The sequence below is a fragment of the Pseudomonas sp. NFACC10-1 genome, assembly GCF_900119195.1.
Taxonomy (GTDB): domain Bacteria; phylum Pseudomonadota; class Gammaproteobacteria; order Pseudomonadales; family Pseudomonadaceae; genus Aquipseudomonas; species Aquipseudomonas cerasi.
Window position 1 is genome coordinate 113687 of sequence record NZ_FPJB01000002.1, and the last position, 57671, is coordinate 171357.

The 57671-nt window shown below is 60.7% G+C and carries 49 protein-coding genes, 1 pseudogene and 1 riboswitch (2 of these 51 running past the window's edge); of the genes and pseudogenes, 15 read left to right on the forward strand and 35 right to left on the reverse strand.

Annotation, left to right across the window (positions count from 1 at the left end; translation table 11 throughout):
* The 7 genes from hflX to BT119_RS05205 form a co-directional block, all read right to left on the reverse strand.
* Window positions 1-534, reverse strand: partial view of a ribosome rescue GTPase HflX gene (gene hflX, locus BT119_RS05175; RefSeq protein ID WP_002551820.1) — the 5' end (the start) only. Its footprint begins 768 nt before the window's first position; the window shows 534 of its 1302 coding nt (coding positions 1-534); it begins with the start codon at window positions 532-534; its stop codon lies beyond the left edge, outside the window.
* Window positions 535-546: 12 nt separating this feature from the next.
* Window positions 547-807, reverse strand: a complete 261-nt coding sequence (gene hfq, locus BT119_RS05180; protein ID WP_002551819.1) for an RNA chaperone Hfq — start codon at window positions 805-807, stop codon at window positions 547-549.
* Between the two features lie 92 nt (window positions 808-899).
* The gene (gene miaA / locus BT119_RS05185) at window positions 900-1871 is read right to left on the reverse strand and encodes a tRNA (adenosine(37)-N6)-dimethylallyltransferase MiaA (protein WP_072364996.1); all 972 of its coding nucleotides are present in this window, start codon (window positions 1869-1871) and stop codon (window positions 900-902) included.
* Complete coding sequence (gene mutL / locus BT119_RS05190; RefSeq protein ID WP_072364998.1) at window positions 1872-3809, reverse strand: DNA mismatch repair endonuclease MutL; 1938 nt, start codon at window positions 3807-3809, stop codon at window positions 1872-1874.
* Window positions 3809-5236 carry an N-acetylmuramoyl-L-alanine amidase gene (locus BT119_RS05195; protein WP_197676929.1) on the reverse strand — a complete coding sequence of 476 codons (1428 nt, stop codon included), beginning with the start codon at window positions 5234-5236 and terminating at the stop codon, window positions 3809-3811. Before BT119_RS05195 ends, mutL begins: the two co-directional genes overlap by 1 nt.
* Before the next feature lie 2 nt (window positions 5237-5238).
* Window positions 5239-5709: a tRNA (adenosine(37)-N6)-threonylcarbamoyltransferase complex ATPase subunit type 1 TsaE gene (gene tsaE / locus BT119_RS05200; RefSeq protein ID WP_003317192.1), complete on the reverse strand. Its 471-nt coding sequence runs from the start codon at window positions 5707-5709 to the stop codon at window positions 5239-5241.
* Complete coding sequence (locus tag BT119_RS05205) at window positions 5697-7187, reverse strand: NAD(P)H-hydrate dehydratase (RefSeq protein WP_072365000.1); 1491 nt, start codon at window positions 7185-7187, stop codon at window positions 5697-5699. Before BT119_RS05205 ends, tsaE begins: the two co-directional genes overlap by 13 nt.
* A 63-nt stretch (window positions 7188-7250) precedes the next feature.
* Between BT119_RS05205 and queG the strand changes: the two genes are divergently transcribed.
* On the forward strand, window positions 7251-8339 hold the full coding sequence (gene queG / locus BT119_RS05210) for a tRNA epoxyqueuosine(34) reductase QueG (protein ID WP_024663643.1): 1089 nt from the start codon (window positions 7251-7253) through the stop codon (window positions 8337-8339).
* 101 nt (window positions 8340-8440) lie between these two features.
* Here the strand turns inward: queG and BT119_RS05215 are convergent, their stop codons facing one another.
* Window positions 8441-9052, reverse strand: a complete 612-nt coding sequence (locus BT119_RS05215; protein ID WP_072365002.1) for a trimeric intracellular cation channel family protein — start codon at window positions 9050-9052, stop codon at window positions 8441-8443.
* A 94-nt stretch (window positions 9053-9146) separates the two neighbouring features.
* Window positions 9147-9683, reverse strand: a complete 537-nt coding sequence (gene orn / locus BT119_RS05220; protein ID WP_003366297.1) for an oligoribonuclease — start codon at window positions 9681-9683, stop codon at window positions 9147-9149.
* Between the two features lie 108 nt (window positions 9684-9791).
* On the opposite strand from orn, the gene rsgA reads away from it, so the two are divergent.
* Window positions 9792-10823, forward strand: coding sequence for a small ribosomal subunit biogenesis GTPase RsgA (gene rsgA, locus BT119_RS05225; protein WP_003366295.1), 1032 nt, complete (start codon window positions 9792-9794; stop codon window positions 10821-10823).
* A gap of 61 nt (window positions 10824-10884) precedes the next feature.
* On the opposite strand, the gene motB is transcribed toward rsgA, so the two are convergent.
* Window positions 10885-11931, reverse strand: coding sequence for a flagellar motor protein MotB (motB, locus tag BT119_RS05230; protein WP_072365004.1), 1047 nt, complete (start codon window positions 11929-11931; stop codon window positions 10885-10887).
* A gap of 3 nt (window positions 11932-11934) precedes the next feature.
* Complete coding sequence (gene motA / locus BT119_RS05235) at window positions 11935-12786, reverse strand: flagellar motor stator protein MotA (protein WP_003342993.1); 852 nt, start codon at window positions 12784-12786, stop codon at window positions 11935-11937.
* 207 nt (window positions 12787-12993) lie between these two features.
* Between motA and BT119_RS05240 the strand changes: the two genes are divergently transcribed.
* The 4 genes and pseudogenes from BT119_RS05240 (at window position 12994) to BT119_RS05255 (ending at window position 18448) form a co-directional block, all read left to right on the forward strand.
* Complete coding sequence (locus BT119_RS05240; protein WP_003431943.1) at window positions 12994-14529, forward strand: HDOD domain-containing protein; 1536 nt, start codon at window positions 12994-12996, stop codon at window positions 14527-14529.
* A 45-nt stretch (window positions 14530-14574) separates the two neighbouring features.
* A pseudogene (locus BT119_RS27435) lies at window positions 14575-15387 on the forward strand (rhodanese-like domain-containing protein); the annotation flags it as partial.
* A gap of 156 nt (window positions 15388-15543) precedes the next feature.
* Window positions 15544-16407 carry an archaetidylserine decarboxylase gene (gene asd, locus BT119_RS27440; RefSeq protein ID WP_032634688.1) on the forward strand — a complete coding sequence of 288 codons (864 nt, stop codon included), beginning with the start codon at window positions 15544-15546 and terminating at the stop codon, window positions 16405-16407.
* A 256-nt stretch (window positions 16408-16663) separates the two neighbouring features.
* Entirely contained in the window at window positions 16664-18448 is a 1785-nt protein-coding gene (locus BT119_RS05255) for a hypothetical protein (RefSeq protein WP_024661604.1), read from the forward strand.
* Between the two features lie 66 nt (window positions 18449-18514).
* Here BT119_RS05255 and serB read toward each other — a convergent pair whose 3' ends face one another.
* Window positions 18515-19729 (reverse strand): phosphoserine phosphatase SerB, encoded by a 1215-nt coding sequence (gene serB, locus BT119_RS05260; protein ID WP_003431946.1) that lies wholly within the window; start codon window positions 19727-19729, stop codon window positions 18515-18517.
* A 130-nt stretch (window positions 19730-19859) separates the two neighbouring features.
* Here serB and BT119_RS05265 point away from each other — a divergent pair, with 130 nt between their 5' ends.
* Window positions 19860-21404, forward strand: a complete 1545-nt coding sequence (locus BT119_RS05265) for a HAMP domain-containing protein (RefSeq protein ID WP_003431947.1) — start codon at window positions 19860-19862, stop codon at window positions 21402-21404.
* A 394-nt stretch (window positions 21405-21798) separates the two neighbouring features.
* Here the strand turns inward: BT119_RS05265 and BT119_RS05275 are convergent, their stop codons facing one another.
* The 11 genes from BT119_RS05275 to BT119_RS05325 form a co-directional block, all read right to left on the reverse strand.
* The gene (locus BT119_RS05275) at window positions 21799-22494 is read right to left on the reverse strand and encodes a PqiC family protein (RefSeq protein WP_024661443.1); all 696 of its coding nucleotides are present in this window, start codon (window positions 22492-22494) and stop codon (window positions 21799-21801) included.
* A 183-nt stretch (window positions 22495-22677) separates the two neighbouring features.
* Window positions 22678-24933 carry a DNA topoisomerase IV subunit A gene (gene parC / locus BT119_RS05280; RefSeq protein ID WP_010439406.1) on the reverse strand — a complete coding sequence of 752 codons (2256 nt, stop codon included), beginning with the start codon at window positions 24931-24933 and terminating at the stop codon, window positions 22678-22680.
* Window positions 24934-24943: 10 nt separating this feature from the next.
* A complete protein-coding gene (locus BT119_RS05285) occupies window positions 24944-25465 on the reverse strand; it encodes a retropepsin-like aspartic protease family protein (protein ID WP_054081306.1) in 522 nt (173 codons plus the stop codon).
* Entirely contained in the window at window positions 25462-26439 is a 978-nt protein-coding gene (locus BT119_RS05290) for an esterase-like activity of phytase family protein (protein ID WP_072365013.1), read from the reverse strand. Before BT119_RS05290 ends, BT119_RS05285 begins: the two co-directional genes overlap by 4 nt.
* The gene (gene parE / locus BT119_RS05295) at window positions 26436-28340 is read right to left on the reverse strand and encodes a DNA topoisomerase IV subunit B (protein ID WP_003431952.1); all 1905 of its coding nucleotides are present in this window, start codon (window positions 28338-28340) and stop codon (window positions 26436-26438) included. Before parE ends, BT119_RS05290 begins: the two co-directional genes overlap by 4 nt.
* Before the next feature lie 85 nt (window positions 28341-28425).
* Complete coding sequence (locus tag BT119_RS05300; RefSeq protein ID WP_003366268.1) at window positions 28426-29043, reverse strand: YqiA/YcfP family alpha/beta fold hydrolase; 618 nt, start codon at window positions 29041-29043, stop codon at window positions 28426-28428.
* Between the two features lie 88 nt (window positions 29044-29131).
* Window positions 29132-29938: a 3',5'-cyclic-AMP phosphodiesterase gene (cpdA, locus tag BT119_RS05305; protein WP_072365015.1), complete on the reverse strand. Its 807-nt coding sequence runs from the start codon at window positions 29936-29938 to the stop codon at window positions 29132-29134.
* 87 nt (window positions 29939-30025) lie between these two features.
* Window positions 30026-30391: a hypothetical protein gene (locus BT119_RS05310; RefSeq protein WP_003366266.1), complete on the reverse strand. Its 366-nt coding sequence runs from the start codon at window positions 30389-30391 to the stop codon at window positions 30026-30028.
* The gene (locus BT119_RS27160) at window positions 30388-30795 is read right to left on the reverse strand and encodes a hypothetical protein (protein WP_154583505.1); all 408 of its coding nucleotides are present in this window, start codon (window positions 30793-30795) and stop codon (window positions 30388-30390) included. Before BT119_RS27160 ends, BT119_RS05310 begins: the two co-directional genes overlap by 4 nt.
* 196 nt (window positions 30796-30991) lie before the next feature.
* The gene (locus BT119_RS05320) at window positions 30992-31444 is read right to left on the reverse strand and encodes a DUF1249 domain-containing protein (RefSeq protein WP_003431956.1); all 453 of its coding nucleotides are present in this window, start codon (window positions 31442-31444) and stop codon (window positions 30992-30994) included.
* Window positions 31435-32052, reverse strand: coding sequence for an NUDIX domain-containing protein (locus BT119_RS05325; RefSeq protein WP_065351108.1), 618 nt, complete (start codon window positions 32050-32052; stop codon window positions 31435-31437). Before BT119_RS05325 ends, BT119_RS05320 begins: the two co-directional genes overlap by 10 nt.
* A 207-nt stretch (window positions 32053-32259) precedes the next feature.
* Here BT119_RS05325 and BT119_RS05330 point away from each other — a divergent pair, with 207 nt between their 5' ends.
* Window positions 32260-33006: an RsiV family protein gene (locus BT119_RS05330; RefSeq protein WP_003431957.1), complete on the forward strand. Its 747-nt coding sequence runs from the start codon at window positions 32260-32262 to the stop codon at window positions 33004-33006.
* Here BT119_RS05330 and cytX read toward each other — a convergent pair.
* Both cytX and thiC read right to left on the reverse strand, forming a co-directional pair.
* Window positions 32975-34264 carry a putative hydroxymethylpyrimidine transporter CytX gene (cytX, locus tag BT119_RS05335; RefSeq protein ID WP_072365019.1) on the reverse strand — a complete coding sequence of 430 codons (1290 nt, stop codon included), beginning with the start codon at window positions 34262-34264 and terminating at the stop codon, window positions 32975-32977. The genes BT119_RS05330 and cytX overlap by 32 nt on opposite strands.
* Before the next feature lie 295 nt (window positions 34265-34559).
* Window positions 34560-36449, reverse strand: coding sequence for a phosphomethylpyrimidine synthase ThiC (gene thiC / locus BT119_RS05340; RefSeq protein ID WP_072365021.1), 1890 nt, complete (start codon window positions 36447-36449; stop codon window positions 34560-34562).
* A 154-nt stretch (window positions 36450-36603) separates the two neighbouring features.
* Window positions 36604-36708, reverse strand: a riboswitch (TPP riboswitch).
* A gap of 167 nt (window positions 36709-36875) precedes the next feature.
* Between thiC and BT119_RS05345 the strand changes: the two genes are divergently transcribed.
* Window positions 36876-38315 carry a TolC family outer membrane protein gene (locus BT119_RS05345; protein WP_072365023.1) on the forward strand — a complete coding sequence of 480 codons (1440 nt, stop codon included), beginning with the start codon at window positions 36876-36878 and terminating at the stop codon, window positions 38313-38315.
* Between the two features lie 132 nt (window positions 38316-38447).
* Here the strand turns inward: BT119_RS05345 and waaA are convergent, their stop codons facing one another.
* Entirely contained in the window at window positions 38448-39728 is a 1281-nt protein-coding gene (gene waaA / locus BT119_RS05350) for a lipid IV(A) 3-deoxy-D-manno-octulosonic acid transferase (protein WP_072365025.1), read from the reverse strand.
* Between the two features lie 69 nt (window positions 39729-39797).
* Between waaA and BT119_RS05355 the strand changes: the two genes are divergently transcribed.
* The 4 genes from BT119_RS05355 to BT119_RS05370 are packed head-to-tail and all read left to right on the forward strand — an operon-like array spanning window position 39798 to window position 43165.
* The gene (locus BT119_RS05355; protein WP_003431961.1) at window positions 39798-40130 is read left to right on the forward strand and encodes an SMR family transporter; all 333 of its coding nucleotides are present in this window, start codon (window positions 39798-39800) and stop codon (window positions 40128-40130) included.
* Window positions 40131-40178: 48 nt separating this feature from the next.
* Window positions 40179-41354, forward strand: a complete 1176-nt coding sequence (locus tag BT119_RS05360) for an NAD(P)/FAD-dependent oxidoreductase (protein ID WP_003431962.1) — start codon at window positions 40179-40181, stop codon at window positions 41352-41354.
* Complete coding sequence (locus tag BT119_RS05365) at window positions 41351-42166, forward strand: aldo/keto reductase (protein ID WP_003431963.1); 816 nt, start codon at window positions 41351-41353, stop codon at window positions 42164-42166. Before BT119_RS05360 ends, BT119_RS05365 begins: the two co-directional genes overlap by 4 nt.
* 36 nt (window positions 42167-42202) lie before the next feature.
* Window positions 42203-43165 (forward strand): hypothetical protein, encoded by a 963-nt coding sequence (locus tag BT119_RS05370; protein WP_003366246.1) that lies wholly within the window; start codon window positions 42203-42205, stop codon window positions 43163-43165.
* A 65-nt stretch (window positions 43166-43230) separates the two neighbouring features.
* Here the strand turns inward: BT119_RS05370 and hldE are convergent, their stop codons facing one another.
* The gene (gene hldE / locus BT119_RS05375) at window positions 43231-44652 is read right to left on the reverse strand and encodes a bifunctional D-glycero-beta-D-manno-heptose-7-phosphate kinase/D-glycero-beta-D-manno-heptose 1-phosphate adenylyltransferase HldE (protein ID WP_044309307.1); all 1422 of its coding nucleotides are present in this window, start codon (window positions 44650-44652) and stop codon (window positions 43231-43233) included.
* Window positions 44653-44780: 128 nt separating this feature from the next.
* Window positions 44781-46583 carry a lipid A export permease/ATP-binding protein MsbA gene (gene msbA, locus BT119_RS05380; protein ID WP_003431965.1) on the reverse strand — a complete coding sequence of 601 codons (1803 nt, stop codon included), beginning with the start codon at window positions 46581-46583 and terminating at the stop codon, window positions 44781-44783.
* Window positions 46584-46761: 178 nt separating this feature from the next.
* On the opposite strand from msbA, the gene BT119_RS05385 reads away from it, so the two are divergent.
* The gene (locus tag BT119_RS05385; protein ID WP_003366239.1) at window positions 46762-47400 is read left to right on the forward strand and encodes a BUD32 family EKC/KEOPS complex subunit; all 639 of its coding nucleotides are present in this window, start codon (window positions 46762-46764) and stop codon (window positions 47398-47400) included.
* A 48-nt stretch (window positions 47401-47448) separates the two neighbouring features.
* Here BT119_RS05385 and BT119_RS05390 read toward each other — a convergent pair whose 3' ends face one another.
* From BT119_RS05390 to BT119_RS05420, 7 genes are read right to left on the reverse strand one after another with little or no spacing between them, the layout of a single operon-like run.
* Window positions 47449-48618, reverse strand: a complete 1170-nt coding sequence (locus BT119_RS05390; RefSeq protein WP_058416742.1) for a hypothetical protein — start codon at window positions 48616-48618, stop codon at window positions 47449-47451.
* Window positions 48608-49381, reverse strand: coding sequence for a glycosyltransferase family 2 protein (locus BT119_RS05395; RefSeq protein ID WP_044309310.1), 774 nt, complete (start codon window positions 49379-49381; stop codon window positions 48608-48610). The genes BT119_RS05390 and BT119_RS05395 overlap by 11 nt, the downstream gene beginning before the upstream one ends.
* Before the next feature lie 31 nt (window positions 49382-49412).
* Complete coding sequence (locus tag BT119_RS05400; protein ID WP_058416741.1) at window positions 49413-50369, reverse strand: glycosyltransferase family protein; 957 nt, start codon at window positions 50367-50369, stop codon at window positions 49413-49415.
* A gap of 30 nt (window positions 50370-50399) precedes the next feature.
* Window positions 50400-51809 carry a PIG-L family deacetylase gene (locus BT119_RS05405; protein WP_072365029.1) on the reverse strand — a complete coding sequence of 470 codons (1410 nt, stop codon included), beginning with the start codon at window positions 51807-51809 and terminating at the stop codon, window positions 50400-50402.
* Window positions 51806-52702, reverse strand: a complete 897-nt coding sequence (locus BT119_RS05410; protein WP_072365031.1) for an antimicrobial resistance protein Mig-14 — start codon at window positions 52700-52702, stop codon at window positions 51806-51808. The genes BT119_RS05405 and BT119_RS05410 overlap by 4 nt, the downstream gene beginning before the upstream one ends.
* A complete protein-coding gene (locus tag BT119_RS05415; RefSeq protein ID WP_003366226.1) occupies window positions 52702-53832 on the reverse strand; it encodes a glycosyltransferase in 1131 nt (376 codons plus the stop codon). Before BT119_RS05415 ends, BT119_RS05410 begins: the two co-directional genes overlap by 1 nt.
* On the reverse strand, window positions 53816-55573 hold the full coding sequence (locus BT119_RS05420) for a carbamoyltransferase family protein (protein ID WP_003431977.1): 1758 nt from the start codon (window positions 55571-55573) through the stop codon (window positions 53816-53818). Before BT119_RS05420 ends, BT119_RS05415 begins: the two co-directional genes overlap by 17 nt.
* A gap of 301 nt (window positions 55574-55874) precedes the next feature.
* Here BT119_RS05420 and BT119_RS05425 point away from each other — a divergent pair, with 301 nt between their 5' ends.
* A protein-coding gene (locus tag BT119_RS05425) for a membrane-targeted effector domain-containing toxin (RefSeq protein ID WP_072365033.1) crosses the window boundary here: on the forward strand, window positions 55875-57671 show its 5' portion. Its footprint extends 4332 nt past the window's final position; the window shows 1797 of its 6129 coding nt (coding positions 1-1797); it begins with the start codon at window positions 55875-55877; its stop codon lies off the right edge, out of view.

Genomic DNA, 57671 nt, shown 5'->3' on the forward strand with positions numbered 1-57671 from the left:
CCGTCCCTTGATCTGCCGCAGGCGAACCCGCAATAGACGTCGGTCGGTTTCGAGCTGGGTTTCACCCGGACCGCGCAGGCCGATACCACCTTTCTGTCGCTCAAGGTGAGTCCAGCCGCGGACCAGACGGGTACTCATGTGCTCAAGCTGGGCCAGTTCGACCTGCAGCTTGCCTTCGTGAGTACGCGCCCGTTGCGCAAAGATATCGAGAATCAGACCGGTACGATCAAGCACACGACACTCGAAAACGCGTTCGAGGTTGCGTTCCTGACTGGGCGTGAGGGTGTGATTGAAGATGACCAGATCGGCCTGTTCGGCCTTGACCTGATCGCGAAGCTCTTCGACCTTGCCAGAGCCGATCAGGTACTTGGCCGAAGGCCGATGACGCGGCACGTTGATAAACGCAACGGTATCGGCACCGGCCGAGATGGCCAATTCCTGAAACTCCTGCGGATCTTCGCGCGCCTCAGGGTCCTGACCATCCAGATGAACGAGAATTGCACGTTCACCACCACTGTGGCGCTCAAAGAACAAGGCAGACTCCTATCAGGCGTTACCTGGCTCGGCGTCCGCGCCGTCAGCGTCTGTAGCGCTTGGCAGGCGGATCGGGCGAACCGGTACGACGGTGGAAATAGCGTGTTTGTAGACCATCTGGCTGACCGTGTTCTTCAGCAAAATGACGAACTGGTCGAAAGACTCGATCGTACCCTGCAGCTTGATACCGTTGACCAGATAGATCGATACCCCGACCTTCTCTTTACGCAAGGTATTCAGGTAAGGGTCTTGTAGCGAATGCCCTTTTGACATGTGCCGCACTCCTTTAAGGATCAATAAAATAATAAATCGAATTCGATTGGCTTACCGGCCACCCCCCAAGGATAGACGGCTATTGCAGGGACTCAGCTCAATATGGAGACCGATCCCAGGTATTTCAAGGCGCGCGACAGATTGTCGCTGGCCAGGCTGTCCAGCCAGTGCAAGTCGTCCCAGCTACGTAGCCAGGTGAACTGCCTTTTGGCCAGCTGGCGCGTCGCAATGATGCCGCGCTCCTGCATTTCATCCCGCGTCAGTTTCCCATCCAGGTGATCCCAGACCTGGCGATAACCGACAGCTCTTATCGAGGGCAACCCTGAATGCAGATCACCTCTTGAGCGCAATGCCAGTACTTCGTCCAGAAACCCCTGATCCAGCATTTGCTCGAAACGTAGCGCGATGCGTTGGTGCAGCACCTTGCGATCAGCCGGAGCGATGGCAAGGTTCGCAACAGTATAGGGCAATTGCTGGTGCCCTGATGCGGCTGCTTCGGTACTTTGCGCAGTTTGTTGCTCGCGGTGTGCCGTCATGCTCATTCCGCTGACGCGATACACCTCGAGTGCCCTGATCAGCCGTTGCGGATCATTGGGGTGAATACGTGCCGCCGAAACGGGATCGACCACCGCCAGTTGATCGTGCAATGACTGCCAGCCGAAGGCCTGTGCATCCGCCTCAAGCTGCGCCCTGACCTGCGCATCGGCCGCCGGCATATCCGCCAGCCCGTCCAATAGAGCCTTGAAATACAACATAGTGCCGCCGACCAGCAAAGGAATATTTCCGCGCGCAGTAATTTCCGCCATGGCCGCCAGGGCGTCACTGCGAAAATCGGCGGCGGAGTAGCTTTGCGCCGGGTCGAGAATGTCGATCAGACGGTGAGGATATTCAGCCAGCTGAGCCTTCGACGGTTTGGCGGTACCGATGTCCATGCCGCGATAGACCAGCGCAGAGTCGACGCTGATCAGCTCGCAGGGCAGCACTTTGGTCAGTTCTATCGCAAGGTCGGTCTTGCCTGCAGCGGTAGGCCCCATGAGAAAGATGGCCGGAGGTAAAGCGTTCATTCATTGACCGCGCAGGAATAATTTATCCAGATCATTGAGACCCATCTGGGTCCAGGTAGGACGACCGTGGTTGCATTGCCCGCTGCGCTCGGTGTTTTCCATGTCACGCAGCAGGCCGTTCATTTCCGGGATGGCCAGACGCCGATTGGCGCGAATCGCGCCGTGGCAGGCCATGGTCCCGAGCAACTCGTTCATGTGCGCCTGCACCCGGTCGCTGGTGCCGTATTCCATGAGGTCGGCCAGCACATCGCTGACCAGCCGGTTGGCTTCGGCCTGCTTGAGCAACGCGGGGATCTGGCGGATCGCCAGGGTTTCCGGGCCGAGCCGTTGAAGCTCGAAGCCCAGGCGCTGGAAGGTCGCAAGATGCTCTTCGGCGCAGTCCGCTTCACGCTGGCTGACCGCAATGGACTCGGGCACCAGCAATGGCTGGCCGCTCAAACCTTCGTTGGCCATGGCTATTTTCAGTCGCTCGTACATGATCCGCTCGTGAGCGGCGTGCATGTCCACCAGCACCAGGCCGTGAGCGTTTTCAGCAAGGATGTAGATACCCTTGAGCTGCGCCAGCGCATAACCCAGCGGCGGAATATCCCCGGGCGATTCAGGCAGCGACGCGGGCGCAGCACTGGGCAGCGGCGCGAAGAATTCACGATAAGCACTTTGCGCTTCGGCCACCGGCACGCCAGCGGTGGGCCGAGGCGTGTATTGATACTGATAACCGCTGCCAGCGCCGCCACCGGCAGCAGGCCGGGCAAACGACTCGCCCTGGGGCTGCTCCAGCACATTGTTGGCCAGACGCATTTCACCCTGCGGCCCGAATTCGCCCGCTTCAGGCCCGCTCGGGCGTATCTCGGCGACAACCGGCACGAGCTGATTTTCAGGGCGCACATCGCCCAGCGCGCGGTAGAGGGTGCCATACAGAAAGTCGTGCACCATGCGCCCGTCGCGGAAGCGCACTTCGTGTTTGGTCGGGTGAACGTTGACGTCCACAGCGGCCGGATCGACCTCGAAGAACAGCACGAAGGTCGGATGACGGCCATTGAACAGCACGTCGCGATACGCTTGACGCACTGCGTGGGCGACCAGCTTGTCGCGCACTGCGCGGCCATTCACGAAGAAATATTGCAGGTCGGCCTGGCTGCGCGAAAAGGTCGGCAGCCCGACCCAGCCCCACAGATGCAAACCATTGCGCTCGATCTCGATAGGCAGCGCCTGCTCCAGAAAGCCAGGCCCGCAGATTGCCGAGACACGTCGCGCCCTGGCGGTGTCGTCATGCGCTTCATGCAGGCTCAGCACGGTCTTGCCGTTGTGACGCAGGTGGAAGGCCACGTCGAAACGCGCCAGCGCCATGCGCTTGATGACTTCCTGCAAATGATCGAATTCGGTTTTTTCGGCTTTCAGAAACTTGCGCCGGGCCGGCGTGTTGAAGAACAGGTCGCGCACTTCAACGGAGGTGCCTACCGGATGCGCGGCTGGCTGCACGCGCGGCGCCATGTCCCGACCTTCGGTTTCGACCTGCCATGCCTGATCGGCGTCGCGGGTGCGGGAGGTCAGCGTCAGGCGCGCTACGGAACTGATCGAGGCCAGCGCTTCGCCGCGAAACCCAAGGCTCATGACCCGCTCAAGGTCTTCCAGGTCGCGAATCTTGCTGGTCGCGTGACGTGCCAGCGCCAATGGCAGATCGTCCGAAGAGATACCGCTGCCATCGTCACGCACTTTCAACAATTTGATACCGGCCTGCTCGACGTCAACATCAATGCGCCGCGCGCCGGAATCGAGGCTGTTTTCCAGCAGCTCCTTGATCACGGAAGCCGGGCGCTCGACGACTTCGCCCGCCGCAATCTGGTTGGCCAGACGCGGACTGAGCAGTTCAATGCGCGCTGCGTTCAGGGCAGTCTGAGCGTTATCGGCTTCGGCGCCGTCGAGCAGGAGATCGGTCATTACTGAGTCGCCACCTCGGAACTTGGGATACGCAGGTCCTGGCCGATCTTCAATTCATCCGACTTCAGATTGTTAGCGCTGCGCAAGGTGGCGATGCTCATGTCATAGCGCGCAGCGAGCATGGCCAGGGTTTCGCCGGAACGAACGACATGATTGCGCGGCCCCTGGGCCAGCTTGCCGTTGTCACGCAGCCAAGCGATATAAGTGCCCTGCGGCGGGTTCTGCTGGAAGAACTGCTTGACGCCCGACGTGATCGAACGCGCCAACGCCTGTTGATGCGACGCCGAACCGAGCTTGTTGGCCTCGTTGGCATTGGAGATAAAGCCGGTTTCCACCAGAATCGACGGGATATCCGGCGACTTGAGCACCATGAAGCCCGCCTGCTCGACACGTGACTTGTGCAGCGAGGTCACGCGGCCAATATTGCTCAATACCTTCTGACCAACGTTCAGGCTCGAAGAAAGCGAAGCGGTCATGGACAAGTCCAGCAACACACCCGCGAGCATGCGGTCCTTGTCATCCAGGCTGACAGCGCCAGCACCACCGATAAGGTCGGAACGGTTTTCACTGTCCGCCAGCCAGCGTGCGGTTTCGGAAGTGGCACCGCGATCGGACAGGGCGAACACCGATGCGCCGAACGCCGCAGAGGACGGCGCGGCGTCGGCGTGGATCGACACGAACAGGTCGGCGCCCTTGGAACGGGCGATCTCGGTACGTTTGCGCAGCGGAATAAAGTAGTCGCCGGTCCGCGTCAGTTCGGCGCGGTAGCCTTTCTCGGCATTGACCTGGCGCTGCAGCTCCTTGGCAATCGACAGCACCACGTTTTTCTCTTTCTGACCGGCACCGCCCGAGGCACCGGGGTCTTCCCCGCCGTGCCCGGCATCGATCACCACGACGATGTCGCGCTTGCCGTTCGGCACCGGGGTCAGCTTGATTTCAGGCTTGGCCGGGCTGACCGGGACAGCAGGAGCGGTGTTGGCGGCGGTATCCGGAATGACCGGTGTCGGATTGGCATCGGCGGCGTTGTCGTACAGGTCGACCACCAGACGGTTGCCGTATTGCTGATTCGGCGCCAACGTGAAGCTCTTCGGGGTCACACCCTTTTTCAGGTCGATGACTACGCGCAGGTCGGTAGGCGTGCGCTGCGCAGAACGCATGCTGCTGATCGGCGTATTGGCCGTCGGTACGTTCAAGGGGCCGCCAAGCGTCGCACCATTGATATCGATCACCAGACGGTCAGGCGAAGTCAGGGTAAACAGGCTGTGCTGGACTGGCCCGGACAGGTCGAATACCAGACGTGTGTTGTCCGGTGCTCGCCATAAGCGGACACTTCGTACTTGCGTAGCGGCAACCGCCTCGACAGCCAGGGCCATCAACAGCAGACCAACTACAGTAACCAGCGCGCGCATGCGCATACCTAACCCCATATCTATTTGAATTCCAAAGCCAAAGTGGCACACCAACGTTCGCCACGCGAGCCCAGCGGGCTCAATATCACGGAACGACCTTCTCCGTGCGGCCCAATGGTAATGGTCAGGTCGGGCTTTGGCAAAAAGCCTGCACCACGCTGGGGCCATTCAATCAGACAAAGTGCGTCGCCGTCGAAGTAATCACGCACACCCATGTACTCGAGCTCTTCCGGATCGACCAGCCGGTAAAGGTCAAAGTGAAACACCTTTATCGCGCCGATTTCGTAAGGTTCGACCAGCGTGAAAGTAGGACTCTTGACGGCCCCGACATGCCCGAAGCCGCGAATCAATCCCCGCGAAAGCGTGGTTTTTCCAGCGCCCAGATCGCCATCCAGAAAGATGACACCAAGGCCTTCTGTCACCTTGGCCAGGCGTGCACCAAAATCCATCATTGCCTCTTCGCCAACCACATGCAGCGTTAAATCAGACACGGTTGCAGCTCCTCCAGTAACTGACGAATGGCAGGAATAATATCGCTGGCAGCCAGCCCGCGACCGCCCTCACCGGCTTTATGACCGGCGCTTGCATGCAGCCACACGGCAAGACAGGCCGCGTCGAAAGGTTTGAGGTGCTGCGCCATCAACGCGCCGATCAATCCGGCCAGCACATCACCCAGTCCTGCGGTGGCCATGGCCGGATGGCCGCGGTCGCACAACGCCAGTTGCCCGTGTGCATCGGCAATCAGACTGCCAGAGCCCTTGAGCACACAAACCGTGTCGAATTTACGCGCCAACGCCCGCACCGCAGCGGCCCGGTCAGCCTGAACGTCCTTGATGCCCACACCCAGCAAGCGTGCCGCTTCGCCCGGATGCGGGGTGATGACACTGCCTTTGGGCAGGCTGACCAGCCCGGCGGACAGCATATTCAGCGCATCGGCGTCCCACACCTGCGGACGATCCGCGTTGGCGGCCGCCGACAGCAGGCTGCGCCCCCAGGCCGCCTGCCCCAGGCCAGGGCCGACCACCAACACGCTGGCCGGCTCGATCAAGCCCATCAGTTGGTTGGCCGAGTGGATCGCCGCGCTCATGATTTCCGGCATACGCGTCAGAGCGGCCGGAACATGCTCGGGCCGCGTTGCCAGCGTCAGCATGCCTGCACCGCTGCGCAGGGCGCTTTCGGCGCTGAGCAACGCTGCGCCGCCAAAACCGTGATCGCCACCGATAACCAGAACCCGGCCAAACATGCCTTTATGGGCGGTTCGCGGGCGTGCTGCCAGTTGCGGCAGGTTATGTTTATCGAGGCGCTTCGCGCTGAACGGCGCCTGCGCCACCAGCGCCGGGGCTGCGCGCAGGTCGTCGAACATCAGCTCACCCACCAGATCTGCCGCGTCGCCCGTCAACAAACCCAGTTTGAGGCCAATGAACGTAACGGTCACTTCGGCACGCACCGCGACACCCAGCGTCTGGCCAGTATCTGCGCTCAAGCCGGATGGAATATCCACCGCAACGACGGGCAGACCGCTGTCGTTGATAGCGTTGATGGCCGAGACGTAGGGCTCGCGCACCTCGCCATCGAGACCGGTGCCCAGCAAGGCATCCAGTACGATACCGGCCAGCGGCTGCCCGGCCCATGCCTGAATATGAATACCGAAAGCCGCAGCATGCGCCGCAGCAGCATCACCGGTCAGTGCGGCCGGATCGCCGACGGCCAGCACCCTGACCTGCCAGCCGGCCTTGTGCGCCATGGCAGCCACCAGATACCCGTCACCGGCGTTGTTGCCCCGCCCGGTCAATACGGTCAGTTCATTCGCCTCCGGCCAGCGCCGAAGTATCGTATGCCATAACGCCTGCGCAGCGCGCAGCATCAATTCCAGGCCGGGTGTGCCTGCAGCAACCAGCCGTGCATCGAGGTCGCGGACCTGCGCAGCACTGTACAGCGCGTCGGGTAAATGAGGTTTAGTGTCGAACATGCGTCTATGGGCTCCGATGTCTGGCAGAATTATACGCACCTTGGTCCCGGTTTCTCTCTGCGCATGTCCGCTATTACTGCTGTACTTCCTAGTTCCGATGATCTCGCCGCCCTTGCCGTCTCAATCAAGGCGTGGGGGCGTGAGCTGGGCTTTCAGGAAGTCGGGATCAGCGGCCTGGACCTGGCAGAGCACGAACAGCATCTGCAACGCTGGCTCGATGCAGGCTATCACGGGGAAATGGACTATATGGCAGCCCATGGCAGCAAACGTTCCCACCCCGATGAGCTGGTCCCGGGAACGTTGCGCGTGGTGTCGCTGCGCATGGATTATCTGCCGGGCGACACCGAAATGGCGCAGCGCCTGACCGAGCCGGAAAAAGCCTACGTCTCACGTTACGCGCTGGGCCGTGATTATCACAAACTCATCCGCAAGCGCCTGCAGCAACTGGCCGAGCGTATTCAGCAGGCCGTAGGGCCGTTTGGCTTTCGAGCCTTCGTGGACAGCGCGCCAGTGCTGGAAAAAGCCATCGCCGAACAGGCCGGGCTCGGCTGGATCGGCAAAAACACGCTGGTGCTCAACCGTAAGGCGGGCAGTTTCTTCTTTCTTGGCGAGCTGTTTGTCGATATCCCGTTGCCGGTCGACGCACCTCATGCAACCGAGCATTGCGGGCGCTGCACGGCCTGCCTGGACATCTGTCCGACGGCGGCGTTTATCGGGCCTTACGTGCTGGACGCGCGACGCTGCATTTCTTATCTGACCATCGAGCTGAAGACCGCGATCCCAGAAGAGCTGCGGCCACTGATCGGCAACCGGGTGTTCGGTTGCGACGATTGCCAGATCGTCTGCCCGTGGAACCGCTTCGCCCGGCCAACCGAGCAGAGCGACTTTCAGCCGCGCCACAATCTGGACAATGCAGGGCTGGCCGAACTGTTCCTGTGGGACGAAGAGAAATTCCTCGGCAGCACCGAAGGTTCACCACTGCGCCGGGCGGGTTATGAGCGCTGGCTACGCAACCTGGCCGTGGGGCTGGGCAACGCGCCCTCCACCATCCCGGTGATCGAAGCCCTGCACGCACGGCGCGACTATCCCTCGGAACTGGTCAGGGAGCATGTGGAATGGGCGCTGCAGAGGCATGGCGTGGCGCCGCTTTAAACCTGCAGGCGTGTGACGCGGAGCGTCACGAAAGGCATTCCCACGCTGGAGCGTGAGGAACGATAATTTTTCAACTATTGTGCCTGCGCCCTGCGTACGCCTCAGGGCTCGTCCTTGTAGACAAACTTGGGCATTTCCCAGCGGAAACGAATCGCCAGCAGGCGCAGCAGCAGGCCGCCGAACAGGGTGATCAGCACCGCTTGTTCGTTGGGCAGTTGCAGGTACTGACACAGCAGAAAACACCATGCAGCCAGAAAAGACACACTGGCGTACAGCTCGCGGCAGAAGATCAGCGGGATGTCGTTGCAAAAGATGTCGCGCAGGATGCCACCGAAGACCCCGGTGATCACGCCGCACACTGACGCGATCAGCAGACCGTGCCCGGCCTCGAGCGCGGTCATGCAGCCGATCAGGGTAAAGGCCACCAGCCCCAATGCGTCGAGCACCAGAAACAGTGAGCGCAGGTGGCGCATCAGTGGCGCAATGAAGATCGTCACCAGCGCCGCCACACTGGTCAGGACCAGGTATTCCGGGTGCTTGACCCAGGTCAGCGGGTAATGACCGATCAGCACGTCGCGCACCGACCCGCCACCCAGCGCCGTGACGCAGGCGATCAGCACCACGCCGAACCAGTCCATCCCGCGCCGCCCCGCAGACAGGGCTCCCGTCATGGCTTCAGCAGTGATAGCGATCAGATAAAGCATCAGCAACATGGCGGCGACTCTGCGACAAAGGCGCGCAGTCTAACCAGCCGACCAACGCACTGAAAGAGTGCAGCGAAGATTATTCACTGCACGCGCGTCTCGATCAGGCCTTGATGAAGTGCTCACGATAAAAGCGCAGCTCGGCAATCGACTCGCGGATGTCATCGAGCGCCAGGTGGGTGCTGCCTTTCTTGAATTTCAGCTCGGGGGACCAGCGCGCAGCCAGTTCCTTGAGGGTCGAGACATCCAGATTGCGGTAGTGGAAGTAGTTTTCCAGCGTCGGCATGTGGCGGTACAGGAAGCGGCGATCCTGGCAGATGCTGTTGCCGCAGATCGGCGAACTGCGCTCGGGGACCCACAGCTTGATGAACTCAAGGGTCTGCGTCTCGGCTTCAGCCATGCTGACGGTACTTTCCCGCACGCGCTGGGTCAGGCCCGAACCGCCGTGCTGGCGAGTGTTCCACTCATCCATCTTCGCCAACGTCTCGTCACTCTGATGCACAGCGATCACCGGGCCTTCAGCCAGAGTGTTCAGCTCGCTATCGGTGATGATCGTGGCCATTTCGATAATGACATCGGTATCAGGGTCAAGACCGGTCATTTCCAGATCGATCCAGATCAGGTTCTGCTTGTTCTGCATGTGTCGACTCCTCAGCGTAGGCGCGCAGTTTAGCTCACCCTGCCGTGCTAGACTCCTGCCGATCCACCGTACTGCCTAATTCATCGGTTACATCACATCGGAACACCCATGGCCAAACGCCAACTCAATCGTCGTCAAAACTGGCGCATCGAAAAAATTCAGGGCGAGCGTGCTGCCCGCGCGGCAAAACGCGAGTCCGCTACGCTTGAAACACTCGAGGGTGGCGACCTCGGCCCTGAGCAGACGGGGCTGGTCATCGCTCACTTCGGCGTGCAAGTCGAAGTCGAGGCCCAGGAAGGCGAAGTGACCGGTCAGGTCTTCCGTTGCCACCTGCGCGCCAACCTGCCTGCACTGGTGACCGGTGATCGCGTCGTATGGCGCGCCGGCAATCAGGGCATTGGCGTCATTGTCGCGCAACTGCCCCGCACCACCGAACTGCGCCGCCCGGATTCACGCGGCCAGCTCAAGCCTGTGGCTGCCAACGTCGACCTGATCGTGATCGTCTTCGCGCCGATGCCCGAGCCGCATGCCAACCTGATCGACCGTTATCTGGTGGCCGCCGAGCATGCCGGGATTCGTCCTTTGCTGCTGCTCAACAAGGCAGACCTGATCGACGAGCAGAATGCGCCCGCGCTCAACGCCCTGCTGGCGGTCTACCGCACGCTGGGTTATCCGGTGCTGGAAGTGTCCGCGCACCACGGTGACGGCATGCAGAGCCTGCAAAGCCAGCTTGACGGGCACATCAGCGTGTTCGTCGGCCAGTCCGGCGTCGGCAAGTCCTCGCTGGTCAACAGCCTGTTGCCGGAAACCGACACTCGGGTCGGACCGCTGTCCGAAGTTTCCGGTCAGGGCACGCATACCACGACCACTGCACGCCTGTTCCACTTCCCGCGTGGCGGCGATCTGATCGACTCGCCGGGTATCCGTGAGTTCGGCCTGGGGCACGTCAGTCGTGCTGACGTAGAGGCAGGCTTCATCGAGTTCAACGACCTGATCGGCACCTGCCGCTTTCGTGACTGCAAGCATGACCGCGAACCGGGCTGCGCCCTGCTCAAGGGGCTTGAGGACGGCCGCGTGCAACAGCAGCGCATGAACAGCTATCGCTCGATCATTGCCAGCCTGCCGCAAGACAGTTACTGAGCACCGAACGCCACACGCAAAAACGCCGCGATGATCGCGGCGTTTTTGTATCGGTTGCAGCTCAGTTCTGGGCTGGCTCGACCCGCAACTTGCCATCGTCAAAGATATTCAGCTTCTGCCGGATCTCGCGCGGCTGGGCGTAGGCCTGCGGGTCTGGCGGCGCCGCTGTCGAAGCCCCCGAAGCAGCGGGCACGGCCGGTGCCGCCGGGGCTGGTGCGGGTGCTGCCGGCGCGCCAGGCGTGGCTGGCGCGCCGCCGGAGTTCTGATCGCCCTCGATACGCTGCTGGGCTTTTTTGGTCAGCACCACGATATCGATGCGGCGATTGACCGGGTTGGTCGGGTTCTGGTGATCATAAAGAGCAGACGACGCGTACCCTACCACCCTGGCCACCTGTGAGTCCGGATAGGTCCCCGCTACCAGTGCGCGGCGTGCAGCATTGGCACGATTGGCCGACAGCTCCCAGTTGCCGAACCCGCCGCTGCCCACGAAAGGCGTTGCATCGGTATGGCCGCTGATGCTGATCTTGTTCGGCACACTTTTGATGGTGTCAGCCAGAGCCAGCAGAATGTCTTCGAAATAAGGCTTGAGACGCGCGCTGCCCGAGTCGAACATCGGTCGATTTTCCGCATCCATGATCTGGATACGCAAGCCGTCCTGAGTGATCTCGAACAGAATCTGGTCCTTGAATTTTTGTAGTTGCGGGTTTTCCTCGACCTTGTTCTGCAATTCCTGGAGCAGCATCTCCAGACGCTCCTGCTCTACCTCTTCAGCCTTGGTCTCGGCAGTTTCCGCCTCAAGCGGCACGGTGTCCGGCGAAGGCGTGGTCTTTACCTCGGGGTTCAGCGTCTGGTTCGGCGACATCTCCGGCGAACCGCCCAGATCGATCACATAAGGCGAACCGCTGTCCGAAAAGCCGACAGGGTCCTTGAAATAACCGGCGACCGCGAGCAATTGCTCGGGGGTGGCGGACGACATCAGCCACAGCACCAGAAAGAACGCCATCATCGCCGTCGCGAAGTCGGCAAACGCGATTTTCCAGGCACCGCCATGATGTCCGCCACCAAAGCGCTTTACGCGCTTGATGATAATCGGCTGATTATTTTCCATGACTTAGCGACCGCGAACCGCTTGTTCCAGCTCGCTGAAGCTGGGGCGATGCAGCGGATAGAGAACCTTGCGGCCGAACTCGACAGCCAGCGAAGGCGGCATGCCGGAGGCCGAGGCCACCAGGGACGCCTTGATGGCCTCGTAAACGTTCATTTCTTCCTTGGCATCATGCGCAAGGCTGGTGGCCAGAGGACCGAAGAAACCGTAAGCCGCGAGAATACCGAAGAACGTACCGACCAGCGCCGCACCTACGTGCATACCGATCGCAGCCTTGTCGCCGGAACCCAGCGACGCCATGGTCACCACGATACCCAGTACCGCAGCCACGATACCGAAGCCGGGCATACCGTCGGCGATACCGGTAATGGCATGGGATGGATGCTCGAGGTCTTCTTTCATGCTCAGCAGTTCCATGTCGAACAGACCTTCCAGCTCGTGGGGAGCCATGTTGCCGGACGACATGATCCGCAGGTAGTCGCAGATGTACGCAGTCATGCGTTCATCCTTGAGGACACCCGGGTATTTGGCGAAGATCGGGCTGGAAGCAGCGTCTTCGATATCCCCTTCAATCGCCATCATGCCTTCACGGCGGCTCTTGTTGAGGATTTCATAAACCAGGCCCAGCACTTCGAGGTAATAGGCATGCGTGAAGCGCGAACCGAACATCTTCAGCGACTTCTTGAACACGTGCATGAACATGTAGCCGGGGTTGGCCTGAAGGAACGCGCCCAGTGCAGCACCGCCGATAATCAAGACCTCGTACGGTTGGAACAGCGCCATGACCTTGCCATGGGACAGCACATATCCGCCGATGACACTTGCGAGAACGACAATGATGCCGATGATTTTAGCCATAGGAAAAAATACTTTACTGAGTCGGGTTCAGGGACAGTCCGGAAGTTGTTGAATCTCTTCTTCTCCTTATCGGCCTAACTGGGCCAGACTATAGCCGGTTCTTTTGAAAAACCCATTTATGCGCCTCCATAAAAGGAGGAAACTGGCCTCAGCGCCCCGTACGCTGGCGGTTTTCCAGCTCAGATAATCAGCAGCACAGGCCCTCGAATGCCGACAGTACACGCAGCACATCACCTCGTTCCGAAGACGCTGGATGCCTGGGTCAAACTGCTTGACGGTATCGCGTTGCCGGTCCCTGCCGTCAATCATGGACACGTCCGCTCCGCCTTGAACGACAGTCGTCGCTCACTGCGTGAAATCGCTGAAATGATGCAGGAAAGTCCTGCGCTGGTGCTGAGCGTGATGCGCGAGGCCAATCACCACACGCACGGTTTGACCGAGCAGGCCGAGAGCCTTGAGATTGCGATCAATCGTCTGGGTCTGGCGCGCACCGAAGTCCTTCTGGGCCGTTTGCCGGCCAAGCCGCCTGAAGAAATTCCTGCGGCCTATCGCCAGCTGATTCTGGTCAGTCAGCACGCCACGCAACAGGCCAACGGCCTGTTTGCCAGCCGCCTTGCGCGACTCTGGCAGGACATCCACATGGGCAGCCTGCTGTTTCTGTCACCGCTCTGGCCGATGGCATTGGCCTATCCGAAGCTGCTCGAAGAACTGGAGCTGCGGGTTATCCACAAGGGCCATTCCAGCGTTGCAGTGGAAAAAGAGCTGTTCGGCGTCAACCTGCTGGAATTGTGCCTGGCACTCGCCGAGTTCTGGCGCCTGCCGATCTGGGTCACGCGCGGCTATAAACTGTTGATCAACGAGCGACGCGATCTGGCCAAGGCGCTGCGTATCGCCCGCGAAGAACACAGCCCACTGCACCAGCAACAACTCATGGACGACGACCCCAACCTGCGGCGCTGGCTGAACCAGCCCGCCAATACCGTGTTGCTGGGCAATGGCCTGGCGCTGGCGGCGCAAAATGCCTGGAACAGCCCGCACTGCCTGCGCTGGGAACGGCTGACCAGCCTTTACCTGCAACAGTCGATCGGCGAAGTACAGCAACAGGCGCACCAGAATGCCGCCAGCAGCGCCCGCATCCATGCGGAAAAAGACCTCTGGCACCCGGCTGAATCGCTGATCTGGCCGTGGGACGCACGCCGCGTAAGGCGCGATAATGAACCTGCACCGCCGCCATCGGCCGACGCCCTGCAACTGTGGCGCAAGCAGTGTGCCGAGCTGCTGCAGGATCCCAGCCCGTTCATCAACGCCATGCACCTGACCACTTCGGCGCGCGATGCATTTATCTCGTGTGGCATGGAGCGGGTCATGCTGCTGATGCTGGACAAGACGTCAACGGTGCTGCGCGTCAATCAGACTGCCGGGCTGCCGAAGGACGCCGCAACCTTGCAGTTGTTCATCAAGGAAAGCACCGTACTGCAGCGTCTGCTCACACAGCCGACACAGTTACGCATGACACCCGCCAACAGTGCGCAATTTGCCGCCCTGCTGCCCCCGCCGCTGAAAACCCTGTTCAGTGGTCAGCACTGGCTGATTCGCTCGCTGAGCAACAACGGCAAAGTCATGCTGCTGGTGGTCGCCGACCAGGGCGGCGGGGCCTTGTCGGAAATTTCCGTCCAGGCATTCGGAAAAACCGCGCAATGTATTGAACGGGCACTGGGCATCTTTAGTCATCGCAAAGCATGAGGCCTGGCGTACAATTCGCCCCTTTCCTTTCATCGGAGGCTGCAAATGTCCGCATTCACTGGCTTGTCGCTGGTCATCGAACCCAACGATCTGCTTGAGCGTCTAGACGCCCCGGAACTGATCCTCGTGGATCTGACCAGCAGCACTCGCTACGAAGCCGGGCACATTCGCGGTGCCCGCTTCGTCGATCCGAAACGTACGCAACTGGGCAAGCCTCCGGCCCCCGGCCTGCTGCCCGACACTGCCAGTCTTGAGCAATTGTTCGGCGAACTGGGCCACAACCCCGATGCCGTGTATGTCGTCTACGATGACGAAGGCGGCGGCTGGGCCGGGCGTTTCATCTGGTTGCTGGATGTCATCGGCCACAGCCGTTATCACTATCTGGACGGGGGACTGCTGGCCTGGGAAGCGCAATTGCTGCCACTGAGCACCGACGTTCCGCCTGCTGCCGATACCCCGGTAACGCTGACGCTGCACGACGAACCTACCGCCACACTCGAGTACCTGCAAAGCCGTCTGGGCGCCGCCGATCTGGCGATCTGGGATGCTCGTGCACCGACCGAGTATTCGGGCGAAAAAGTGGTCGCGGCCAAAGGCGGACATATACCCGGCGCTGTCAATTTCGAGTGGACGGCGGGCATGGACAAGGCGCGCAACCTGCGTATTCGCCAGGACATGCCGGAGATCCTTCGCGACCTGGGCATCACGCCCGACAAGGAAATCATTACGCATTGCCAGACCCATCACCGCTCGGGCTTCACCTACCTGGCGGCCAAGGCGCTGGGCTACCCAAGGGTCAAGGCCTATGCCGGCTCGTGGGGTGAATGGGGCAATCACCCGGAGACACCGGTAGAACTTCCGGAAGTGGCCGCCGCGCCCGCCGAGTCAGTCGAGGTTGCGCAACCCGTCGCGCCTGCGCAGCCAGCACCAGTCGAAACCGTCGAGCCTGTCCGCTCTAGCGAACCGCGACAGGCCTCGCAGAAATATTCAGGACACTCATCCTCAGGACCTTCAATGAAAGACCGCTTGTTCATCATCAGCCAGTACCTGCTGCCGCACCACCTGCTGTCCCGACTGGCAGGCTGCGTTGCCGAATGCCGCGTACGCTGGTTCAAAAACGCTTTCACCGCGTGGTTTGCCCGCCGTTATCAAGTGGACATGTCGCAGGCCCTGGTCGAAGACCTGACGTCCTACGAGCACTTCAATGCGTTCTTCACCCGCGCATTGAAAGCCGACGCCCGCCCGCTCGATACCACGCCGGGCGCGATTCTTTCGCCAGCCGACGGCGCCATCAGCCAGTTGGGCCCTATCGACCACGGCCGGATCTTCCAGGCCAAGGGCCACAGCTTCAGCGTACTGGAACTGCTCGGCGGTGACCCCAAGCTGTCTGCGCCCTTCATGGGCGGCGAGTTCGCAACCGTCTACCTGTCGCCGAAGGACTATCACCGCGTCCACATGCCACTGGCTGGCACACTGCGTGAAATGGTCTACGTGCCGGGCCGCATCTTCTCGGTCAACCAGACCACGGCTGAAAACGTACCCGAGCTGTTCGCCCGTAACGAGCGAGTGGTCTGCCTGTTCGACACCGAGCGCGGACCAATGGCAGTGGTGCTGGTCGGCGCGATGATCGTGGCGTCTGTCGAAACGGTATGGGCCGGGCTGGTCACACCGCCCAAGCGTGAACTGAAAACGTTCAGCTACGACGAAGCGGCGCGCGCGCCGATCCACCTGGAAAAAGGTGCCGAAATGGGTCGGTTCAAGCTGGGCTCTACCGCCATCGTGCTGTTCGGTCCAGGTCAGGTGAAATGGGCCGAACAACTGACGGCGGGTTCCAAGGTTCAAATGGGACAGGCACTGGCTGTTCCTGCCCAGGCATGATCGCGGTCTGAGCCTCGCTGCATGAGCGTCCGATGATGGATATTGGCGCTCATGCAACGTGCCGCCGGACGGTAATGGCCTGAGGCCATAGTTGCTGCGGGGTGATGTCGATACTGGTAAAGTCGTTACATCGATGCTGTAGGATACTTCTCACTTTCATGGGCGTATGCTCGGCACATCGCGGGTGCGCGATAACCTCGGCCCCCCATCTGAAGCCATCGTCCGCGCCAGTGAGTTGTTGGAGCTTGCCTGTCACATGAGTAATTTTAGCCTCCCTCTGCTATTGCGTGCCCCCACGCCGACGCAGTCGAGCCTGACATTCAGTGAAGCCAACCCCCGCGACCTCAAACGCTGGATCTCCAGATTGCCCAAGGCGAACCTCGGAGAAATGGCGCGCCAGCTCTATCAAGGGCTGACCGAGCTGAACCAGTTGATCACCCCGAGCGAGAACCGCCTGCAATTGCTTGAATTGCTGCGGCCCGAGGTGTACTTCGTCTGCAAGCACCTTGAACGTCACTTTCTCAATCAGGCCATTGTGCTGGACGAGCGACCACGCAAGGTGGCCAACCTCTGCCAGGCGCTGCAAAACCATCTCGCAACCGGTTACAAGCAGATCATTCAGCAGGTCGCCCCGCGCTATACCCGAGACCAGGCCGGGCTGTTTAGCACTGCGCTGCAACGCGCACTGCATGGTCTCAACGGGCCACTGATACGCGCCAACCAGCTTTACTGTCCGGTTCAGGACGGCCTGTGGCTCGAGCTGCATCAGATCTACCAGATTGCCCGTCAGTACCAGTTGCACAACACGCCGGTCGAAGAGCCCCTGGCCCATCACAGCAAAGTGCTGAGCGTGGAACAGACCTACGTGATCGCGCTGCTGATGGGTTGCTCACGCTGCAACCAGATGCGTCAGTTGAATATCGGCAAACTGGCCGATGCGCTGGAGGCCTGGAGCCCTCTGGTAAAGCTGCAATTGCCGGTCACTGAAAGCAGCCTCTTCGCTCTGGACCCGACGGTCGACAAACCGCCGCTGTACCGCACCCTGTTCAGCGACGAACAATCTCCTCGGCTGCTGGGTATCAATACCTACGCGCTGGCTGAAGCGATCAATCAGTACCTGGCCCTGCCGGATGACCAGCGCACCCCTTCGCCGTTGCTGATTCCAACCGGTATCAACACCGACCTGCTGCAACATCTGGCGGTCGCCTGGGGTGATGTGGCCGAACGCACCTTTCAACGCACGCCCGGTCAGGGCACGCTGAAACTGTGCATCGGCATGAGCGCGCTGCATTTCTATGTCGCTGGCCAGAAGTCGTTCAGCGAGCTGTTGCAGTTGAACAGCGCCACCAGTGCAGCGAGCTTTTCGTTGAAGATGGCCAATGATGACGCGGACGATCCGTGGGCGTCTGCCTTCGACACTCAGCGCGGCAAGACTTCATCCGTTCTGCTGCCCTACGAAGAGATCGAATACCCGAAAAACGACGGCGACAGCGACTCGCTTTCCAACAACCAGCATACGTTTCCGACCTTCGACCTGAATATTGTCAACCACAGCCCGGGCGGATACTGCCTGGCGTGGCAGAAGGACGTGCCTCAGCAGTTGCAGGCTGGCGAACTGGTGGGTATTCAGGATGACGCCGGCCAGGGCTGGAGCATTGCCATCGTGCGCTGGATCCGCCAGGTACGCAGCGGCGGCACACAGATGGGCATCGAACTGATCGCCCCGTTTGCCCAGCCATGCGGCATGCAGCTGATTCGCGAACAGCAGAACAGCCAGTACCTGCGAACCCTGATGCTGCCCGAAGTACGCGCCATGGAAAAACCGCCCACCGTGCTCGCACCGCGTCTGCCTTTTCAGGAGGGCAACAAGGTGATGATCAACGTCGCCGGTGAAGAACGCCGCGCGTCACTGAGCAACCGGCAGGTCAGTAGCGCCAGTTACAATCAGTTCGAGTATCAGATGTACGACGCCCCGAAAGCGACCGAAACCGAAAAGGCCAGGCCGGATCAGGAATTCGATTCCTTGTGGGGCACGCTGTAGCGATCACTGCGACAGCCGTCGCGATTGGCCCCTCGCAATCAGGGGCAAACCACCACGGCCTGAGCGTCAGCGCTTTCCTTCGCGGTCGCGGAAACCCAGCAGATACAGCACGCCATCGAGTCCCAGCGTCGAAATGGCCTGTTTGGCCGATTGCTTGACCAGTGGCTTGGCACGGAACGCTACACCCAGCCCGGCAATCGCCAGCATCGGCAGGTCATTGGCACCGTCGCCGACCGCGATGGTCTGCTCCAGGCTCAACCCTTCCTTGTGAGCCAGTTCGCGCAACAGGTCGGCCTTGCGCTGCGCATTGACAATCGGCTCGACTGCTACGCCGGTGACCTTGCCGTCAACCACTTCCAGTTCATTGGCAAAGACGTAATCGATGCCCAGCTTTGCTTGCAACTGCTTGGCGAAATAGGTGAAGCCACCCGACAGAATCGCCGTCTTGTAACCCAGCCGCTTGAGTTCGGAGAACAGCGTTTCAGCGCCTTCGGTCAAGCGCAGAGACGCGCCGATTTCATCCAGCACGCTCACATCGAGCCCCTTGAGCAGGGCCAGACGCTCTTTGAAGCTTTCGCTGAAATCCAGTTCGCCGCGCATGGCACGCTCGGTAATCTCGGAAACCTGCTCGCCGACGCCTGCTGCCTTGGCCAGTTCATCGATGACTTCGGCCTCGATGAGGGTCGAATCCATGTCGAACACCGCCAGGCGCCGGTTACGACGGAACAGCGAATCCTGCTGAAACGCGATATCGACGTTGAGATCCTGGGCAACCGCGAGAAATTCGGCCTGCATGGCTTTCGGGTCGGCAGGCTCGCCGCGCACGGTGAACTCGATGCAGCCCTTGCCTTTGTCGGCCGGGGTGTCGAGCGGCATACGACCGGACAACCGATCGATCTGATCGATATTCAGCCCGTACTTGGCAGTAATGGCGCTGACGCACTGCAATTGCTCGGCCGTGACCTTACGGGTCAGCAGCGTAACGATGTGACGCGCCTTGCCCTGGCCTTCGACCCAGTGTTGATAGTCGGTTTCGGACACCGCAGTGAAACGGACTTGCTGATCCAGTTCGTAGGCGGTGAACAGGATGTCCTTGAGCACCGAGGATCCCTGCACGGTATCCGGAATTTCAACCAGGATGCCGAACGACAGGGTGTCGTGGATCACCGCCTGACCAATATCGAGAATGTTCACGCCACCCTGGGCGAGGACGCCGGTGATGGCTGCAGTGAGACCGGGACGGTCGACACCAGTGATGTTAATCAGGACGATTTCGCGCAAGGCGCACCCCCGCAGTGGAAAAAAACCGCATTCTAACCACATTCAGTGACCACCGGGCACAGGCAGCGCTTTGCCGCCACTGGGTCGCTCGTTATACTGCGCGACAACTTCACCGAAAGAGCCGTGCTCTGTGAACCGGCCCACGCCCGTTAAAACCGATAATTTCTTCCTGCTCATCTTTCGTGCCCTGCGTCATCGCCGTGTACCGATCGCTTTGCGCATTGCCAGCCATAACGTGATCCTGGTCGCTTTGGCGCTGGTGATCTACGCCGGTGTCATGGGCCTGCAGTTCAAGCAGGCCATGCATGAACAGGCCGATGCGCTGGGGCAGGCCCTGACCACCCAGACCGCCACCTCGGCTACCGAGCTGTTGGTGTCCAACGACATCCTCAGTCTCAACGTGCTGCTGGGCAATCTGGTCAAGAACCCGCTGGTAGCGCATGCCGCTATCTACAGTGTGGATAACCGCATCCTCGCGGAGGCCGGCCAGCGTCCGAAAAACGGTCTGCTGGGGGAAGCTCAGGGTCTGTATGAAATCAAGATCACGTTCCAGGACGTGATGGCGGGCCATCTGCGCATCAGCCTCGACATGTCGCAGTTCCAGCAGCCGATGACCATCAGCCTGCAGAGCATGGGCATTCTGGCCGGTATCCTGCTGGCCCTGGCGCTGGCGCTGAGCCTGCGTCTTGGCCGCCACATCTCCACGCCACTGATGCAGATGCGTATCTGGCTGCGGGATATTGACCCGTATACACCAGCCACTGATCGCCAGGATGAAATCGGCGATCTGGCGCGCCAGCTGCGCACCTCGTTCGCGCCGCCGGTGCCGGAGCCAGAACCGCTGCCCGAGCCCGAGTATGACGGCGAGGAAGACGACAGCGAAGATCCTTATCTGGAGCCGGAAGAGAAGCCCGCACCGAAGGTTTCGGCACGCAGCAGCGAAGCAAAACCGCGCCTGCCGGCACCACCGGTGCAGCGCCGCATCGTTGCCGAGGAAGATGAAGACGACGATGAGGAGGATCCGTTCGCCGATCTGCGCGACCACTCGGACAACTCGCCAGCCGTTCGCCCGGCGGCTGCCTCGGTAGCGCCGGTCGAACCGCACAACAGTGCAGTGCTGGCCGTGCAACTGGGTGCGCAGGATCAATTGCGCCGCCTGCCGCGCGCACGCCTGACCGAATTGCTGCAACGCTACCGCGACTGCCTCGATCAGGCCGCCTCGCTGTATGAAAGCGAGCTGCACACGCTGAATGACGGCAGCACGCTGATGCTGTTCCACAGCCACGAAAGCGGTGATGACTACCTGACCAACGCGATCTGCTGCGGTGAGCTGTTGCGCGCACTCAGCCATGCCTTGCAGATCGAGGTGGCCGACAGCGGCATCACCTTGCAACTGCAACTGGGCCTGACGCTGGGCGAAGGCTTGAGCGGTCTGAGCCAGATCGATCTGTTGCTGACCGAAACCGCGCAGGATGCACTGGCGCTGTCTCAGCACAGCCGCAACCTGCTGCTGGTCGAACGCCGCATCAACGACGACCCGTTGATCCGTCAACGCGCCCGCATCCGCCCGATCGCCAGCCCTGAAGGTGCCTGCTGCGTAGAACGCCTGATGGAGCCTTACCCTTCGATGCTCGAACGCCAGTTGGCGCGCATGCACGAATCCAACAAGGCCTGATCTTCTCCTCCGCTCACTCTTCTCTCGTGCCCATGCTCTGCATGGGCACGCCGTTCTGGGCACTCGACGTCCGATCCTGACCGACCTGGTCCGGCGCAATCAGGTGACGCAGAGCGTCACGACCTGCATTCCCACGCGGAGCGTGAGGAACGATAGGTGCCCGCAAGACCACCATCGTACCCCTGCGCCAGCGCAGGTATGCCGTTCCGGAGCGTATGGCGTGATAGGCGTCCGCAAGATCACCATCGTGCCCATGCTCCAGCATGGGAATGCCGTTCTGGACGCTCTGCGTCCTATCCTGACTGTGCAGCGCTTCAGGAACGCCGGGGTGTGAGAACCAGATGAGCGCCCAACAAAAAGCCCGCATCGCTGCGGGCTTTTTGTTGGGCCGACCCTAGAAGCGGAACACTTCAAGATCGGTGCGTATAGGGGACGCCAGTGGAATTCTTGGCTTGTCCGGCTCTTTGGCCTTGGCGACAGGCGTTTTTTTCGGCTCGTCGAGCGCCTGCCAGGAAATCGGTTTGATCGCAGTGCTGACCTGATCAGCCAGGCGCTGCAACAGCACGCCCTGAGCCTTGACCTGATCGGCAGAGCTGCCGGCATGGACTTGTTCCAGGTGCACCAGCCGGCTGTCCCGGACGTGACCCTTGCGGTCCAGAAGTCGCCATTGCGCGTCCAGTACCGCGGGCTGTTTGGCACCGGAGTCCAGGCGGGTGATGGACAGCACGACCTGAACATCGGGCGTGAAGCTGGCCGTCGCAGGCGCCATGACGACGCGCTGGCTGTCCAGCTTCCAGGCCAGCTGACGCAAGAGCAACTGGTCGATATCCGAAGACAGGTTGCCCGCCCAGCGCCCATCGGACGAAGCAGTCAAGGTGCCGTCAGGCTGGCGTTGCAGCAGTGTTTCGCGTTGCAGATAGTCGGCCACCGAAACAGGACCCAGCAATACTGCCAGACCACTACTCTGTTTCGGCTGACCAGGCTCACCGCTATCGAGCTGATAAAGCGCGGTCGGCTGGCGCACACTGCAACCAGCCAGACCCAGAACGCCAGTCATCAGCAGGATCAAGGGAAGGCGTAGAAAATTCATCATCCCATCCAGGTGGCCGTCCAGAGACAGGCCACAGTATTAGTACTTTCAAGACCCATGCAGGCACTGAGCCACGCATGCACCCCAAGACCCCATATCATCCGTGAATATGCACCATGACTCCAGCGATTATGCATCGTACTTCATGGCAAAACGAAGAACCTTGGTGCCAGATCAATGTTTTCAGCTATTTTCCACCAATAATGCATCGACCCTCTGGAAGCCCCTTGGCAGTTTATTGCCACGTCTGCCACGCTCGCCCTTGTAATGTTCGAGGTCTTCAGGTTTCAGCGACAGCGTTCGTTTGCCCGCCTGAAGTACCAGCGTAGCGCCTTGCCCGATCACCGCAAGATCAGTCACATACTCTTCACGGCTGGCTACCCGCTCGCCCGGAATACCGATGATCTTGTTGCCCTTGCCTTTGCCCAACTGCGGCAGATCGCTGATCTTGAACACCAGCAGACGGCCTTCGGTGGTTACGGCTGCCAGCCAGTTCTGCTCACGATCAGGCACAGGGCGAGGCAGGATGACTTTCGCCCCGGCCGGCAGGCTCAGCAGCGCCTTGCCCGCCTTGTTCTTGGCTTGCAGGTCTTCGCCTTTGACGACAAAACCATAACCGGCATCCGACGCGATCACGTACAGCGCATCGTCTTCCGGCAACAATACGCACTCGAAGGTCGCACCCGGTGGCGGTTGCAGCTTGCCCGTCAGCGGCTCGCCCTGGCCTCGCGCGGAGGGCAGGGTGTGGGCGGCAACCGAATAGCTGCGCCCGGTCGAGTCGATGAACACGGCGAACTGATTGGAGCGGCCAATGGACGAGGTCTTGAAACCGTCCCCGGCTTTATAGGAAAGCCCGGTCGCATCGATGTCGTGCCCCTTGGCACAGCGTACCCAGCCTTTTTCCGACAGGACGACAGTCACCGGCTCGGTGGGCATTAGTTCATTTTCAGACAGCGCCTTGGCTTCGGCACGGGCAACGATGGGCGAACGACGGTCGTCGCCATAGGTTTCAGCGTCGGCAATCAGTTCGGCACGCACCAGCTTGCGCAGCTTGGACTCGCTGCTCAGCAGCGCCAGAAGCTTGGCCTGCTCTTTGCGCAAGGCATCCTGCTCGCTGCGCAGCTTCATCTCTTCCAGACGCGCCAACTGACGCAAACGGGTGTCGAGGATGTAATCGGCCTGAATTTCCGACAGATCGAAACGTGCGATCAGCTCCGCCTTCGGGTGCTCGGCGGTACGGATGATGTGAATCACTTCATCGAGGTTCAGGTACGCCGTGAGCAAACCGTCCAACAGGTGCAGACGGTGCTCGACCTTGTCCAGACGGAATTGCAGACGGCGACGCACCGTACCGATACGGAACGTCAGCCATTCGCCGAGCAATGTCTTGAGGTTTTTGAGCTGCGGCTTGCCATCCAGGCCGATGATGTTGATGTTCACCCGGTAACTGGATTCCAGCTCGGTGGTCGCGAACAGATGCTGCATCAGCTCGTCCAGCTCAACCCGGTTGGAGCGCGGGATGATCACGATACGGCAAGGGTTCTCGTGGTCCGACTCATCGCGCAGGTCGGCAACCATCGGCAGCTTCTTGGCCTGCATCTGCGCGGCGATCTGTTCCAGCACCTTGGCACCGGATACCTGATGCGGCAGTGAAGTGACGATAATGTCGCCATCTTCGATGCGGTAAACCGCGCGCATACGCACCGAGCCACGCCCGGTCTCGTAGATTTTCAGCAGGTCGGCACGCGGCGTGATGATTTCCGCTTCGGTCGGATAGTCCGGCCCCAGAATGTGCTCGCACAGCTCGGGAACCGTGGCCTTGGGGTCGTCCAGCAGACGAACGCAGGCACTGGCGACTTCGCGCAGGTTATGCGGCGGCACATCGGTGGCCATACCGACGGCGATGCCGGTGGTGCCATTGAGCAGGATGTTCGGCAAACGTGCCGGCAACACCGCAGGTTCATCCAGGGTGCCGTCGAAGTTCGGCACCCAGTCAGCAGTGCCCTGGCCCAGCTCGCTGAGCAGGACTTCCGAGTAACGCGACAGGCGCGCCTCGGTGTAGCGCATGGCCGCAAAGGATTTGGGATCATCCGGCGCACCCCAGTTGCCCTGCCCGTCTACCAGCGTGTAGCGGTAGCTGAACGGTTGCGCCATCAGCACCATCGCCTCGTAACAGGCCGAGTCACCGTGCGGGTGGAACTTGCCGAGCACGTCGCCGACGGTACGCGCCGACTTCTTGTGCTTGGCGTCAGCACCCAGGCCCAGTTCGCTCATCGCGTAGATGATACGTCGCTGAACAGGCTTCAGGCCGTCACCGATATGCGGCAAGGCACGGTCCATGATCACGTACATGGAGTAGTTGAGGTAGGCCTGTTCGGTGAAGTCAGCCAATGATCGGCGTTCTACACCATCCAGGCTGAGGTCAAGGGAGTCGCTCATGCGGGCCTCATCATTTCGTTGACTGGCGCAACAGCAAATTGCCGCCACGCTGTGTGAATTCGAGTTGTTTCATTGCACTCATACCGAGCAGCACCTGCTCACCGTCCAGACCGGGTGCCACCAAGGCACGCACATTGGTCAGGACGATATCGCCCAGCTGCAAGCGGTCAAGCGTGGTCCGAAAACCCTGACTGTTGCCATTGGCCGTGCTGACCGTGACCGGATAGCCACGTTTGAGCCCCAGGCGGTCAGCCATGTCACCGGGTACGGCCACATCGGTCGCCCCGGTGTCGATCATGAATTCCACTGTCCGGCCGTTGATCTGGCCGGTCGTGACGAAGTGCCCCTGACGATTGCCTGCCAGCTGCACCTCTATATAGCCGTCACCGTGTTGCGAGGTGACCACGGTGTTGGGGTTCTGCTGCCGGTCTTCCCAATCGCCGAAAAAGCGCGTCGCGAGAAACAGACCGGCCGCCCAGGCCACGATCATCAGCACCTTACCGGCGCGCTTGCCGGGCTGCACGTCGCTCATTGCCCAGCACTCCAGCCCGCCTCAGGTGCAGCGAAGCGCCAGACGATCGGGCGTTTCTCACCGTCGGCGCGTGCACCGAAGTTATTGTCGATGCCGATCCATGCGCCCTTCTCGTCGACCACCAGTGCCTCGGTCAGGCCGTAGGGTTGATCGTAACGACGCGACGGCACCATCGCCTCTTTGGCGAACGACCAGCAACGCTCGACCTGCCCTGTCTCAAGATCACGCCGACAGATGCGGTACACCGCGCGTTCCAGCGTGAACAGCTTGCCGTTGTACAGCGACACATCGGAAAAATCCGTGGACACCTTTTTGCTGCCCTGCTCCGGCGGCAACGCGTCCAGACCGGACTCGGACAGCAGCACGCAGCTTTGCCCGCAGGTCCACTGCTGCTTGTCGCGTTGCACCACCAGCAAGCCACGCTTCTCGCGTTCGGCCGCCAGCCAGAGACGGTCGCCCGCAGGACTCACGGCAATCCCTTCGAAAATCGCGTTGAAGCGCTGCAACATGCCCTGAGCGCGCGCCTGATCCACCAGCGCTTGCGGCAAATCCAGCCAGACCGGTTTACCGCTGACCGGAACCTTGAGCACCGTGCCGTAGGCCTCGCTGACCAGGTAGCGATTGCCCGCGGCGTCACAGCTGACACCTTCGAAATCCAGACTGCCACCGCGTATCAGCGCGGAAAGACCCGCCATGAAACGCAACTTCAACGGCAGATAGCTTTGTGGCGCAGGTGCGTCAATGTGATGTGACTGAGCCTTCCAGGTGTCTTGCGACACATCCAGGCTGTACAGCACATGATCGTCACGGTCGGACACGGTCCACAGTTGGCCGTTGCACATCGCCAGACCTGACAGATTGCCACCGGCCATGTCGTCTACCGGGTGCTCGGATTGCAGCTTCAGGGCCTCGAGTGGCGCAGCGACAACCGGCGTGGCAACCAGGATCAGGGCGGCGAGCCAGGCTCGTATCAAGTCAGAACCTCGGCAAGGTTGCCCTTCGACTCGAGCCAGGACTTGCGATCACCTGCACGCTTCTTCGCCAGCAGCATGTCCATCATTTCCGAGGTGGCGGCGAAATCATCCAGCGTGAGCTGCACCAGACGACGGGTGTTCGGGTCCATGGTGGTTTCGCGCAACTGCGGCGGGTTCATCTCACCCAGGCCCTTGAATCGGGTGACCTGCGGCTTGCCACGTTTCTTTTCAGCGACCAGACGGTCCAGAATCCCGTCACGCTCGGCTTCGTCCAGCGCGTAGTAGATTTCCTTGCCCAGGTCGATCCGGTACAGCGGCGGCATGGCGACATACACATGCCCGGCGTCGACCAGCGGGCGGAAGTGCTGCACAAACAACGCACACAGCAGCGTTGCAATGTGCAGACCGTCCGAGTCAGCGTCAGCCAGGATGCAGATCTTGCCGTAACGCAACTGGCTGATATCGGCTGCGCCCGGGTCAACCCCGATGGCCACGGCAATGTTGTGGACTTCCTGACTGGCAAGCACTTCGCCGCCGTCCACTTCCCAGGTGTTAAGGATTTTGCCGCGCAGCGGCAGGATCGCCTGGAATTCCTTGTCGCGCGCCTGTTTGGCGGAACCACCGGCAGAATCACCCTCGACCAGAAACAGTTCGGAGCGCGCCGGGTCCTGCCCGGCACAGTCGGCCAGCTTGCCCGGCAACGCCGGCCCTTGAGTGATGCGCTTGCGCTCGACCTTTTTGCTCGCCTTGAGGCGCCGACCGGCGTTGTTGATCGCCAGATCGGCCAGTTGCAACCCCAGTTCGGAGTGCGTGTTGAGCCACAGGCTGAATGCGTCCTTGACCACACCGGAGACGAAGGCCGCCGCTTCACGGGACGACAGACGTTCTTTGGTCTGCCCGGAGAACTGCGGCTCCTGCATTTTCATCGACAGGACGAAGGCAATGCGTTCCCAGACGTCTTCCGGGGCCAGCTTCACACCACGCGGTAACAGGTTGCGGAACTCGCAGAACTCGCGCATGGCATCCAGCAGGCCTTGGCGCAAGCCGTTCACGTGGGTGCCGCCCTGCGCAGTCGGGATCAGGTTGACGTAACTTTCCTGAACGCTGTCGCCCCCTTCGGGCAGCCAGAGCAGCGCCCAGTCGACCGCTTCCTTGTTACCGGTGAAGCTGCCGCAGAACGGCTCGTCCGGCAGGCGCAGGAATTCGGTGACCGAGTCCTGCAGGTAGGAGCGCAGGCCGTCTTCGTAATGCCACTCGACTTTCTCGCCGCTGGATTTGTCTTCGAAGCTGACCAGCAGGCCCGGGCACAGAACCGCCTTGGCCTTGAGCACATGCTTGAGACGGCTGACGGAAAACTTCGGCGTATCGAAATACTTCGGATCGGGGGCGAAATAGACGCTGGTCCCGGTGTTGCGCTTGCCGACAGTGCCGACGACCGCCAGCTCGGTGGCCTTGTAGCCGTCAGCGAAGGTCATTTCATATTCGTTGCCATCACGCTTGACCCGCACCCGAACCTGGGTGGACAGCGCGTTGACGACGGAAATGCCCACGCCGTGCAGGCCGCCGGAGAACTGATAGTTCTTGTTGGAGAACTTGCCGCCTGCGTGAAGCTTGGTGAGGATCAGCTCGACGCCGGACACGCCTTCTTCCGGGTGGATGTCCACCGGCATGCCGCGGCCGTCGTCCGACACTTCGAGCGAATTGTCGGCATGAAGGATGACCTGTACCGAACGCGCGTGACCGGCCAGGGCTTCGTCGACGCTGTTGTCGATGACTTCCTGAGCCAGGTGGTTGGGCCGCGAGGTGTCGGTGTACATGCCCGGACGTTTGCGAACCGGATCGAGGCCCGAGAGGACTTCGATGGCGTCTGCGTTATAAGAGCTAGCGCTGGGATTGGCCATGGGTTCTCGTTATCAATCTTTCATGGAATTTCGGGGGTTCAATGTTCTTGCATTCATGTGACCGGGCATCCATCACCTGCCGCACTTACAGCGCCGACAGGTCGATCTTCTGCAACAGATCGGGAGCAAATCCGGCAAACGTCAGCAGTGCCGGCATGCGCTCGGCAAAGCCCTGAAAACTGTGGTCGCCGCCCGCCTGAATGCGCAAGGCACAGGCCCGGTAAAACTTCTCGGCGCGACGATAATCGAGCGTCTCGTCACCGGTCTGCAGCCACACCTGAAACTGCTGCGGGTCCTGCGGCGCGGGTACTTCCAGCTCGGCCAGCGCCCGAATATGGTCTTCGGTCAACTGCCACTGCTCGCCGGTGTACAGGTTCTGTTGCACGCCGAGAAACCCGTCGAACAGCTGATGCGGATTGACTGCCGGGTTGATCAGCACCGCCTTGAGGCCGTGCCGCTGCGCCAAATGAGTCGCATAGTAGCCGCCGAGGGAGCTGCCGACCAGTAATGGCCGTCCAAGCGCCGTGATAGCCGCTTCAAGCTGGAGCATGGCCTGGCGCGGATGGTGATGCAGTTCAGGGACTTGCAGACGATCAGCCAGACCCAGAGACTTCATCAGCGCACTCAACTGACAGGCCTTTCTCGACAGGGCCGAGCTGTTCAAGCCATGGATGTATAGCAGTGAAGGTGTGTCGCTCGTCACGCTGTCGCTCCCGAGTGCAAGGCAAAGCCGTGTAGTTTACAGGGACTTACGCTACAACACCTCACCGGAAACGTATCCGCCAGCCCAATCAATAACCGGTGCCGCCGTAATCGACCTCGAACTCCAGGCCGACCACTCGGGAAACAGCCGTTTCCAGCCGCCCATCGTCATGCAGTCGTAGCCAGCGATAGCCCGGCGCTGCGGTGTCGACCTTGAAATCCACACTGCCCGGGGCGAACTGAATGCAGGTCGAAGGCGACGCCAGCAGGCGCACGCCGTTACGCATCTGATCGAATTCCTGATGCACATGGCCCCACAGTATCGCGCGAACCTGCGGAAAACGATCGAGCACGGCAAACAATGCATCGGCATTGCGCAAGCCGATCGGCGCCATCCACTCACAACCAATTGCCACCGGGTGATGGTGCAGGCAGATCAGGTGATGCCGCTCAGGCGCTTCACTCAGCGCCTGCTCCAGCAACTGCAATTGCGTAGCCGCGAGAAAACCAGGCACCGAACCGGGCACTGCCGAATCCAGCAGCGTCACCCGCCACTGGCCGATATCCACCACTGGGTCGAGCAACCCATTAGGCTGCGCAACCTGCTCCATCTGCGGCAGTTCGTCGTGATTACCGGCGAACCAGCGCGCAGGCGCGTCGATCCGCCCGCTTATCCGACGAAACGCTTCGTAAGACTCGACACTGCCGTCCTGCGAGATATCGCCGCTGGCGACCACAAGATCAATGTGCGGCTGCTCGGCCAGCACCTGATCAACGACTTTTTCCAGACTGTCCCGCGTGCTCATGCCCAACAACGCCTCGTCCGCCTCGGCGAACAAGTGGCTATCGGATATCTGCACCAGCAAAACTGACGATGAAAGGGCTGCGCTCGGCAAGACCGTCTCCCAGAGAGGATTCAGCGCGATTATGTGATGTGGCAACGGGCGGGTAAACCGGGAAAGTGCGTGCAGACGAGCATTTGGTCACATTTGCTGATTCGCTCGGTGCTTGAGCACAATCGAAGCAATAAGTCCGGCCGACACCATGCCTGCCAGTCCCGCACCCAAGAGATGGCTCAGCACCCGCTCATAAGGCATTCCAGGCCAGATATATCCCGCCAACAAAAGCTCCAGTACAACGCCAAGAATCATTCCTGCCAATCCAGCCAGATGAACGATCCACGGCATGAGCCTCAAATACAGAATACCGATGACCACTCCGGTAATGGCCGTATATAGAAAGTGTTCCCAACGCAGAGCGCTGCCTGTCAGGGTTATCAGTCCGACATATAGGAGAAGGCCGAAGATGAGTCCAGTGAAACCACCAATCAAAGCCCGATAGATAATCATCGCCATCTCACTGGACAATTGGTAATCATGGATTCCCGAGAGCCGCCAGCATTGAAAATCTCTTCGACATAAGAAACACAATTATTGGGGATGCCAAACCAGTGCCACGGCTTGGCGCTAAGCTCCTCAAGCTTGCGCTGCGCCACATCGGGTTTGTTCAGAAGTACTCTTCGACGGAACAGCTCTGTTTTCGAGGATTCATTGAGATAACGTCCGTAATCAGTTTCACTCATGAAGTACGGCCGTTCGGCCAACCCGGCAATATGAAAATAAAACTCTCCCGCTTTCAACAAGGCATGCCCACAGATATTAGGACCGTCACCGCTTACTACTACAAGCCATGTGTCGTACCCGTTGAAAGGCACAGCCCGACAATGATTCAGATGGCTCCCTAAATAGCTCATTCGTTATGCCTGTAAATGAAAGTGATGACGAATGTAAGCCATGGAATTTCAAATTCAAGGACAGGCTGCTCGCTTTGAATATATTCAGACACGACCTACATGCCTGAGGCATAAACACTGACGGCCAAAGTCATTTACAACTGAATAAACAAGTCATGAGGCCGGTTGAGATAAAAAATTCAGAATTGCGAATGGATCAGCGCACGGCCTCAAACTCATGCCCACACGCCAGGCAGTGGCTCAGCCATTCGCCCAAGAACAGATTGAGCTGGGCTTTTTCATCCGGTTGGTGCATGTCGGCGTTGGGGTAGGGATAGATGCCCCGGAAGCGCCGCGCATGTTCGGCGCCGATGACTTCGGCCATGCGGGCGTCGTGGTAGACCTGTACTTCGAGCTTGGGCACCGGCAGCCAGGGCAGGCTGTGCTCCTGGCAGACCTGCAAGGTAGTGGTGTACGGGCAGTCAAGCAACACTTCGACTGCCAGCACGCCCAGCATCTGATCACCCTGGGTAACGGCGACGCGGCGGGAGCGCTGTTCGTTGCGCATGTCGGGCAGCAGGCGCATCAGGCGCGCGTAGTTGGCCTCGCACGCAGCCTGCAGTCCGGCAAGATCGACACGGTAGCGTTCGCGCACTGGATTCACGACCATAAACCCCTTATCTCTGCACGATTCAGCGCCAGCCATTGCAAGGCGATGATCGTCGATGCGTTCTTGATTGTTCCGTCTTTCATCGCCTGCAATGCGTCATCGAATGACCAGACTGTTACCCGGATGTCTTCACCTTCGGCCTCGAGCCCGTGCAATCCGCCCGCCCCTTCACTGCTGCAACGCCCCAGAAACAGGTGAACGAACTCGTCGCTGCCACCCGGCGAGGGGAAGTATTTGGTGATTGGCCACAATGCCTCGAACTTCAGCCCAGCTTCCTCTTCTGCCTCGCGATGAGCAACTTCTTCCGGCTGTTCATCCTTGTCGATCAGACCTGCGACCAGCTCGATCAGCCAAGGGTTGTTGGTCTTTTTCATGGCGCCTACGCGGAACTGCTCGATGAGCACGACTTCGTCACGTTTGGCGTCATAAGGCAGCACGCAGACGGCGTCGTGGCGAACGAACAGTTCGCGGCTGATTTCCTTGCTCATCCCGCCCGCGAACAATTCGTGGCGCACATGCAGCTTGTCCAGCTTATAGAAGCCCTTGAAGCAGTTTTCACGCTTTGTGGTTTCAAAAGCGCTTGGTGCAGATCGTGTGGTCTGGGTCATGGGTTTCTCGCTTGCCGCCGTTTTTGACATCGGGCCATCCTAACGCGCATCGGCAGTCAGATGCAGCCCCCTTGAACATGCAGGGTAGACGGCCGGGGCTTAAAACAATTCTAATCTGCCATGATCGAACCGAAGACGTTGTTTACAGTCCAACCAGCCTGCATACGTACAACGCAACCGCCTTTACTGACACTGCCAAGGATCAACATGTCGTTATTGAGGATCACTTCACTGGCTTGCCTGGCCCTGTTGCTCGGCGCCTGCCAAAGCCTCTTCACGCCCAACATGCGCACACCGCTGCAAGTCCAGCGCGATGCTTCCGAGCTGATCAAGCCGGGCTGCACCACGGCCGACTGCCCGTTGGTAAACATCGATACCGTGCACTTCCCAGATGAGCCGCGACTGGACGCCATCGTTCAGAAGACGTTGCTGCAACTGACCGTTGCCGACAGCAGCGCATCGCCGCCTGCGTCGATCAAAGCCTATCAGGAAAAGTTCCTGAGCCAGGCCCAGGGTCGCAACAGCAGCTATCTGCAGGCCAAGGTACGCGAACAGCATGACGGTATCGTAGTGGTCGAACTGTCCAGCTATCTGGATACCGGCGGTGCCCACGGCAACCCTGGCCGGGCGTTCATCAACTATTCGCGTCAGCAGCAGAAAGTCCTGACCCTGGCTGACATGATCATCCCGGGCAAGGAAAGCGAGTTCTGGCAGAAAGCCCAACTGGCCCACCAGGGCTGGCTGGTATCGACCAAGATGAATGAAGACAGCGAGTTCATGAAGACCTGGCCGTTCAAGCGCACGCCGCATATTGCGCTGACCTACGGCGCAGTGATCCTCAAGTACTCGGTCGATACCATCGCGCCGTATTCGATGGGCCACATCGAGCTGAAGATTCCTTATCCTCAGCTAAATGGCATCCTCAAGCCGGAACTGTTCCCCGGCCGCGGCTGATCGCACCGCCGATCAGCAGCTGCAACACGCCAGCGACAATGAGCGCTGGCAGTGTTGCGCCCACTTCGGGATAAAGATTGGCCAGCAGATGATAGGTGCTGAGCCCGCCGAGCCACGCCAGCAGGCTCATCCAGCGCAAACCGCCCTCCGCTGCCTGACCACTGCGACCACGCAGAATGAAATGGTCAACCAGCACGACGCCGAACAGTGGCGCGAATACCGAGCCGATCAATAACAGAAAGTTCTGATACTGCGCCAGCGGTGCCAGACAGGCAATCAGCGTACAGATCACGCCAATCACCAACGCCAGATGCTCGACCTTGATGCGTGACAGCAGAGCACTGGAGACCGCAGCCGAGTGAATATCGGCGAACGCGTTTTCCGTTTCGTCCAGCAGAATCAGCAGCAGCGGGATCCCCAGACCTGCGCCGGCCAGTGCCAGCAGCAAAGCATTGGCCTCGCCGCTCGGGGCGAACGCCAGGGTGTAGGCGACGCCCAGGCTCATCAGCCAGAAGTTGCCGATGAAAAAGCCTGCAGCCGTACCGCCGAAGACGCTTTTCGCGCGTTGCCCGAAACGTGAGTAGTCGGCAATCAGCGGCAGCCAGGACAGCGGCATGGCGATGGCAATGTCGAACCCCGAGGCAAACGGCAACGAACCATCGCCGGAGGTTGCCCACAGCGCGGTCAGATCAGCCTTGGCCAGCAGATTCCAGGTCAGCCATGCACACGCCGTCAGCAGTATCCACAGGCCCCACTTGCGCAGAAAACGGCGCACGAAGGTCAATGGCCCGCTGACTGCCAGCAGCGTGGCCAGTGCGCCGAATAACAGCGTCCAGAGCAGCGGACTGCTCCACGGGCTGCCCTCTGCAAAAGCCCGCGCGCCGAGCAGACTGGCTGCGTCGCGCATGACGATGATCTCGAACGAGCCCCAACCGATCAGTTGCAGCAGGTTCAATACCGCTGGCAGCGACGCGCCCTTGCTGCCCAGGCTGAGCTTGAGCGCGGCCATGGACGACAGGCCGGTATCGCTGCCGATCACACCAACGCTGGCGAGCAGCAAGACGCCCACCAGCGTGCCGAGGAAAATCGCCAGCATCGAGCCGGACATGCCCAGCCCCGGCGCCAGCAAGGCCCCGGTCTGCAACACCATCAGACCGATGCCGAGGGAAAACCACAGGGAAAACAGATCCCGCGCGCCGAACACCCGCTGGCTGGCGGGTACAGGGGTGTCAGGAGAATAGGTGCCGGGTGTGTTCACGTTTGTGTCTCGTATGGGGTGTTGATCGGTGATTCGGGATCGGACGCGGAGCTTCCAGAACAGCGCCACCACGCAGAGCGTGGGATCATCGCAATTATCGTGCGGCGCTCTGCGTCGCATGCCGTTCTGGACGCTCCGCATCCTCTTGACGACGCAGAGCGTCGAGAACTTCATTCCCACGCTGGCGCGTGCGGAACGATAATCTCAACTATCGTGCGACGCTCCGAGTCGTAAAGCCCAATGCTGGAGCGTAGCGATAACCGCTAGCGGTGCTCTGTCGTGCACCTGTCGCCACCTACACCCTCTTGTACAACTGGCTGCCTTCCTGCTTGAAGCGCTCGGCCTGCTCGGCCAGGCCTTTAGCAACATCGACGTCTACCGCCTCGATGCGCTGATTGGCGGCGTACTCGCGGACTTCCTGAGTGATCTTCATCGAGCAGAATTTAGGCCCGCACATGGAGCAGAAATGCGCGACCTTGGCCGAATCCTTGGGCAGGGTTTCGTCGTGGTACGAACGCGCGGTGTCCGGGTCCAGGCCGAGGTTGAACTGGTCTTCCCAGCGGAACTCGAAACGCGCTTTGCTCAAGGCGTTGTCGCGGATCTGCGCACCCGGATGGCCTTTGGCAAGATCCGCCGCATGAGCCGCGATCTTGTAGGTGATGATCCCGGTTTTGACATCATCCTTGTTCGGCAGCCCCAGATGCTCCTTGGGCGTGACGTAACACAGCATGGCGCAGCCGAACCAGCCGATCATGGCGGCACCGATGCCCGAGGTGATGTGGTCGTAACCCGGCGCGATGTCGGTGGTCAGCGGGCCCAGTGTGTAGAACGGCGCTTCGTCGCAGCACTCCAGTTGCTTGTCCATGTTCTCCTTGATCAACTGCATCGGCACATGGCCGGGGCCTTCGATCATGGTCTGCACATCATGCTTCCAGGCGATCCTGGTCAGTTCGCCCAGCGTTTCCAGCTCACCGAACTGCGCCGCATCGTTGGCATCGGCAATCGAACCCGGACGCAGGCCGTCGCCCAGCGAGAAGCTGACGTCGTAGGCCTTCATGATTTCGCAGATGTCTTCGAAATGGGTGTAAAGGAAGTTTTCCTTGTGGTGCGCCAGGCACCATTTGGCCATGATCGAACCGCCACGGCTGACGATACCGGTGACACGCTTGGCGGTCAGCGGCACGTAACGCAGCAACACACCGGCGTGGATGGTGAAGTAATCAACGCCCTGCTCGGCCTGCTCGATCAACGTGTCGCGAAACAGCTCCCAGGTCAGGTCCTCGGCTGCACCGCCCACCTTTTCCAGCGCCTGATAGATCGGCACCGTACCGATCGGCACCGGCGAATTGCGGATGATCCACTCGCGGGTTTCGTGAATGTGCTTGCCAGTGGACAGGTCCATGACCGTGTCCGAGCCCCAGCGGATACCCCAGGTCAGCTTGGCGACTTCTTCTTCGATGGAAGAACCCAATGCGCTGTTGCCGATGTTGCCGTTGATCTTCACCAGGAAGTTGCGGCCAATGATCATCGGCTCAAGCTCGACGTGGTTGATGTTGGCCGGGATGATCGCGCGGCCCCGGGCAATCTCTTCGCGCACGAACTCGGCAGTGATTTCCTTCGGGATGCTCGCGCCAAAGCTGTGCCCGGCATGTTGCTGGGTCAGCAGACCTGCGGCGCGGGCTTCCTGAAGCTTCATGTTCTCGCGGATGGCGACGTATTCCATCTCGGCGGTGATGATGCCCTGACGCGCGTAGTGCATCTGGCTGACGTTGGCGCCGGCCTTGGCCCGGCGCGGGTTGCGCACATGGGCAAAGCGCAACGCGGTGAGTTCGGCATCGCTCAGGCGTTGCTGGCCGAAGCTGGAACTCAGGCCCGGCAGACGCTCGGTGTCATTGCGCGAGTCGATCCATGGCGAACGCACGTCGGCCAGGCCTTTGCGCACGTCGATGATCACATTGGGGTCGGTGTAGGGGCCGGAGGTGTCATAGACCGTGACCGGGGCGTTGATCTCGCCGCCAAAGTCGGTCGGGGTGACGTCCAGGGTGATTTCGCGCATGGGCACGCGGATGTCCGGGCGCGAGCCCTGAACGTAGATTTTCTGCGAACGGGTAAACGGCTGTACCGATCCGGAATCGACCTGCGCCGACTCGCTCAAATGGGCTGCGTTTTTTGCTTTTATACTCATCACGGCTCTCCAGACATCCAGTTGCGGATTTATTGTCGGAGTGACCTGACATGACGGACGGGTGCACCAGTGCTGGTGCTGAGTATCGAAAGGAGGCGAAACTGTTCATTATTTGAACAATCGACCCCGGACGGCACTCAAGAGGACTCGCCGGGAGACGAGAAATCTTGTTCCCTACGCAGGCGCTAACCTGATCAGGTTCAACGGGATCCGGTTTAACCGATCTCAGCCTCATAGCAAGGCACCCCGACAAGAACGCCGCCAGTCTATGACGGGGTGCCGTCGCAACGCCAGCCTATTTGCACGGGGCTCGATAAATGGCGCAAATCGACGATTGTTGCCAAAAGCGTCTGGCTCTACACTCCCTAGCCCGGTTTCTCTTCAACCCGAACTGTAATTATTTTCTTCATGAACAGGGAATGCCTCATGTTGCGCAAACTTTCGTTGGCCGTGGCTGTTTCGTTTGCGTCCAGCGGGTTGACCTGGGCAGCCGAATTGCCAATGCCAACGCAGACAGGGCTGTTGAGCGTTTATCAGCAGGCTGTGGACAACAACGCCGACCTCGCAGCCTCGCGCGCCGATTACGATGCGCGCAAGGAAGCCGTGCCGCAGGCCCGCGCCGGTTTGCTGCCGAATATTTCCGGCAGCGCCCAGAACAGCAGCACCCGCACCAGCATCGATCAGCCCAGAGCCGTGGCCACCCGCAGCGGCAACCTCTATCAGGCCACGCTGAGCCAGCCGATCTTCCGAGCTGACCGCTGGTTCCAGTTGCAGGCTGCCGAAGCGAGCAACGAACAGGCAGCACTGGAACTGTCGGCTACCGAGCAGAATCTGATCCTGCAATCGGCGCAAAGCTATTTCAGCGTATTGCGTGCACAGGACAATCTGGCCTCGACCAAAGCCGAGGAAGCGGCCTTCAAGCGCCAGCTGGATCAGGCCAACGAGCGCTTCGATGTCGGCCTGTCGGACAAGACCGATGTGCTGCAGGCGCAGGCCAGCTATGACACGTCACGCGCCAGCCGACTGATTGCCCAGCGTCAGGTCGACGACGCCTTTCAGGCGCTGGTGACGCTGACCAACCGCGAATACAACTCGATCGAAGGCATCGTACATACCCTGCCGGTGCTGGCGCCGACGCCCAATGACGCCAAGGCCTGGGTCGATACTGCCGCGCAGCAGAACCTCAATCTGCTGGCCAGCAACTACGCAGTCAGTGCCGCCGAAGAAACCCTGCGTCAGCGCAAGGCCGGGCACGCGCCGACGCTCGATGCCGTGGCGACCTATCAGCGTGGCGATAACGATGCACTGGGTTTCAGCAACCCCAACTACACCGGCCGCAACTACGGCGGCGACGTCGAGCAGCGCAGCATCGGCGTGCAGCTGAATATCCCTATCTACAGCGGCGGCCTGACCAGTTCACAGGTACGCGAAGCCTATGCGCGCCTGAGCCAGAGCGAGCAACGCCGTGAAAGCCTGCGTCGTCAGGTGGTGGAAAACACGCGCAACCTGCATCGCGCGGTGAATACCGATGTGGAGCAGGTCCAGGCCCGCAAGCAGTCGATCATCTCCAACCAGAGCGCGCTGGAAGCCACGGAAATCGGTTATCAGGTCGGCACCCGCAACATCGTCGACGTGCTGGATGCGCAACGCCAGCTGTATGCCTCGGTGCGTGACTACAACAACACGCGTTACGACTACATCCTCGACAACCTGCGTCTCAAGCAGGCAGCAGGCACCCTGAACCCGGGCGACCTGCAGGACCTGTCGCGCTACCTGAAGGCCGACTACAACCCGGACAAGGACTTCCTGCCGCCGGACCTGGCGACTGCCGCGCAGAAGAACTTCGAGCGACCTGCAAAGCGCTGACAGGTGACGCAGAGCGTCACGAAATGCATTCCCACGCTGGAGCGTGAGGAACGATAGGCGTCTGGACGAGCTCAACTATCGTGCCGACGCTCTGCGTCGGCATGTAGTTCTGGACGCTCCGCGTCCTCCGACTCAGCGCCTGCCCATCAACCGCCCGATCCCGTCGAGCAGGCGTTGCAGTGCGCCCTGATTGGCCTTCATCACCTCAAGCCCGGCATCGGCCATGTTGCGCGCCTGCTGCGGCTGGTCGAAAAGACCCTGCACGGCGATGGCCAGCGCTGCTGCATCGTTGACCTCTTGCAACGCACCGGCCTTGCGCAGCATGGCGGCGATCTCGAGGAAGTTGAACAGGTGCGGGCCGCTGAGCACCGGCTTGGCCAGTGCCGCAGGCTCCAGCAGGTTGTGTCCGCCATTGGGCACCAGGCTGCCGCCAACGAAAGCGATGTCAGCCAGTGCATAGAGAAACAGCAATTCCCCCATGGTATCGCCCATCAGCACCGAGACGTCAGACGTGACAGCCTGCGCGGATGAGCGCCTTACCGTCGCAAAGCCCTGCTGCTGACACAACGCATGCACACTGTCGAAACGCTCGGGGTGACGCGGCACCAGAATCAGCAGCGCATCGGGGTGACTGGTCAGTAACGTGCGATGAGCCGCCAGCACGCTTTCATCCTCGCCCGCATGTGTGCTGGCCGCGATCCAGACAGGCCGCTGCGTGGTCTGCCATTGTTCGCGCTGGTGGGCGGCACGCTGCAGAAGCTGCGGGTCGATGCTCAGGTCGAACTTGATCGAGCCGGTCACCGCCACGCACTCGGGACGCGCGCCCAGATCACGAAAGCGCTGCGCCTCAGCTTCAGTCTGCACCGCAAACCAGGCCATTTCCGCCAGCATCGGTCGCGTCAGCCCGGCAAAGCGTGCGTAACCCCGCGCCGAACGCTCCGACAGCCGGGCGTTGGCAAGCACCACAGGAATCCCGCGCAGGGAACACTGATGGATGTGGTTGGGCCACAGCTCGGTTTCCATGATGATCCCCAGCCGTGGCTGTACCTGATCGAGAAAACCAGCAGCCGCCCACGGCAGGTCGTAGGGCAGGTAGCAATGCTGAATTCGCGGCTCACTGGCGAACAGCGCCTTGATTCGCTCCGAACCTGTGGGCGTCATGCAAGTCACAGTGATCGGCAACTGCGGATATTGCACCAGCAGCGACCGAATCATGGGCGCTGCGGCGATGCTTTCACCCACCGACACCGCATGCACCCAGATACCGCCCCGCTGCATGACCGGCAAGCCGCGAGCGAAGCGCTCGCCGATGCGCTGGCGATACGCCGGAGCCTTGCGCGCACGCAACCACAGACGCAGGGCAACCAGCGGCAGGCCGAGATGAAACAGTACGGTATAAAGAGTTCTATTCATGGGCGCGGAGTTTATCAGCCCGCCATCACAAGCCGCTAGAATGCGCAGCCTGACGAAAAGGAATGCACCATGAACGCTTATTACCTACTGGCTATCGCCGTTTGCGCGGAAGTCATCGCTACCACGTCCATGAAAGCCGTGAAGGGATTGAGCACCCCGCTGCCCCTGTTGCTGCTGATTACCGGCTATGCGATCGCGTTCTGGATGCTGATTCTGGTAATGCGCACGATCCCGGTGGGCATCACTTACGCCATCTGGTCGGGCATGGGCATCGTCATGGTCAGCATCGCCGCGTTCTTCATCTACGGCCAGAAACTCGACCTGCCCGCGCTGCTGGGCATGGGCATGATCGTGGCAGGCGTGGCGGTCATTCAGCTGTTCTCGAAAACCGCCGGGCATTGAAAACCCGATCCTTTATAATGCTCGTACTTTTCGCTCACTGAGGTGCTCATGCCATCGGTTATTTCCACTGACGTGCTGATTGTCGGGGCTGGCGTCGCCGGTCTCTGGCTCAATGCCCGGTTGCGTCGTCAAGGGTTCTCGACAGTGCTGGTAGAAAGCGCCAGCCTGGGTGGCGGGCAAAGCCTCAAGTCTCAGGGGATCATCCACGGCGGCGCCAAGTACGCGCTGCACGGCGCGCTGTCCGGCGCCTCCGAAGCCATTGCCGACATGCCGCGTCGCTGGCGTGAGGCCCTCGATGGCAAGGGCGAGCTGGATCTTTCCGGGGTACGCCTGCTGTCCGAGGCCCATTACCTGTGGTCGCCAGGCACCATCGCCGGCAATCTCACCAGTTTCTTCGCCAGCAAGGCCGTGCGCGGTCGCGTGGATCAGGTCAAGGGCGAGCAACTGCCGCCAGCCCTGCAAAACCCCAAATTCAAAGGCAAGGTCTATCGGCTTGCCGAGCTGGTGGTCGATGTACCCAGTCTGATCGGGCGTCTCGCCGAACTGGCCGGTGACAGCCTGCTGGCCGGTCAGCACATCGAGCCGCTCTTCGAGGGCGATGAACTGATCGGTCTGCGCGTCGACGGTCGCGATATCCATGCGCAGCGCATCGTACTCAGTGCCGGCGGCGGTAATGCCGACCTGCTGAACGCGCTTGGCGTATCGCAACCGCAGATGCAGCGCCGCCCGTTGCACATGGTGCTGGTCAAGGGGCCGACCCTGAAGCCGCTGTTCGCTCACTGCCTGGGCGGCGGGCCAAAGCCACGCATCACCGTGACCACGCATCCGGCAGCAGATGGCCAGTGGGTGTGGTATCTGGGCGGCGACCTGGCCGAAGCCGATGGTGTGGCGCGCCAACCGGACGAGCAGATCGCCGTTGCGCGCAAAGAGCTCGAGGCGCTGCTGCCGTGGGTCGATCTGAGTCAGGCGCAGTGGGCGACCCTGCGTGTTGATCGTGCCGAGCCTGCTCAATCAGGACTGGTGCGCCCGGACAACGCCTTCCTCGACAGCCAACAACGTCTGATGATCGGCTGGCCGACCAAGCTGGCCCTGGCTCCGGACTTCGCCGACCGAGTCCTGTCGCAGCTGTCCAGAGACGGTATCCACCCGACCCCGCAAGCTCCGCTGAGCGATGTGCCACGGCCTCCAATGGCCATACCTGTCTGGGATGAGCTGCTGCCATGAGCCTGAAAACCCTGCACGATCTGCATCGCCCGCTGGGCAGTACCGGCCTGAACGTATCGCCGCTGGGGCTGGGCACCGTCAAACTGGGGCGCGACCAGGGCGTCAAATACCCCAGCGGCTTCAAGATTCCCGATGACCAGCAGGCGCAGATGCTGCTGCGCATGGCCCGCGACATGGGCATCAACCTGATCGACACGGCACCTGCCTATGGCACCAGCGAAGAGCGCCTGGGACCGCTGCTGCGCGGTCAGCGCCAGGACTGGGTGATCGTCAGCAAGGTTGGCGAGGAGTTCGTCAACGGCCAGTCGAGCCATGACTTCAGCGCCACCCATACACGCACATCGGTCGAGCGCAGCCTGAAACGTCTTGAAACCGACTTTCTCGATCTGGTCCTGGTGCATTCGGACGGCAACGATCTGGCGATTCTCAACGACGCCGAGGTGTACCAGACACTCGCTGATCTCAAGCGCGAAGGCAAGATTCGCGGCTTCGGCTTTTCCGGCAAGACCGTCGAAGGCGGCCTGCTGGCGCTGCGTGAGGGTGACTGCGCAATGGTCACTTACAATCTCAACGAACAGGATGAAAAGCCGGTTCTGGATTACGCGCAGGCTCATGGCAAAGGCATTCTGGTGAAGAAGGCACTGGCCAGTGGTCATGTCTGCCTGACACCCGGCATGGATCCGGTCCACGCCAGTTTCCAGCTACTGTTTGAACATCCGGCGGTTGCCAGTGCTATTGTCGGCACCATCAACCCGTTGCACCTGGCACACAACGTTGCAACTGCCGCTGCCGTGATTTGCCGTCAAGCCTGATTAAGGCGGCCGACCCCAACGCAAGAAGGAGCCGTTATGCCGCGAACACTGATCCGGAAGAATCCCAGCAACTTCAAGACCCTGCCGCTGTTTGTCGAGGCCACTGCAGAAAGCCTGAGCTACCAGAGCGTCGGCATGCCGATGAACTTCGCGCAGACCTTGCAGCGACGGCGCAAGATCGACGTGCCGGACACCGAACATTTCGCCACCGAGCTGGCCAATCTGGGGGTCTCCGTTCGCCTGACCGTCAGTTGGCAGAACCGCGACTACTGGGTGCTGGTCCGCCAGCGTCGTCAGGATCGCGGCGACGTCGTGCTCAAGCTGATCTCGGGTTATGTCCCGGCCCATGAGCTGACGCTGCCGCTGCACACCGCGATTCAGGAAGTGGCCGAAGAGTGCCTGATCGAAACACCGCAGGGCTGGCTCAGCGGGCTGTTCAAGGAGACCTGGCTGCCTGCGCCCTACGCCGCCGCGTTGCATTATCGCGAGGCCATGCCCTTTCGCCTGAGCCCCCTCTCCGGCGCCGCGAGACCGGTGCGAACCGGCAGCCTGACCCTGCTGGAACGTCCACGGGCCTATGTGCATTTGCCCACGGCGTCCTTGCAGCTGATTTACGACATGCGCCTGGAAATCCCCAAGGAAGCGCGCCCGGTCAGCCTTTTCCATGTCGACGAAGCTCTGGAAAACGATCAACTGGTCGCCCGCCTCAACCGTAGCAAACCTGACCTGTACCTGATGCCGCTGGAGAACGGCGCCCCTCTGCCCGAGCTGTACACGCTCAAGCGTGACAAGCTGAGTCCGGCCGGCACGAGAGGGCTGTACCTGGCCGAGAGCTTCGCTGCGCAGGATGGCTGGGTGGTGCGTGAAGAGCGGATTCGCTGGAAGGACTGGCTGCGTCAGCAGGGCATGGCCCCACCGGCGAAGAAGTCAGGGCTCAAACGCCTGACCGGCAAGGCCCGGGAGCTGCTGCAGATGGCGCGTGGCAGCCTGAGCAAGTAAGTCGGCCAGCGGCTGCAAGGCACTGAAACCTTGAGCGCGCCGGCATTCAAACGGCAACGTTGCGGTTACTGGGCGCGAATCTTCTCGACAATCGCGGTGGTGGAGCTGTTTTCCACCAGCCCCAGCACACGTACCTCGCCGCCGTAAGCCTGAACGATATCGGCACCGACCACCTGATCGACACCGTAATCACCGCCCTTGACCAGCACGTCGGGCTTGACGTGGGTCAGCAGGTTTTCCGGGGTTCCTTCCGGGAAGCTGATCACCCAGTCCACGGCCCCCAGACCTGCCAGCACCGCCATGCGCCGGTCAACGCTGTTGATCGGTCGGCCCGGCCCTTTCAGGCGGCTGACAGACGCATCGTCGTTGACCGCAACGATCAGGCGATCACCCAAGGCACGCGCCTGCTCCAGGTAGGTCACATGACCTGCGTGGAGAATGTCGAAGCAGCCATTGGTGAAGACGATCTTTTCCTTGTGCGCGCGCGCATCATCGACCGCCAGCAGCAGTTGCTCCAGCCCCAGCACGCCGCGCTCGGAGCCCTCTTCGCGCTGAATCGCGCGGCGCAGCTCCGGGGCGCTGATGGCCGCCGTGCCCAGCTTACCGACCACGATGCCCGCCGCCAGATTGGCCAGCGCCACCGCATGTGGCAGCTCCTCGCCGGCAGCAATCGCTGCCGCCAGGGTAGAGATCACCGTATCACCAGCGCCGGTCACATCGAACACTTCGCGGGCACGGGCCGGCAGGTGCAGCGCCTGCTGATCAGGACGCAACAGGGTCATGCCATGTTCGCCACGGGTCACCAGCAGCGCGCCGAGATCGAGCTCTTGCATCAACTGCGCACCCTTGGTGACCAGTTGTGCCTCATCGACACAATGACCGACGATGGCCTCGAATTCGCTGAGGTTCGGCGTGATCAGGCTCGCGCCGCGATAGATCGCGAAATCCTTGCCCTTGGGATCGGCCAGCACCGGAATGCCGCGCTTGCGGGCGGCCTGAATCAGCGCCTGATGGTTTTTCAGTGCGCCCTTGCCGTAGTCGGACAGGACCAGCACCTTGATGCCGTCCAGCAAGCTGTAAACCTCTGCGCTCAGGGCCAGCGGGTCGGTCCTGAACGGTTCTTCGAAATCGATGCGCAACAATTGCTGGTGGCGACTCATGACACGCAGTTTGACGATGGTCGGCTGATCGGCGATGCGCTGAAAGCGCGCCAGCACACCAGCAGCCTTCAGGCTGTTGGTCAGACTTTCAGCCGCCTCGTCATCCCCCGTCACACCGACCAGCGAAGCGGGGGCGCCCAGCGCAGCGATATTCAAGGCCACGTTGGCAGCACCGCCCGGACGGTCCTCGATCTGATCGACCTTGACCACCGGCACTGGCGCTTCGGGGGAAATACGCGAGGTACCACCATGCCAGTATCTGTCGAGCATGACATCGCCAACCACCAGGACAGGGGCCTGATCAAAGCGCGGCATGGATAGCTTCATGGAACAACCCGTACTTGAAAAATGGACAGGGGCGGAATCTTAGCACAGGGGTTTGCAACCGACAGGCTGTTGAATCACGCCACCCAAAAGGCAGGCGGACCGCCTGGGTCCGCCCGGTGAACGTCAGGTCAGACAGCGCCGACAGGCGAAGGCTCGTCCAGCCCCATGGCATGCAGGCGGGCGTAATAGCCGTTCTGCGCCAGCAGCTCAGAGTGCGTACCGCGCTCGACGATCTGCCCGGCATCCATGACCAGAATCAGGTCGGCCTTCTCGATGGTCGAAAGGCGGTGGGCGATGACCAGCGTGGTACGGCCCTTCATGACGTGATCCAGCGCCGCCTGAATGTGCCGCTCGGACTCGGTGTCCAGCGCCGAGGTGGCTTCGTCGAGAATCAGCAAAGGAGCGTTCTTGAGCAGCGCGCGGGCAATGGCCAGACGCTGGCGTTGACCGCCGGACAGCAGCACCCCGTTTTCGCCCACCTGGGTATCGAAACCCTGCGGCAACTGGTCGATGAATTCCTTGGCATACGCATCAGCGGCAGCCGCTTCGATGTCGGCACGCGGCGCGCCAGCCAGATCGCCGTAGGCAATGTTGTTGGCAATCGTGTCGTTGAACAGCGTGACGTTCTGATTGACCTGAGCAATGTGCCTGCGCAGGTTACGCAAGCGATAATCGTTGATTTCAACGCCATCGAGCAGGATGTTGCCCATGTCATGCCCGTAGAAACGCGGGATCAGGTTGGCCAGGGTTGACTTGCCGCTGCCGGAACGCCCTACCAGGGCAATCATCTGCCCCGGCGCAGCGGAGAAACTGATGTCGTTCAACACCTGACGCGCAGTCTGCGGGTAGAAGAAGCTGAGGTTCTTCACCTCGAGGTGGCCGGTCACGCGATCACGCTCGATGGTGCCGGTATCGACTTCCTCTTCCACATCCAGCTGTTCGAAAATGCTCTCGGCACCAGCGACACCTTTCTGGATCGTCGAACTGACTTCCGACAGCTGACGAATCGGCTTGGGCAGCAGGCCCGCAGCGGTGATATAGGCAACCAGATCACCCGCAGTCGCGTCGCCACGCAGGAACAGCACCAGGAACATCAGCACCGCCATGGCGCTGTAGATCACCAGTTGCAGCATCGGCGTGTAGATGGCGCCGGTCTTGGTCATGCGCAGTTGCTTTTTGGTGTTGCTGTTGCTGGCCTGGGCAAAGCGCGCCTGCTCGTAGGACTCGCCACCGAAGCTGCGGACTACGCGATAGCCCTGAATGGTTTCCGAGGCAACATGCGTGACATCGCCCATCGCCACCTGGATCTTCTTGCTCTGCTTGCGGAATTTCTTGCTCGCGGTGCCGACCATGACGGCAATCAACGGCAGAATTGCGAGCATCACCAGCGTCAGCTTCCAGTTCATCATCAGCAGATAGATGAACAGGAACACCACGGTCAGGCCTTCGCGAATCACCACCTTGATGGCATCGGTGGCAGCGCCGGTCACCATCGTGACGTTGAAGGTGATGCGCGAGATCAGATGGCCGGAATTGGTCGTGTCGAAGTAGCGATTGGGCAGCACCAGCAGCTTGTTGAACAGCTCTACGCGCAAATCATGCACCAGCCCGAGGGAAACCTTGGCCAGGAAATAGTTGCCCAGAAACGAGCCCAGCCCCTGCCATGCGGCGATCAGCACGATCAGCAGCGGCACGGCCTGCAACAGCTGCAACTCGCGCAGATAAGGGACATTGGGAAACAGCACCGCTTCGGGATTGGTCAGGCCGTCGACGAAATATTTCAGGATGCCGGCGAGCATCGGCTGGGTCGAGGCGAAGATCACGAAACCAATGATGCTGAGCAGGAAAATGCCCACATACGGACGCACATAAGACAACAGGCGGAAATAGATTTTCACGCTGGAGGTTGTGGACGATTCGGAGGTTGTCATGAGAATCCGTCGTGTTAAAAAGAGGCCGAATTGTATCACAGCAGTTTTCGCGGCTGCCTGCTGCGGTAACATAGGCGGCTCGTCCATTCCCCGGGGGTTCTGATCGCTGCCTGAAGCCTGCACGTCTGGCTTCTGTATGGCGACCAGTAACCCCTGGGGCGTAAAAACCGGAGTATCGATGCAAGCGTTTGACCACGCCCATTACCTTGAACTGGTTCAAGGTGCCGAAGTGCTTGAAGCCGACGGCACGGGCGACAAAGTACTCCGTCTGCGTGACGGCTCCATGTTGAAGTTGTTTCGGCGCAAACGCATTGTCAGCTCCGCAGCCTGGTACCCCTACGCGCAGCGCTTCGCAGACAACTGTGAAACGCTGATCAAACGCGGCATTCCCTGCCCGCGCATACGCTCGGTCAGCCGCATCGCCGAGATCGAGCGCGATGCCGTGCATTATGATCCGCTGGCTGGCTTCACCCTGCGTCAGCTGCTGGGCAGTGCGGTGGCCGACGACAAGCTGCGCAGGCAACTGGGAAGCTTCATTGCCGGGCTGCATGAAAAGGGCATCTACTTTCGCTCGGCCCATCTTGGCAACGTGATCCTCACGCCGGAAGGCAGCCTCGGCCTGATTGACATCGCCGACATGAAAACCTATCGCCGCGCCTTGCGCAAAAGCCTTCGCTTGCGCAACTTCAAACACATGCTGCGTTATCAGGAAGACCGCCAATGGCTGCTGGACAACGGCAACCCGGCTTTCCTCGATGGCTACATGAGCGCGCAGACCCTGTGCGACACCTCTGAACTGGCCCAGGCTGTTCAATAAACCTGCCCCATGAAAAATGGCCGCTTTCGAAGCGGCCATTTTTTGATGCTACTGCTGCTGCCTGAGCCGATGCGTCTGCACCACTCGCCCGAGCACCATGGTCGCCGGTAGCAGCACCAGCACCCAGAGCTCGTCTGGGTTGCCGACCAGCTGGCCGCCGTCGAAGTTAAGCATGACCAGCGCACACACCAGGTAGAGACCCCAGGCATCGCCGTTGCGCACCGCGTCCCACAGTGTCATCGCCATCACGACCAGAAACATCACCAGCGAAGCGGCACCGGTATACAGCCCCAGCGACACGAAAATATTGTGCGGGTGCTGGATCGGTATGCCGCCCGTCAGGGTCTGGGTCGTGTAGAAATCGACACCACAGCCGAGCACCCAGCCGCAGCGACGCCATTCACCGGTCATGATTTCAAACAGCTCGATGCGGTAGGAATCCCCTCTGACCATCAGCAGGGCGACCCACTGTTCATCCTTGACGAACCAGAAGGCTGCCGCCGCCACGACGCCCAGCGCCAACAAGGCGACTATCGTGCGCAGTGGAAAACGGTACAGCGCATAGGCGGTGCAGACGGCGAACAGAACCGCGCAACCCACCAGCGCAGTGCGCGTCTGCACGACAAAGGCGGTTATCACCAGCGTGACAAGAACGGCGCAGACGGCCTCGACCCAGCGCCGCTCTCTTGCCCACAGCGGCATGGCCAACGCCAGGCTGCAGACCAGCCAGGCACTGGAGTAGATCACGTTCTGCATTCGCCCCGGCAGAATCGCCACACGCTGGCCGAACTCGAACTGCCCGGTCACCCAGCTGTGAATGCTGCTGAGCAGGATGTACAGGCACAGCGCCCAGAACATGCTGCGCACGAATACACCGCGCCTGAAGAAACCGTTGTCGGTGATCCCGGCCACGATGAAGACAAACAGGCTGACGTAAACGATGTGCTTGTAATACTGGAACTCCTGCGCCTGTAGCGCGGGGACCAGAAAACAGGCCATGAACACCGCCCAGGCGATGCCCAGGGGCTTGGCAAACACGCCAGCGCCGCGGTACTTGATCAGGAAGAACAAGCCCGGCAGCGCCGTGAATGCATAAAACAGATTGTTGGTGATCTTGGCTGAGGGGTTGAGGATGAAACTCAGCAGGAAGATGACGATGGCAGCCGTAAAGTACTGCTGTACTTTGTTGCCGGGTACTCTTATCGGGTCAACTGACATTATTAAGCAACCAACCTGCTACTAGGCCAGCGAGCACTGCGACGATCAGCTTGATGCGATCCCGACGTTTGCGACGCTGTTTGTCAAGCCGCTCCTGCGGCACCTCCACGTGCTCACCAAACCCGGTGTGCAACACGGCATCATTTTCCAGAATCAGAGCGTAACGGTTTTGCGCGGCGAATAATTGTGAAAGTTTCTTCTCGCCACCGTGTTCGGCATAAGGCGCATGCTGCAGGTAATCAGCCAGCCGGCGCAGCCCCGGATTGAAGGAAAAACCCTGCCATTCCGGCTTGTGCGAGCCCAGTTTGTAAAACGGGATACCCTCGACCACTTCACGCTCGTTCAGGTAAACGTAAGGGCTGTGGATACGCAGATCATGATTGTAGCTGCGCAACCAGACCTGCAAGGCCTGAGGGTCGTGTTCCAGCAGCGTCATCGACTCTTCGATGAAGTGCGGACGGTAGAAATCCCAGTCGTCTTCGCAATGGAACACCCAGGACGTTTCGATCAGCGAATAGGCCGCATCGACAGAGCGCATCTGCCCCAGCTTGGGGTTGTTGATGATGAAGCGCGTATGCGGGTGCCAGTGCTCGGGAATGCACGCCTGGACCCGGGCATCGCCGGAATCTTCGGTAATCAGCACATGGCGTATGGGCGCAGTGTTGAAATGGTCGAACGTTTCCAGAGTGCGCTTCAACAGGTCGAATCGACCACAACTGGTGACAACCAGCGTAATGTCGCTGTTTTCGCTGAATACCATCATTCGTTCCCAATCATTGAATATTCATAATTCCCTACCATCCCAATCGTGACCGCAGGCGGTCGACCCAATTCGCCGCCGGCATGCTGCGCAGTGGCGCACGCATGGCGTCCACGATGGCTTTTCCAAGGGCATGGAATGTAAAGCGTTCCTCGACCAAAGTCTGCCCATTACGGGATATTTCACTGGCCAGTGTGACGTTATCGCGCAATTTCGCCAGCTTTTCGCGAAGTTCGGGAATGTCGCGATAGAGCACGATGTTGTGCATGTCAACAAAGCCCAGCGCGCGGTTTTCTTCAGCGCCCTGATCGAAGGCAAGCAGCACGCAGCCGCACGCCATCGCCTCGAAATTCTTGATCATGTACTCGCCCATGCCCACGTCGGCACTGACGAAAAAACGGATGCGGTTCAGGGTGTCGCAATACTCTTCGCCGGACTTGGTCCGCGTGACGAGCAGATTCTCGACCTGGCCCAACTCGTCCAGCAACGCCTTGCGGCCGCTGTAGGCCACGCTGTTGGTGCTGCCCACGAAGGCCAGTTCGATGTCACGCTCGCGTGCCTGCAACTGCAGCAGGCTCTGGTCATAGCCCTTGGGCACGAACACCGCATCGAAGCCTTCCTGACGCAGACGCTCGCTGACCATGAACCCCGAACAGATCACCCGCGCCCAGGGCAGCTTGCGGTAGTGCGCGCTGAACTTGCCGGTGTATTTGCACGGAATGTAGTTCTGGTAGGCATCGTGTTCGAGGATGACCAGATTGGGAATCGTGCGGATGAAGCCGACCTGACGCACTTCCTGCTTGAAACGCAGGAAAAACACGATCCGGTCATAGCGGCTGACGTCCACCTCACGGCGGAAATAGCCACGCAGGTTGCGTTGCTCCGCAGAGCTCAGCCAGCGCACTTCGCATTCACAGTGTGCGGCGATGCCGTCATAGAGACGGTCCAGAATCGCACGCTGCTCTTTCTGGACCAGCAGTAGAACTTTCATGGTTTTCCTTGCAGTACTGCGCCTGCTGAATCAGAGATCACGGCTGCACCAGAACAACTCGTGTCGTCGCACCGCTTTGCGGAAGAATTCGTTTTCGCCCTCGGCCGGCCAGTGGCGACCGGCCAGAACGCGCTGCAGCGCACGGCGCACACGGCGCTTGAACGGCATCGGCGGCAGCAGGTCATGCATCATGCCCAACGCCATGGCCTTGTCGCGTTGCGCGGCGACCGACAATTGCAGGCTGTACGGCACCAGCGGCAGCGCGGCATCGAATACCGGTGGCAGGCTGATGCCGCTGTAGGCATCGCCCATCGGCCAACGGTCGTTGTCGTGCAGGTGGTTGGCATAACCGAGCACTACGTCCGGCTGCCATTCGAGCCCGAGCAGGGCTTCACGCACCGCAGCCTGGGCGCAGATGTGATCGGGATGGGGGTCGATGGCAGGATGCGGCATCACCACAACCTGCGGCCTGGCCTTGAGAATCAGCGCGCGCAGGTCGGCGAGCAGGTTGTTCCAGGTCGGCTGGCCGTCGTCGCCGGGCAGTGGCAGGGTATTGAATTGACGGAACAGGCGGGTATCGGTCAGATCCGCCTCCCGCGAGCCAATCGGCATATCCGGCGCAGCCTGCATGGCGGGCAGTTGCAGGCAGAAATAGCCCAACTGCACACACTGCGACTCGGGCACCCCGCCCCAGCGCGCCACGGCGATACTGTCCCAGGCCCGCAAGCGGCCCTTCATGCGCGCAGCTTCGGCGCGCTCCATGCCCATCTGCCGATAATGCTCGGCCTCGATCTCACCGGCGGTCAGCGTGATGATCCACGCCTCCTCGGCCTGGCTGTACAGTCCGAACGCGGCCAGTTCGGCATCATCGGCGTGCGGTGCGATGACCATGACACGCTGTTTTCGCGCATCCGGCTGGCGAAACAGCCAGAGCCGCGGCGTACCGGCCAGACGGCAGCAACGCCCGCGCAGTTTCAGCACACCTGCGGCCAGCGGCTCGCCCAGCCCGGTCAGGTTCAGATAACGCACACCACTGACGCCGCGCTCGAACGCCTGCCGGTCGCTCAGGCCCTGACCTTGCAACTCGACCACCGGATCGAGAAAACGTCCGAGCCAGGTGCTTTTGACCGTCAGCGCCAGTACCAGCGTCTCGTCGCCATTCAGTTGCAAGGCGGGGTCGATCAGCAACGTGCCGCCGTCCAGGCGGACGCCCGGCACTTCGCTGTCGGCAGCAAAGGTGTACTGATAGTCGTCAGACGGCGAATAAAACAGATGATCGGCAAACCAGGCCTCATGAGCGACCCAGGCACACACAGCCAGCAGCGGCGCCAGCCACCAGGCCACCAGCACGCCGACCGCAATCAACAGGAACAGACCACCCAGCAACGCCAGCCGCTTGTTACGGCGATGGCGTTTGAGTAGTTGCTGCTTGCGACTCAAATCTGGAACACCGGAACGGGGTTGCACCATCGGTCCTTGTACTCACGGTCGGCACGACCGAAGGAAAAACGCAGTGATTTGCCCAGTGCGCGGGCGCTCTCCCAGGCGGACTGGGTATTGACGAAGCTCAGCACGCTGCCCGGGCTGAAGTCCCGGGTTTCGGGATCGACACCGCCGTTGACGTACTCGATGCTGACCCACTGCGGCGCTTCGACGCGATACACCAGTTGAATGGCAATCGGCGCATCGTTGAGAAACACCACCGAACCGATCAGCAGTTCGCGCAACAACTCGATGACCTCGGCCTTGTGCCGGGCACCGGTCGCTTCGAAGCCCCAGCGACGCTGAAACAGATCGCAGTACATACTCGCCAGTTCGGTGCTGCTGAACTCGCTGACAGGCCTTACCGTACCGCCAGCTTCTTCGAGCAGGCGAAGCTCACGACGCTGGTTGTAACGAAATTTCTTGGACAGCTCTTCAGGCGTGCGCGCCATCGCCAGGGATTCGGCCTGTGGCTTGAAGGTACTGATGCGGCCTTCGTTGAGCGAAGACACATAGCGGGCCCGATGGCGGACCGGCACCTGGATATCATCGGCCACCGGCAGAATCAGCTCGGCATTCCCCAGGTCGAACAGCCCTTTTTTGCCATGGCGCTTGAGTTCGTCCTTGGACAGCGCCAGCGAGCGACCCCAGGTGGCGATCGCGGCCTTTACTTCACCGCCCTGCTCCCAGGCCAGATAACGCACAGCGATGCCGGAAAAGGCCGACAGGCGCGCAACCACCAACGGATGAGTGGCGACGCTTCCGCCAAACCGCTGCCAGGCCTGCTCGTAGGCAGCCGCATCGATCTGCACCCAGCCACGCTCGCGCCAGCCTTTGAATCGATTGAGCATCAGGCCCCCGCTGTCAGGCTGGAGACTTGTGGCAGACGCCAGAAAACATTACGCACAGCATGGTCGGAAAACCGCTCGCGCAAGCGCAACAGCATGCGCTCGGCACAGTCCTGACGTTGTTCGGCGTCGAGGCCGGCCATATGCACCAGGCCGTTTGCCAGGCTATGTACATCACCCAGCGGGAACAGCAGGCCGACGTCTTCGACCACTTCCCTGGCACCGCCGCATGAGGTTGCAACCAGCGGGACACCGGCGACCATCGCTTCCAGCAGGACCATGCCGAACGGTTCGTGGTCCGAGCTCAGGGCGAACACGTCGAATGCCTTGAAGTAGCGGCGCGCATCAGGCACTTGGCCGAGGAAAAGCACCTGCGGGCCGATGCCCAGCTCCAGCGCCAGGGCCTTGAGGCTTTCTTCCAGGCGACCCTTGCCGAGAATCACCAGTTGGCTGTTCTCGGGAAGATCGGGCAGCGCCTCGGCAAAACCGCGCAACAGCGTGGCCTGATCCTTGTCGGGATGCAGGCGACCGACATTGGCGACAATCCAGGCCGATGCCGACAGACCCAGCTCTGCGCGGGCATCTTCAGCGGAAAACTGACTGCCCTGCAGTTGCTCGACATCGATCCGGTTGTACAACGTCTGAATGCGCTCGGCCGGCCACTTGGGCAGGCTGCTGCGCATGTCGTCGCGAACCGCGTCGGAAACACCGAGCAGGCTCAGGCGCTTGCGAAACAGGTTGGCGAACAGCTTGCGACTGCGCCGGTGGTAATCGCCGAACGCATGATGCACACCGATCACCGGCAACTTCGTCGCCAACAGGGCGATGTACACCGGCTTGAAACGGTGCGCGATGCAAAAGCTGAACGAGCGCGTCGCGGCAATCTTGCGCAGGTCCCGAATGGCGCCCAGCTTCAGGCCACGAATGGCGCTGGAGCTGTATTCCATGAACAGCACTTCGTCCGAACCGCAGTCAGCGACGACATCCGGATCGGCGGCACCGGTCAGAAACACCGTCGTCACCCGATAGCCCTTGCCGGCGAACAGGCTGGCGTATTGCCGCGCGCAGTCCAGAAACGGCCCGTCATAGCCGTGACAGAACTGCAGTACGTGACGTTCAACCGAGCGTGTCATAAGCCTCGACGCCCTCTTTTACCACCAGGATGTCTTCCATGATCAGGTACTCGAGGTCCGAGCCGAAGAACATGTTCAGCGCATCGGTCGGCGAGCAGATCATCGGTTCGCCACGGCGGTTCAGCGAGGTGTTCAGGGACACGCCATTGCCGGTCAGGTTTTCCAGCGCTTTCATCATGTCGTAATAGCGCGGGTTGTATTCGCGCTTGAGCACCTGGGCTCGGGAGGTGCCGTCTTCATGGACGACTTCCGGAACGCGGGTTTTCCACTCTTCGGCCACTTCGAAGGTGAAGGTCATGAACGGTGCCGGGTGATCGATCTTGATCATCTGCGGGGCCACGGTGTCGAGCATCGACGGGCAGAAAGGCCTCCAGCGCTCACGGAACTTGATCTGATGGTTGATGCGGTCGGCCACGCCGGTGACGCTTGGGCAACCGATGATGGAACGACCGCCCAGTGCGCGCGGACCGAACTCCATGCGCCCCTGGAACCAGGCAACCGGGTTGCCCTTGACCATGATCTCGGCAATCCGCTCCGGCGTGTTGTCGATCTGGCGCCAGACCGGCTTGCTCGGGTGACGGGCACAGGCCGCGATTACATCTTCGTTGCTGTACGCAGGGCCGAGGTAGACGTGCTCCATCTTCTCGACCGGCACACCGCGGGCGTGCGATACGTAAGCCGCCGCGCCCACCGCCGTACCGGCATCGCCGGACGCAGGCTGCACGAACAGCTCTTTGACTTCAGGGCGGGCGATGATGCGCTGGTTCAATTTGACGTTCAGCGCACAGCCACCGGCGAAGGCGATCTTGCCGGTTTCCTTGAGGATGTCACCCAGGTAGTGATCCATCATCTGCAGCGCGAGCTTTTCGAACAGCGCCTGCATGCTCGCGGCGTAGTGAATGTAAGGTTCGTCGGCCACGTCACCCACGCGTTTCGGGCCGAGCCATTCGATCAGCTTCGGCGAGAAGTAGAAGCCCTTGCCGTTCTCTTTGTAGCGACGCAGGCCGATGACGTTGGCCAGCTCGGTATTGATGACCAGCTCGCCATTCTCGAAGGTCGCCAGACGCGAAAAATCATACTTGCTGGCATCGCCGTACGGTGCCATGCCCATGACCTTGAATTCGCCGTCGAGCATCTCGAAACCGAGGAACTCGGTAATCGCGCCGTACAGGCCGCCCAGCGAGTCCGGATCGAAGAATTCCTTGATCTTGTGGATCTTGCCGTTTTCACCGTAGCCGAAGAAGGTCGTGGCGTACTCGCCCTTGCCGTCGATGCCCATGATCGCGGTTTTCTCGGTGAAACCGGAACAATGGTAGGCACTGGAAGCATGGGCCAGATGGTGCTCGACCGGCTCGATCTTGATCTTTTTCGGATCGAAGCCCAGTTGCTCGAGGCACCAGACAATCTTGTTGCGATAGCGCTTGTAACGGCGATTACCCATCAGCAGCGCATCGAGGGCGCGATCCGGCGCGTACCAGTAACGCTTGGCGTAGTGCCAGCGGGCCTTGCCGAACAGGCTGATCGGGGCGAACGGAATCGCGACCACGTCGACATCCGAAGGCTTGATGCCTGCCTGTTCCAGACAGAACTTCGCCGACTCGTAGGGCATGCGGTTCTTTGCGTGCTTGTCACGAACGAAGCGCTCTTCTTCGGCCGCTGCTATCAGCTTGCCGTCGATGTAAAGCGCTGCGGAAGGATCATGGCTAAGGGCGCCGGACAGGCCAAGGATCGTCAATGCCACTAGTGTCTAGCCTCTTTAGTCTGCATGCAGGCGCAGGGCGCCCGAGAAAAGGTGTGCCCCCGCACAGCGGGCTGAGGGCAGCTAAAGGGCGGGATTATAGCGTAATGACCAACGATTGGCTCGACGCGCTGAAATGTCACTGAGGGCGGCCCGCCAGACGGTGTACGAAACGTCTCTTTCGCCACGCTGCATATTTATCTACGGCTTTGCTGCCCGTTGCATCTGATTAATTGAGGCCTTTAGTCGCAGCCCCCGAGGCCGCCGATCAAACCTCAGCGCCTTGCGCAATGGAAAGCCTGTTATGACACAAACACCACCCTCTCTGGATTTCAACCTTTCAACGCCGAGCCCTGTACCGACGACGCCCGGCGATCCCCGGCCTGAAGCGTCCGCAGCGCTGAAAAGGCTCGACGAACTGCGCACCCTTCTGGCCAGGGAACTGGACGCGCTGCCCAGGGCCGGCGAGGCCTTGCTGAGCGCACTCGACAACGATGACGTGTCCGAACGCGAACCGGAGATCGTCAGCCTGTTGCAGCAGATCGACGACTACTGGACGGCCCCGGGCGAAACCGGTGAAAGCCGCCGTGATCGCCTCTTGCCAGCCCTGCAAAGGGCTGTGCATGACGAAGTCCACGTCAGGATTCACGAGCGCGATTTCGACAGTGGCTACCTGGCCTGCCTGCCCGAGGCGCCCGAGCAGGCGCAAGGCCCGGCGCTCGCCTGTTCGACCGTGTGGGTACAGTTGCACGATGACGAACAGATTGAAATGGCCGGCGTGCTGGTGATTTCCCAAGGTCAGGGGCGCACACTATTGATGCTGCCAGGGCTTGGTATCACCGCTTTTGCCACGCAGCCCATGATGGCCGAAACCCTTGCGCAGTGGCTCAACACGCCAACACTGCGCGATGCGCTGTTCAGCAACGCGGAACGACAGCATCAGGACTGGCTGGCCGAGATAGCTCAGGACGCCGACCTGTACCTGGAACCGTTCACGGCTGCCGATGTGCAATTGCAGCCCGTTACCACGGCACCGTTCCTTCACGCGTTCGACAGGCTGCTGAACAAACAGCGCAACGACATCCGTTATGCCTGCGAACAGCACGGCACGGCGGATCGGCTCACGCGTCAGTCGCAAATCCAGCAGGCCATCGACATGCCAGGCCTGCTAGGCCCCGCCGCCATGCTCGAGCTGCGGGAACTGACCAACAGACAACGTCAGTACCAGCGCAACTTGCCCGAATGGATGAAGATCGCCAGCGAGGCTGACCTGCAGACCTATGCCCGGCACCTGCAACGCTACGACGCGGCGCATGCCGCAATGCTGAGTGTGCTGGGCAGCGCAGCGTCGCCGGAGCGGTTTGCCGAAATGCAGTTGCGCGCGCGCCTGGCCAATGACCTGGGTCATGATCTGGACCCTCGGGCCTTGATCATCGACACCCGTCGCACGCTGCCAGCGACGAGCGAGACCTACCACGTGACGCTGCCACTGACCGAACTGGCGCTCTATGGCCTGCATCCGGGCGACGAGACAGCAGGCTCGGACTTCCTCGACCAGACGGTTATTACCCTCGATGGCCAGCCGCTGGACGCTGCGTACTCGACATTGAGCCCGACCTACCTTGCCGGGGTGATTGATGAACTCGACCTGCGCGCGGTGTTTGGCAATTTCCAGCGCGAGGCCTGTCAGCAGGAACACAACCAACGGATGCTGCGCGCACTGGCGCGGGTCCGAATGACCACGCTCGGCTGGGCGGCGAAGATGCAGGGGCATATCCAGCCCGATGATTTTGCCATTGTTGAAGCGCTGACCAGCACGGCGGCGAGTGCGCCTGATCCCACGGTACGCGTGCAGCAGATCAAACTGAACGACCGTAACGTGATGGCCAGATTACTGGTGTTCCGCAAGCAGGATGCCCAAGGCCAGACGCAACGGCTGATCATGTTCGCCAGCGAGGCACCCGGGCAGCAGTATTTCAAGGCCTTCGACACCGACACCCAGCTGTTGCATGAAGTGGTCGGCTGGACCGCATCGCCCGCAATGATGGCCTGGCTGCTTGATCAGGTAGCGGTCGCAGCGCGTCCGGAACTGGCCGCGCAA

Coding starts and splice junctions, on each gene's coding strand:
- hfq (WP_002551819.1), bottom strand. CDS start 807: ATGTCAAAAGGGCATTCGCTACAAGACCCTTACCTGAATACCTTGCGT.
- miaA (WP_072364996.1), bottom strand. CDS start 1,871: ATGAACGCTTTACCTCCGGCCATCTTTCTCATGGGGCCTACCGCTGCA.
- mutL (WP_072364998.1), bottom strand. CDS start 3,809: ATGACCGATCTCCTGCTCGACGGCGCCGAAGCCGATAACGCTCAGACT.
- BT119_RS05195 (WP_197676929.1), bottom strand. CDS start 5,236: ATGGGGTTAGGTATGCGCATGCGCGCGCTGGTTACTGTAGTTGGTCTG.
- BT119_RS05205 (WP_072365000.1), bottom strand. CDS start 7,187: ATGTTCGACACTAAACCTCATTTACCCGACGCGCTGTACAGTGCTGCG.
- queG (WP_024663643.1), top strand. CDS start 7,251: ATGTCCGCTATTACTGCTGTACTTCCTAGTTCCGATGATCTCGCCGCC.
- BT119_RS05215 (WP_072365002.1), bottom strand. CDS start 9,052: ATGTTGCTGATGCTTTATCTGATCGCTATCACTGCTGAAGCCATGACG.
- orn (WP_003366297.1), bottom strand. CDS start 9,683: ATGCAGAACAAGCAGAACCTGATCTGGATCGATCTGGAAATGACCGGT.
- rsgA (WP_003366295.1), top strand. CDS start 9,792: ATGGCCAAACGCCAACTCAATCGTCGTCAAAACTGGCGCATCGAAAAA.
- motB (WP_072365004.1), bottom strand. CDS start 11,931: ATGGAAAATAATCAGCCGATTATCATCAAGCGCGTAAAGCGCTTTGGT.
- motA (WP_003342993.1), bottom strand. CDS start 12,786: ATGGCTAAAATCATCGGCATCATTGTCGTTCTCGCAAGTGTCATCGGC.
- BT119_RS05240 (WP_003431943.1), top strand. CDS start 12,994: ATGCCGACAGTACACGCAGCACATCACCTCGTTCCGAAGACGCTGGAT.
- asd (WP_032634688.1), top strand. CDS start 15,544: ATGAAAGACCGCTTGTTCATCATCAGCCAGTACCTGCTGCCGCACCAC.
- BT119_RS05255 (WP_024661604.1), top strand. CDS start 16,664: ATGAGTAATTTTAGCCTCCCTCTGCTATTGCGTGCCCCCACGCCGACG.
- BT119_RS05275 (WP_024661443.1), bottom strand. CDS start 22,494: ATGAATTTTCTACGCCTTCCCTTGATCCTGCTGATGACTGGCGTTCTG.
- parC (WP_010439406.1), bottom strand. CDS start 24,933: ATGAGCGACTCCCTTGACCTCAGCCTGGATGGTGTAGAACGCCGATCA.
- BT119_RS05285 (WP_054081306.1), bottom strand. CDS start 25,465: ATGAGCGACGTGCAGCCCGGCAAGCGCGCCGGTAAGGTGCTGATGATC.
- parE (WP_003431952.1), bottom strand. CDS start 28,340: ATGGCCAATCCCAGCGCTAGCTCTTATAACGCAGACGCCATCGAAGTC.
- BT119_RS05310 (WP_003366266.1), bottom strand. CDS start 30,391: ATGATTATCTATCGGGCTTTGATTGGTGGTTTCACTGGACTCATCTTC.
- BT119_RS27160 (WP_154583505.1), bottom strand. CDS start 30,795: ATGAGCTATTTAGGGAGCCATCTGAATCATTGTCGGGCTGTGCCTTTC.
- BT119_RS05320 (WP_003431956.1), bottom strand. CDS start 31,444: ATGGTCGTGAATCCAGTGCGCGAACGCTACCGTGTCGATCTTGCCGGA.
- BT119_RS05325 (WP_065351108.1), bottom strand. CDS start 32,052: ATGACCCAGACCACACGATCTGCACCAAGCGCTTTTGAAACCACAAAG.
- BT119_RS05330 (WP_003431957.1), top strand. CDS start 32,260: ATGTCGTTATTGAGGATCACTTCACTGGCTTGCCTGGCCCTGTTGCTC.
- thiC (WP_072365021.1), bottom strand. CDS start 36,449: ATGAGTATAAAAGCAAAAAACGCAGCCCATTTGAGCGAGTCGGCGCAG.
- BT119_RS05345 (WP_072365023.1), top strand. CDS start 36,876: ATGTTGCGCAAACTTTCGTTGGCCGTGGCTGTTTCGTTTGCGTCCAGC.
- waaA (WP_072365025.1), bottom strand. CDS start 39,728: ATGAATAGAACTCTTTATACCGTACTGTTTCATCTCGGCCTGCCGCTG.
- BT119_RS05355 (WP_003431961.1), top strand. CDS start 39,798: ATGAACGCTTATTACCTACTGGCTATCGCCGTTTGCGCGGAAGTCATC.
- BT119_RS05360 (WP_003431962.1), top strand. CDS start 40,179: ATGCCATCGGTTATTTCCACTGACGTGCTGATTGTCGGGGCTGGCGTC.
- BT119_RS05365 (WP_003431963.1), top strand. CDS start 41,351: ATGAGCCTGAAAACCCTGCACGATCTGCATCGCCCGCTGGGCAGTACC.
- BT119_RS05370 (WP_003366246.1), top strand. CDS start 42,203: ATGCCGCGAACACTGATCCGGAAGAATCCCAGCAACTTCAAGACCCTG.
- hldE (WP_044309307.1), bottom strand. CDS start 44,652: ATGAAGCTATCCATGCCGCGCTTTGATCAGGCCCCTGTCCTGGTGGTT.
- msbA (WP_003431965.1), bottom strand. CDS start 46,583: ATGACAACCTCCGAATCGTCCACAACCTCCAGCGTGAAAATCTATTTC.
- BT119_RS05385 (WP_003366239.1), top strand. CDS start 46,762: ATGCAAGCGTTTGACCACGCCCATTACCTTGAACTGGTTCAAGGTGCC.
- BT119_RS05390 (WP_058416742.1), bottom strand. CDS start 48,618: ATGTCAGTTGACCCGATAAGAGTACCCGGCAACAAAGTACAGCAGTAC.
- BT119_RS05395 (WP_044309310.1), bottom strand. CDS start 49,381: ATGATGGTATTCAGCGAAAACAGCGACATTACGCTGGTTGTCACCAGT.
- BT119_RS05400 (WP_058416741.1), bottom strand. CDS start 50,369: ATGAAAGTTCTACTGCTGGTCCAGAAAGAGCAGCGTGCGATTCTGGAC.
- BT119_RS05410 (WP_072365031.1), bottom strand. CDS start 52,702: ATGCTCAATCGATTCAAAGGCTGGCGCGAGCGTGGCTGGGTGCAGATC.
- BT119_RS05415 (WP_003366226.1), bottom strand. CDS start 53,832: ATGACACGCTCGGTTGAACGTCACGTACTGCAGTTCTGTCACGGCTAT.